General features: G+C 39.0%; 58 protein-coding genes (2 of these 58 only partly in view). 27 read left to right on the top strand and 31 right to left on the bottom strand.

The annotated features are described in order from the left end of the window. The 3 genes from PT285_RS10655 to gap all read right to left on the bottom strand — a co-directional run. Positions 1–931: the 5' portion of a type II CAAX prenyl endopeptidase Rce1 family protein gene (locus tag PT285_RS10655; RefSeq protein ID WP_277150412.1), read on the bottom strand. Its footprint begins 272 nt before the window's first position; only the first 931 of its 1,203 coding nucleotides appear in the window; it begins with the start codon at positions 929–931; its stop codon lies beyond the left edge, outside the window. Between the two features lie 236 nt (positions 932–1,167). Next, complete coding sequence (locus PT285_RS10650; RefSeq protein ID WP_277150410.1) at positions 1,168–2,097, bottom strand: 2-dehydropantoate 2-reductase; 930 nt, start codon at positions 2,095–2,097, stop codon at positions 1,168–1,170. Positions 2,098–2,312: 215 nt separating this feature from the next. Further along, complete coding sequence (gap, locus tag PT285_RS10645) at positions 2,313–3,326, bottom strand: type I glyceraldehyde-3-phosphate dehydrogenase (RefSeq protein ID WP_277150408.1); 1,014 nt, start codon at positions 3,324–3,326, stop codon at positions 2,313–2,315. A 122-nt stretch (positions 3,327–3,448) separates the two neighbouring features. Here gap and PT285_RS10640 point away from each other — a divergent pair, with 122 nt between their 5' ends. Next, complete coding sequence (locus PT285_RS10640) at positions 3,449–4,198, top strand: LysR family transcriptional regulator (RefSeq protein WP_277150406.1); 750 nt, start codon at positions 3,449–3,451, stop codon at positions 4,196–4,198. A 113-nt stretch (positions 4,199–4,311) separates the two neighbouring features. Here PT285_RS10640 and PT285_RS10635 read toward each other — a convergent pair whose 3' ends face one another. The 3 genes from PT285_RS10635 to garR all read right to left on the bottom strand — a co-directional run bounded on the left by PT285_RS10635 (position 4,312) and on the right by garR (position 8,722). Continuing rightward, a complete protein-coding gene (locus PT285_RS10635) occupies positions 4,312–6,285 on the bottom strand; it encodes an alpha/beta fold hydrolase (RefSeq protein WP_277150403.1) in 1,974 nt (657 codons plus the stop codon). A gap of 109 nt (positions 6,286–6,394) precedes the next feature. After that, positions 6,395–7,828, bottom strand: coding sequence for a four-carbon acid sugar kinase family protein (locus tag PT285_RS10630; RefSeq protein ID WP_277150401.1), 1,434 nt, complete (start codon positions 7,826–7,828; stop codon positions 6,395–6,397). Then, positions 7,829–8,722: a 2-hydroxy-3-oxopropionate reductase gene (gene garR, locus PT285_RS10625; RefSeq protein WP_277150399.1), complete on the bottom strand. Its 894-nt coding sequence runs from the start codon at positions 8,720–8,722 to the stop codon at positions 7,829–7,831. Between the two features lie 237 nt (positions 8,723–8,959). Here garR and PT285_RS10620 point away from each other — a divergent pair, with 237 nt between their 5' ends. Beyond that, positions 8,960–9,613: a GntR family transcriptional regulator gene (locus PT285_RS10620; RefSeq protein WP_277150397.1), complete on the top strand. Its 654-nt coding sequence runs from the start codon at positions 8,960–8,962 to the stop codon at positions 9,611–9,613. Positions 9,614–9,741: 128 nt separating this feature from the next. On the opposite strand, the gene PT285_RS10615 is transcribed toward PT285_RS10620, so the two are convergent. The 4 genes from PT285_RS10615 to nagB form a co-directional block, all read right to left on the bottom strand. Then, entirely contained in the window at positions 9,742–10,230 is a 489-nt protein-coding gene (locus PT285_RS10615) for an Asp23/Gls24 family envelope stress response protein (protein ID WP_277150395.1), read from the bottom strand. Between the two features lie 15 nt (positions 10,231–10,245). Next, positions 10,246–10,425 (bottom strand): DUF2273 domain-containing protein, encoded by a 180-nt coding sequence (locus tag PT285_RS10610; RefSeq protein WP_277150393.1) that lies wholly within the window; start codon positions 10,423–10,425, stop codon positions 10,246–10,248. 11 nt (positions 10,426–10,436) lie between these two features. Continuing rightward, positions 10,437–10,991, bottom strand: coding sequence for an alkaline shock response membrane anchor protein AmaP (gene amaP / locus PT285_RS10605; protein WP_277150391.1), 555 nt, complete (start codon positions 10,989–10,991; stop codon positions 10,437–10,439). Positions 10,992–11,158: 167 nt separating this feature from the next. Beyond that, positions 11,159–11,884, bottom strand: coding sequence for a glucosamine-6-phosphate deaminase (nagB, locus tag PT285_RS10600; protein ID WP_277150389.1), 726 nt, complete (start codon positions 11,882–11,884; stop codon positions 11,159–11,161). A 500-nt stretch (positions 11,885–12,384) separates the two neighbouring features. Between nagB and PT285_RS10595 the strand changes: the two genes are divergently transcribed. Genes PT285_RS10595 through PT285_RS10585 form a run of 3 tightly spaced genes read left to right on the top strand, consistent with a single transcriptional unit; the run spans position 12,385 to position 15,082 of the window. Further along, positions 12,385–13,356, top strand: coding sequence for an ABC transporter substrate-binding protein (locus PT285_RS10595; protein ID WP_280928008.1), 972 nt, complete (start codon positions 12,385–12,387; stop codon positions 13,354–13,356). A gap of 30 nt (positions 13,357–13,386) precedes the next feature. Beyond that, complete coding sequence (locus PT285_RS10590) at positions 13,387–14,301, top strand: ABC transporter permease (RefSeq protein ID WP_277150700.1); 915 nt, start codon at positions 13,387–13,389, stop codon at positions 14,299–14,301. Then, entirely contained in the window at positions 14,279–15,082 is an 804-nt protein-coding gene (locus tag PT285_RS10585) for an ABC transporter ATP-binding protein (protein ID WP_277150387.1), read from the top strand. The genes PT285_RS10590 and PT285_RS10585 overlap by 23 nt, the downstream gene beginning before the upstream one ends. 73 nt (positions 15,083–15,155) lie before the next feature. On the opposite strand, the gene PT285_RS10580 is transcribed toward PT285_RS10585, so the two are convergent. The 11 genes from PT285_RS10580 to PT285_RS10530 all read right to left on the bottom strand — a co-directional run bounded on the left by PT285_RS10580 (position 15,156) and on the right by PT285_RS10530 (position 24,626). After that, positions 15,156–16,247, bottom strand: coding sequence for an acyltransferase (locus PT285_RS10580; protein WP_277150384.1), 1,092 nt, complete (start codon positions 16,245–16,247; stop codon positions 15,156–15,158). A 127-nt stretch (positions 16,248–16,374) separates the two neighbouring features. Further along, a complete protein-coding gene (locus tag PT285_RS10575) occupies positions 16,375–16,719 on the bottom strand; it encodes a type II toxin-antitoxin system PemK/MazF family toxin (RefSeq protein ID WP_277150382.1) in 345 nt (114 codons plus the stop codon). Positions 16,720–16,722: 3 nt separating this feature from the next. Continuing rightward, a complete protein-coding gene (mazE, locus tag PT285_RS10570) occupies positions 16,723–16,941 on the bottom strand; it encodes a type II toxin-antitoxin system PemI/MazE family antitoxin (RefSeq protein ID WP_277150380.1) in 219 nt (72 codons plus the stop codon). Between the two features lie 116 nt (positions 16,942–17,057). Next, the gene (locus tag PT285_RS10565; protein ID WP_277150378.1) at positions 17,058–17,312 is read right to left on the bottom strand and encodes a Txe/YoeB family addiction module toxin; all 255 of its coding nucleotides are present in this window, start codon (positions 17,310–17,312) and stop codon (positions 17,058–17,060) included. Continuing rightward, positions 17,302–17,589, bottom strand: a complete 288-nt coding sequence (locus PT285_RS10560) for a type II toxin-antitoxin system RelB/DinJ family antitoxin (RefSeq protein WP_277150376.1) — start codon at positions 17,587–17,589, stop codon at positions 17,302–17,304. The genes PT285_RS10565 and PT285_RS10560 overlap by 11 nt, the downstream gene beginning before the upstream one ends. Before the next feature lie 107 nt (positions 17,590–17,696). Next, the gene (locus tag PT285_RS10555) at positions 17,697–18,635 is read right to left on the bottom strand and encodes a nucleoside hydrolase (protein WP_277150374.1); all 939 of its coding nucleotides are present in this window, start codon (positions 18,633–18,635) and stop codon (positions 17,697–17,699) included. Between the two features lie 19 nt (positions 18,636–18,654). Next, complete coding sequence (locus PT285_RS10550; protein WP_277150371.1) at positions 18,655–19,611, bottom strand: ABC transporter permease; 957 nt, start codon at positions 19,609–19,611, stop codon at positions 18,655–18,657. Then, positions 19,611–20,732: an ABC transporter permease gene (locus tag PT285_RS10545; RefSeq protein ID WP_277150370.1), complete on the bottom strand. Its 1,122-nt coding sequence runs from the start codon at positions 20,730–20,732 to the stop codon at positions 19,611–19,613. The genes PT285_RS10550 and PT285_RS10545 overlap by 1 nt, the downstream gene beginning before the upstream one ends. After that, a complete protein-coding gene (locus tag PT285_RS10540) occupies positions 20,725–22,263 on the bottom strand; it encodes an ABC transporter ATP-binding protein (protein WP_277150368.1) in 1,539 nt (512 codons plus the stop codon). Before PT285_RS10540 ends, PT285_RS10545 begins: the two co-directional genes overlap by 8 nt. Before the next feature lie 67 nt (positions 22,264–22,330). Beyond that, the gene (locus PT285_RS10535) at positions 22,331–23,410 is read right to left on the bottom strand and encodes a BMP family protein (RefSeq protein WP_277150366.1); all 1,080 of its coding nucleotides are present in this window, start codon (positions 23,408–23,410) and stop codon (positions 22,331–22,333) included. Between the two features lie 124 nt (positions 23,411–23,534). Further along, on the bottom strand, positions 23,535–24,626 hold the full coding sequence (locus tag PT285_RS10530) for a BMP family protein (RefSeq protein WP_277150364.1): 1,092 nt from the start codon (positions 24,624–24,626) through the stop codon (positions 23,535–23,537). Positions 24,627–24,858: 232 nt separating this feature from the next. Between PT285_RS10530 and PT285_RS10525 the strand changes: the two genes are divergently transcribed. Next, entirely contained in the window at positions 24,859–26,898 is a 2,040-nt protein-coding gene (locus tag PT285_RS10525) for an FAD-dependent oxidoreductase (protein WP_277150362.1), read from the top strand. Positions 26,899–26,972: 74 nt separating this feature from the next. On the opposite strand, the gene PT285_RS10520 is transcribed toward PT285_RS10525, so the two are convergent. From PT285_RS10520 to PT285_RS10510, 3 genes are all read right to left on the bottom strand, one after another. Beyond that, on the bottom strand, positions 26,973–27,245 hold the full coding sequence (locus PT285_RS10520; protein ID WP_277150360.1) for a DUF2087 domain-containing protein: 273 nt from the start codon (positions 27,243–27,245) through the stop codon (positions 26,973–26,975). Positions 27,246–27,337: 92 nt separating this feature from the next. Further along, positions 27,338–29,677, bottom strand: a complete 2,340-nt coding sequence (locus PT285_RS10515; RefSeq protein ID WP_277150358.1) for an ATP-binding cassette domain-containing protein — start codon at positions 29,675–29,677, stop codon at positions 27,338–27,340. 79 nt (positions 29,678–29,756) lie between these two features. After that, on the bottom strand, positions 29,757–30,854 hold the full coding sequence (locus PT285_RS10510) for a YdcF family protein (protein ID WP_277150356.1): 1,098 nt from the start codon (positions 30,852–30,854) through the stop codon (positions 29,757–29,759). Positions 30,855–30,934: 80 nt separating this feature from the next. Between PT285_RS10510 and PT285_RS10505 the strand changes: the two genes are divergently transcribed. Continuing rightward, the gene (locus PT285_RS10505) at positions 30,935–31,618 is read left to right on the top strand and encodes a type II CAAX endopeptidase family protein (RefSeq protein WP_277150699.1); all 684 of its coding nucleotides are present in this window, start codon (positions 30,935–30,937) and stop codon (positions 31,616–31,618) included. Here the strand turns inward: PT285_RS10505 and PT285_RS10500 are convergent. Next, the gene (locus PT285_RS10500) at positions 31,601–32,761 is read right to left on the bottom strand and encodes a cation:proton antiporter (RefSeq protein ID WP_277150354.1); all 1,161 of its coding nucleotides are present in this window, start codon (positions 32,759–32,761) and stop codon (positions 31,601–31,603) included. The two genes, PT285_RS10505 and PT285_RS10500, sit on opposite strands and share 18 nt — an antisense overlap. Before the next feature lie 999 nt (positions 32,762–33,760). Here PT285_RS10500 and PT285_RS10495 point away from each other — a divergent pair. The 8 genes from PT285_RS10495 to PT285_RS10460 all read left to right on the top strand — a co-directional run bounded on the left by PT285_RS10495 (position 33,761) and on the right by PT285_RS10460 (position 40,340). Continuing rightward, a complete protein-coding gene (locus tag PT285_RS10495; protein ID WP_277150352.1) occupies positions 33,761–34,528 on the top strand; it encodes a YveK family protein in 768 nt (255 codons plus the stop codon). Continuing rightward, positions 34,525–35,289 carry a CpsD/CapB family tyrosine-protein kinase gene (locus PT285_RS10490; protein ID WP_277150350.1) on the top strand — a complete coding sequence of 255 codons (765 nt, stop codon included), beginning with the start codon at positions 34,525–34,527 and terminating at the stop codon, positions 35,287–35,289. The genes PT285_RS10495 and PT285_RS10490 overlap by 4 nt, the downstream gene beginning before the upstream one ends. Positions 35,290–35,397: 108 nt before the next feature. Beyond that, positions 35,398–36,057, top strand: a complete 660-nt coding sequence (locus PT285_RS10485; protein ID WP_277150348.1) for a sugar transferase — start codon at positions 35,398–35,400, stop codon at positions 36,055–36,057. 16 nt (positions 36,058–36,073) lie between these two features. Beyond that, entirely contained in the window at positions 36,074–36,523 is a 450-nt protein-coding gene (pssD, locus tag PT285_RS10480) for a PssD/Cps14F family polysaccharide biosynthesis glycosyltransferase (RefSeq protein ID WP_277150346.1), read from the top strand. Further along, positions 36,523–37,008, top strand: coding sequence for a PssE/Cps14G family polysaccharide biosynthesis glycosyltransferase (pssE, locus tag PT285_RS10475; protein ID WP_277150344.1), 486 nt, complete (start codon positions 36,523–36,525; stop codon positions 37,006–37,008). The genes pssD and pssE overlap by 1 nt, the downstream gene beginning before the upstream one ends. Positions 37,009–37,020: 12 nt before the next feature. Further along, positions 37,021–37,767, top strand: a complete 747-nt coding sequence (locus PT285_RS10470) for a glycosyltransferase family 32 protein (RefSeq protein WP_277150342.1) — start codon at positions 37,021–37,023, stop codon at positions 37,765–37,767. Between the two features lie 29 nt (positions 37,768–37,796). Continuing rightward, a complete protein-coding gene (locus PT285_RS10465; protein ID WP_277150340.1) occupies positions 37,797–38,897 on the top strand; it encodes a polysaccharide polymerase in 1,101 nt (366 codons plus the stop codon). 15 nt (positions 38,898–38,912) lie between these two features. Further along, positions 38,913–40,340: a polysaccharide biosynthesis C-terminal domain-containing protein gene (locus PT285_RS10460; RefSeq protein WP_277150339.1), complete on the top strand. Its 1,428-nt coding sequence runs from the start codon at positions 38,913–38,915 to the stop codon at positions 40,338–40,340. Here PT285_RS10460 and PT285_RS10455 read toward each other — a convergent pair. Then, complete coding sequence (locus PT285_RS10455) at positions 40,326–40,769, bottom strand: VanZ family protein (RefSeq protein ID WP_277150337.1); 444 nt, start codon at positions 40,767–40,769, stop codon at positions 40,326–40,328. The two genes, PT285_RS10460 and PT285_RS10455, sit on opposite strands and share 15 nt — an antisense overlap. 478 nt (positions 40,770–41,247) lie before the next feature. Between PT285_RS10455 and PT285_RS10450 the strand changes: the two genes are divergently transcribed. From PT285_RS10450 to PT285_RS10435, 5 genes are read left to right on the top strand one after another with little or no spacing between them, the layout of a single operon-like run. Next, positions 41,248–41,958: a lantibiotic protection ABC transporter ATP-binding protein gene (locus PT285_RS10450; protein ID WP_277150335.1), complete on the top strand. Its 711-nt coding sequence runs from the start codon at positions 41,248–41,250 to the stop codon at positions 41,956–41,958. Then, the gene (locus PT285_RS10445) at positions 41,951–42,688 is read left to right on the top strand and encodes a lantibiotic immunity ABC transporter MutE/EpiE family permease subunit (protein WP_277150333.1); all 738 of its coding nucleotides are present in this window, start codon (positions 41,951–41,953) and stop codon (positions 42,686–42,688) included. Before PT285_RS10450 ends, PT285_RS10445 begins: the two co-directional genes overlap by 8 nt. Continuing rightward, the gene (locus tag PT285_RS11490; protein WP_374211478.1) at positions 42,685–43,434 is read left to right on the top strand and encodes a lantibiotic immunity ABC transporter MutG family permease subunit; all 750 of its coding nucleotides are present in this window, start codon (positions 42,685–42,687) and stop codon (positions 43,432–43,434) included. Before PT285_RS10445 ends, PT285_RS11490 begins: the two co-directional genes overlap by 4 nt. Before the next feature lie 30 nt (positions 43,435–43,464). Further along, positions 43,465–44,148, top strand: coding sequence for a response regulator transcription factor (locus tag PT285_RS10440; RefSeq protein ID WP_277150331.1), 684 nt, complete (start codon positions 43,465–43,467; stop codon positions 44,146–44,148). Next, a complete protein-coding gene (locus PT285_RS10435) occupies positions 44,115–45,464 on the top strand; it encodes a sensor histidine kinase KdpD (RefSeq protein WP_277150329.1) in 1,350 nt (449 codons plus the stop codon). Before PT285_RS10440 ends, PT285_RS10435 begins: the two co-directional genes overlap by 34 nt. 29 nt (positions 45,465–45,493) lie before the next feature. Here PT285_RS10435 and PT285_RS10430 read toward each other — a convergent pair whose 3' ends face one another. After that, the gene (locus tag PT285_RS10430) at positions 45,494–47,362 is read right to left on the bottom strand and encodes a heavy metal translocating P-type ATPase (RefSeq protein WP_277150327.1); all 1,869 of its coding nucleotides are present in this window, start codon (positions 47,360–47,362) and stop codon (positions 45,494–45,496) included. A 278-nt stretch (positions 47,363–47,640) separates the two neighbouring features. On the opposite strand from PT285_RS10430, the gene PT285_RS10425 reads away from it, so the two are divergent. After that, positions 47,641–48,381, top strand: coding sequence for a helix-turn-helix domain-containing protein (locus tag PT285_RS10425; protein ID WP_277150325.1), 741 nt, complete (start codon positions 47,641–47,643; stop codon positions 48,379–48,381). A gap of 85 nt (positions 48,382–48,466) precedes the next feature. Here PT285_RS10425 and PT285_RS10420 read toward each other — a convergent pair whose 3' ends face one another. Then, entirely contained in the window at positions 48,467–48,970 is a 504-nt protein-coding gene (locus PT285_RS10420) for an HXXEE domain-containing protein (protein WP_277150323.1), read from the bottom strand. A gap of 94 nt (positions 48,971–49,064) precedes the next feature. On the opposite strand from PT285_RS10420, the gene PT285_RS10415 reads away from it, so the two are divergent. Beyond that, the gene (locus tag PT285_RS10415; RefSeq protein WP_277150321.1) at positions 49,065–49,625 is read left to right on the top strand and encodes a TetR/AcrR family transcriptional regulator; all 561 of its coding nucleotides are present in this window, start codon (positions 49,065–49,067) and stop codon (positions 49,623–49,625) included. Between the two features lie 57 nt (positions 49,626–49,682). Here PT285_RS10415 and PT285_RS10410 read toward each other — a convergent pair whose 3' ends face one another. From PT285_RS10410 to cbpB, 3 genes are all read right to left on the bottom strand, one after another. Continuing rightward, positions 49,683–50,420 (bottom strand): amino acid ABC transporter ATP-binding protein, encoded by a 738-nt coding sequence (locus tag PT285_RS10410; protein WP_277150320.1) that lies wholly within the window; start codon positions 50,418–50,420, stop codon positions 49,683–49,685. Further along, positions 50,417–52,561 carry an ABC transporter permease subunit gene (locus tag PT285_RS10405; protein WP_277150318.1) on the bottom strand — a complete coding sequence of 715 codons (2,145 nt, stop codon included), beginning with the start codon at positions 52,559–52,561 and terminating at the stop codon, positions 50,417–50,419. The genes PT285_RS10410 and PT285_RS10405 overlap by 4 nt, the downstream gene beginning before the upstream one ends. A gap of 260 nt (positions 52,562–52,821) precedes the next feature. Continuing rightward, positions 52,822–53,307: a cyclic-di-AMP-binding protein CbpB gene (gene cbpB, locus PT285_RS10400; protein WP_277150317.1), complete on the bottom strand. Its 486-nt coding sequence runs from the start codon at positions 53,305–53,307 to the stop codon at positions 52,822–52,824. A 520-nt stretch (positions 53,308–53,827) separates the two neighbouring features. Here cbpB and PT285_RS10395 point away from each other — a divergent pair. From PT285_RS10395 to dltB, 5 genes are all read left to right on the top strand, one after another. After that, positions 53,828–54,964: a YncE family protein gene (locus PT285_RS10395; protein WP_277150315.1), complete on the top strand. Its 1,137-nt coding sequence runs from the start codon at positions 53,828–53,830 to the stop codon at positions 54,962–54,964. Positions 54,965–54,975: 11 nt separating this feature from the next. Further along, the gene (locus PT285_RS10390; protein WP_277150313.1) at positions 54,976–55,278 is read left to right on the top strand and encodes a hypothetical protein; all 303 of its coding nucleotides are present in this window, start codon (positions 54,976–54,978) and stop codon (positions 55,276–55,278) included. Between the two features lie 117 nt (positions 55,279–55,395). After that, complete coding sequence (locus PT285_RS10385; RefSeq protein WP_277150312.1) at positions 55,396–55,548, top strand: teichoic acid D-Ala incorporation-associated protein DltX; 153 nt, start codon at positions 55,396–55,398, stop codon at positions 55,546–55,548. Between the two features lie 18 nt (positions 55,549–55,566). Continuing rightward, on the top strand, positions 55,567–57,078 hold the full coding sequence (gene dltA / locus PT285_RS10380; protein WP_277150310.1) for a D-alanine--poly(phosphoribitol) ligase subunit DltA: 1,512 nt from the start codon (positions 55,567–55,569) through the stop codon (positions 57,076–57,078). Further along, positions 57,078–57,671, top strand: partial view of a D-alanyl-lipoteichoic acid biosynthesis protein DltB gene (dltB, locus tag PT285_RS10375; RefSeq protein ID WP_277150308.1) — the start only. 645 nt of this gene lie beyond the right edge of the window; 594 of the gene's 1,239 nt are visible here — the first part of the coding sequence; its start codon is at positions 57,078–57,080; its stop codon lies beyond the right edge, outside the window. The genes dltA and dltB overlap by 1 nt, the downstream gene beginning before the upstream one ends.

Genomic DNA, 57,671 nt, shown 5'->3' with positions numbered 1-57,671 from the left:
GTCCACTAATTTGTAGCATTTGCACTAAGGTAGCTTTAGGTGATTGCGAAAAAATATTTTGTAGGTGCCATACACCAAAAAAGACACCGTCACATAGTATAACTAAAAAACTTCGATATTTGCTATTTTGAAAAATTTGAATAAAAAGGCTGATAAGCATAAAGCGCATTACCCATTCTTCACCAATTCCCGCTCTCAGTCCAAGAAAAACACTAGCTAAATTTATCTTTGGTAGACTAAAATGTGACTGTGTTAACACCCCTAATAAAAGAAAGCCGAGTTCAAGTGTCATAATCAAGATAATAAAGCTATTTGTACCCCATCCTGCTTTACAACTAAAAGCAAATTTAGGACGATTGATTCTCCATGGGCGCATTACAAACGAAGTGATAATCAAGGTGGTTATTACTCCTGTAAAACCTGAATTTATTACTATCTGTAATAGCTTAGCATAATGCAAATTGCCGGCAATATTGACTTGTGAATTAACTAAAAAAACAAAAACAATCCACGATAAAACAATTATTCTGCCCCAGTTGTTGGCAATTTTTTGTAAAGCTAATTTGGCCATGGGAATATACATGACAAACGAATATAGCATGATCAGAAGCATCCAAAAAGTGGGATTGATTAAATGATAAAAATTAAGGAGTTGCGTTATAGCTGCTAAGCTGCACATCAATGTATAACAAATGCTCGCCGTTGCCAGATAATGATTAATCTTTTGCCATATAGCCGGATATTTTCCTTCCGGTTTTAATAATACGAATTCAAAACAAGATAAGAATAAACAAAGTACCATGAGCCATTCTCGTCTTTGACTAAATAGATTTTTATTCATTAATCCTACGAATAAGCATAGCAACAAGATTGCATCCTGAATAATTGTCTGCCAAAGGTGCCACTTTCTAATATTTTTCTCTTCTAGCATATTTTCTCCTTTAATAAAAAGTATCCTGTTAATAAGATGCTGCAAAGGACTTATTTACGAGTTCATCTTTTTCTTCCTCAACTAAATTTATTCTGGATAATTTAACTGCAAAGTGCAAGCAGAGATTCTTTGCATGTTGATTTGATGATGGTTTACGTGCTTCAAGTAAAACAAAAACCTTTTTTACTATCAAAGCAAAAAGGTTTCTGTAAGTCAAAATAATTTATGGTTGTAAGCTATTTAACACCCATAGCTTCTTCTTTGGTGTGAATTAATCGTGTGATTGTTTCACAATATGGTGTAGCAACACTGTACTTAACGCCCTTTTGCCAAACAGCACCGTTGATGTAGTCGATTTCTGTTGGTCGGTGGTTAGCTACCAAGTCCTGGTACATTGAAGGATAGTGATCAAGTGCAAAGGATTTTTCTACGTGGTCTATTACTTCTTTTCTGTCTAAAAAAACACCCTCGCGTTCTGCTACGTCGGCAAATTCATCGATGATTTTCCGTGTCAGGAAATCGGCACCTGAAGTTTTGCCAAATTCCTGCATGCTGCATTCCAATAATGCACAAATAGAATTGACAACACCGTTTACACAGGCCTTACGCCAAATTGAGTAGACGACATTTTCACTGTAAACCGCATCCATTCCTGCTTTGTTGAAAACATCAACTACCTTTTTGGTTTCGTCTGTGCCGCTGGCATCTAAGCATTGCAGCTCGGTTTGGCCATTACCGTCAAATCTTACTTGACCAGGTCCAGGCATACTGGTAGAAACCATAGTGACTCCCATGATGATGTGATCCTTCTTGACATATTTTTCTAAAACTTCTACGTGACCGAGGCCGTTTAACAAGCAGAGAATGTAGGTGTTCTCACCGATCACTGGCTGAATGGTAGACAGCATCTTCTCAAGTCCCATCGACTTGGTGAAAACAACAACCAAATCAGCTTTTTCGGTTTGACCAGCAACTTCTTCCAGCGCAAGAATCGGCATTTTCTCGCTGGCTTTTTTGCCGTTGATTTCTGCGGTTACCCCATCTTTTCTGATGGCAGCAATATTTTTGTCCCAGCCATCAATCAAAGTCACATCGTTGCCGCTGTGCTTCAACTGCCAGCCGAATCTTAGGCCCATTGCTCCTGAGCCTGCAATAACAATTTTCATAGTGAATACCTCCTTGTAAATAGTATTTTAATAACCTAATTATTCACCATCATTATATACTATTATTGATTTATAGGAATAAAAAATTGTTAAGTTTTAAATCTTACATAACAGACAGGAATCATCAGCTTACGGCTATTAAAAAGCATCCTTACTTTTTGGGTAAAGATGCTTGTCGTAATTGGTATTAAATTGAAGTTAGTAATTAAAATAATTTACAGTTGGGCAAAGTAACGCAGGGTTCTAACCATATTGCATGTAAAACCGTATTCGTTATCATACCAAGCGTGTACTTTTGCAAGACAGGTGTTGCTGTCCATGTCCAGAACTTCGGTCATGGTTGGGTCAAAGATGGCTCCATGGGTGTCGCCAATGATGTCCGATGAGACAACGCCGCTGTCGTCATAGGCAAAAGATTCATTGTTGGCAGTAATTTTTTTGAATAAGTTATTGATGTCGCTAGCAGTAACAGATTGGTTCAGTACTAGTGCTAATTCTGTCAGAGAACCGTCCCGCACAGGGACACGCTGCGCCTTACCGGTCATTTTCCCGTCCAATTCGGGAATAACTAAGCCGATAGCTTTAGCCGCACCGCTTGAATGGGGAATGATGTTCTCAGTTGCAGCTCGGTTAGCCCGTTTATTTTTCCCGCGGGGACTGTCGGTTAGATTCTGAGATGCGGTGTAAGCGTGAACTGTTGTCAAGCTGCCGACTTTGATGCCGTATTCTTGGTTAAGTGGCTGTGCCAAAAGCGCAACTGACTGCGTTGTACATGAACCGGGCGAAATGATTTTGTCTGCGGAGGTTAAGGTACTTTGGTTGACGCCATAAACTACAGTTGGCATTTTACCTGCAGGAGCGGAAATTAACACTTTCTTAACTCCTGCTCTGAGATGAGCACTGGCCTTTTCCTGACTGGTATAAAAACCAGTTGCTTCAAGCACTATTTCCACGCCGTCATTGTTAACCCACGGAATTTTGGCAGCATCCTTTTCGGCGTAAACATTGTAATGTTTGCCGTCGACGATAATGCCAGTGCTGTCGGCACTAACTGTAGCGGGAAAAGCACCATGAATTGTATCGTGTGCTAACAGGTAGGCCAGCATTTCTGGATCGGTTAGATCATTGATGGCAACTACTTCAATATCTGTGGTACCTAATTCAAAGATACGCCGGAAAGCTAGGCGCCCAATACGGCCGAAGCCATTGATGCCAATTTTAATAGTCATAATAATTACCTCTCTAAACTCTAAAACATTTATCTACAGTTTTGAGTATAGGAGGTTTTATTCGTGTTGAATAATACCAGTTTGTGCTAGGATTATCATTAAAAATGATAGTGGAGGCGGACATGAATCTTAATGACTTAAAAATTTTTCGGTCCATTTATGAATTAGGTTCGTTGAATAAGGCTGCACAGGCATTGGGGTATGCGCAGTCGAATGTCACCGCCAGGCTGCAGAGCTTGGAAAAAGAATTTGCAACAACGTTATTCTTGCGGACACAAAAAGGAGTAATGCCAACTAAGGCTGGCCGAATTTTGTACTCTGCTAGTCTCAATATTGAAGCAGAATTAGCAAAAGTTACCGCGGAAATAAGTAAGCAGGGACAGAGTCTGCTGGGAGATGAGGTTTTGGTAAATTACGTTTTGCATAACGATAGTTTATTTCAAGGCAGTAATTTTACCAAAATTATTGTCAAAACACAGAGCACAATTGCACAGGAGGCGGCCAGCAATCTGTATGATATGATTGTGACTTTTGTTGATCTCACTAAAAATAAAAATTATCACCGACAAAAAGAGGGGTTACTTGCGGCTAATTATCTAGTCAGTTCTGCTGATGAAAGTGCGCGGGCGGAAATGCCGGTTTTGGTAAATAGTGATCCCCAATGTGCTTTTCGAAAGCAGACACTGCATGATCTGCAGCAAGAAGAGCAGATTACCGAGGTGGATTCGCTCCAGGCCATTGAAACTTTGGTCAAGCAGGGAAAGGGTATTGCGCTGCTTCCCAGTTCGGTTGCCGAACAAGAATCTTTGATCAAACTAAAGAAGCAGGATGTTTACTTGCAATATTATATTTATCAGGCTAATGTGGGATAAATATATTCTTGAAAAGTGTTAAATTTAATATTACAATTCTCAATCAGATAAAATTAAAAAGTGAGGGTAATTTTCAAAAGTTACTCTCACTTTTAAGTTGAAATAAATCGGAATTAAAACCACCAGTTGGTTACGTTAAGTGTCATTGTGTGACTGCAGGCGATAATTGTAAAGACGAGGGAACTGATAGTACATCCTAGATAAATTTTTCCTGTCTTTAAATAAAACCTTCTTGCAAAAATGACGCATAAACTTTGAATAATAAAGAAAGTCCACGTTTGCATCACTCTAGCACTGTTTAACGGCACACTTCCTTTTTGAGAGAACGTGTAATATTGGTAAATCCATAACAATAGTAGTCCTAACTCGTTGATTACACACATTAATAAAGTGTTTTTCCATTCGGCCCGTGTCTTGACCATTCTTCCAATGTTTTGTGTAAATGCATTTGTAAAGTAGAAAATAGCAAAAAGCGGGATGTAGCGCAGTGCGATTAAGAAATCGGTTTTGTTAGGAAAACTGATAACCCAATTTAGCACACTAAAGTAAGAGTCAAAGAAGTATGCTGCCACACCAACAACGGCGTAACCAAATAGTACCGCTAAGGCTGCTAAACAAAAGGTTTTCCATGCATTATTTGCAGAAATTCCCATGTTCCATTCTGCAGGATTAGCTCCTTCTTTTTTCATTGATAGATAGTAGCGTAGGGCAAAGAATACAATCGTGGCAATTCCTGCACTGGCCACCCAGATTGCTTGTTCCAGCTGCAATCCTTGCGGCCAAATGACGGTGCCGAATAAGCTTCTTTGAGAAAATGTCGGGCCTTTGTGTCCACCGATCCACATTGATAAAGGCATTAACCAAAGTACAGGAATGATTGATCCGATAATCATCAATCCCCAATACCATATTTTACCGGATACCGTTTCTGGGTAATCTGGTCTGAAAATATCACTGTCTGATTTTACCAATAACGTGCCAAAGAAGTTTGTTGTCAGTAAAATGCAGGCAAATGAATAAATAGCCATAAAGAAACCAATTACACCGATAAAACTAAATAGTTGTTGATACTGCATGGTTGTATTTTGGGGGTCAATATAATGCGGTGCTTTGAATGCTTTCTGGAAAAAATCGACAACATTGCGGTTAGCGGCTAAAGCATAGGGATTAACCATATGAATTTCTTTAGGTTGATATAATATGCGAATATATTTTTCTTTTGAGCCGTGAACAGTGCCCTTATAGAGATGCCCAACTTTTACGTCATCTTTCTTGGTTAAATGTTCATTATCAAGTTCGTTAATGAAAGTTCTTGCATTGTTTGATTTGTAAAAAGTCCAAGGGCCGCCGGCTTCTGTTGTGTAGTTGTTTTCGTCAAATTGCGATGCGTTGACACCATAGTCAACGTTGTAATAAAGTGGAACCTCATCACCGCTTTTTGGTTTATTGTCTGGATCATAAGTGATATATGGCTGCCAGATAGGTTTGCCTTTCTTATTTGGAACGGACAGTTGCTGGTTACCGACTAGAAATACGGCACTGATTTTGTCATTTGATTTTTTTAAATGATTTTGAATTTTAAAGAATGCGTATGCTGCGTCAGATATTTTTCCGCCCAAAGAGTGTCCTGTGACACCAATCTGCTTTTTATCAATGAAGTCCAAATTGTTGCACATGTATTCAACCATATCAGCAATTCCGGAAGTTGGTGCAGTTTTTAAATTATTAAATGCGCTTCCTGGATGTGCCGTTACGGTAAAAAATGCGTCCATTGGGTTGGATTTGTAATTGTCTGAATCGCCGTGACCATCATTATCAATTGTGACTGCGACATAACCTCTTTTGGCTAATTCTAAGGCAGAAAACCCTTGGCTTATCCGTGAATTGTAGCTTCCGTGAAGGGAGACAACTGCTGGCGCGGGATGCTTAGAATCTGCTGTTTTTGGTTTATACATTGTTGCGGCAATTTTGTGGCCATTAGCGTTTAGAATAGAAAAATCTTTCACCGTAACATTGCCGAAATCTGTTTTCACTAAATAGGAGCCAACCATGCTAATAGCACATAATAACAAAGAAATAAACAACATTTTTTTATAAAACTTCTTATTGAGATGCATTAGATTCACCATCTTTCAATCGATCTTAATAATTTTTTGTATTAACTAGTATTTGTTTAACAAAAGCAAAAATGAAAATTTATCTTTTATCTAACTCTTCAACGACTTCACGCAAGGTTTCTTTATTGCCGACATTCCCTGGGAAAATGACATAGGCTAATTTAGGAAATTTGGCTTCCATGCCTGTGTTCCAAACGGGAATTCCTGGTTTTATTTGACCTGCAACTGTAGCACGTTTCACTCCCAATCCGTGTACGCCAACATCACTAGAAGTGATTCCTCCTTTGGCAATCAAAAATCTTGGTTTAACTGTTAAATTTTTAACTATATTAGTAATAGCTTCAGAAATAGAAACAGATAACTTTAAGGAATGTTCTTCATTGTTGTCTGCTGCTTCGATCTTTTTTCTTGAAGTATAGACTGTTACAGTTCTTCCTTGTTGTAATAATTTATTGACTTCCGCTGAAACACGTTCTTCTTCGGGGATCAGGCCTTCTTTTGTTAAAATTTTGGTTGCATTGAATTCAATAAATTTAATATTTGATAATTTTTTTAACTCGTTTAACTGCTCCGTTGATTTTTGTACATGTGAACCGACGATAATTAAACCTCCTGCCGTGGTATCTTGGGCCACTAAATCATTTTTTGTTAAAAGCGGTTTATCGCTCACGCCGCCAATAATTTTTGGAAGAGCAGCGGCAGTTCGAAAAATAAAGTTCTTACCATTTGTAATTGCTTGAATTAGAGCAATTACAAAAACTTGGACGTCACAATAATCAGCAGCATTGACAATTACCTTGTTAAAATTTTTAACATGCTGCAGTTGGGCAGTTATTTTAGTAATGTTTAAAGTACGTAAATCAGCTAACTCAATCGAAGTAACATCCTTGGCTAAATATCTTCCGACGGTCTTTTCCTGAACCCAATCTTTTAAGTTAGAAGACTTAAAGCCAAATGTTGCATCTTTAGCAAATTCTGTCTCACCAGCAGGAACTAGTTTTTCACCCATTTGGACATAATGAACATCATTAATTGTGAAGCGGCCGCCTTCTTTAAGAAACGGCATAATTACCTCACCGTCATATTTAATTGTCATCTCCTTTTCAATCACTTTTTTAAGTATTTCGGTTTCTAAGGGATAGTGTCCGCGTAATGTAGAGTCACTTCGGCTAATAATTAAAAACTTTTGCCGTGTTTCACTAGCAACTTGGCAAATATTTTTTGCTATTTCTGTGTGTAAAGTTTTTGTCTCGTTTTCAGTTAGGCCGCGAGAATTAGTTAAAATATAAAACATGCTATTTTTCTCTGCGAACCCTTGCCGAATGCTGGTGATTGACCAATTTGTATAAACGGAAATATCGTGTAAAGTCTGACTACCAGTTGGGTCATCGTCTAGGACAATAATCTTGGTGGCAAATTGGGCTAAAGCGGGTTTAAGCAATGCAGTAACTTTATCAAACTCAGGTTCTGGTGGAAGGCTAGCAAAAGTTTCTTTTGCATCAATGGCTGACATTTATTTTTCACCTCTAGTAACAGTTACATTAGCAATTTTTTCAAAATATTGTACAATTCCACCATGATCATCCATGATTTTTCCATCTGCTTTCAAAGCATGGAAGATTTCCAGCAATTGACTTGAGAAAGGAACAGGGACATCTAAGTCATGAGCGGTTTGCAAAACATTGGTTAGATCTTTCATGTTGATTGCCATTGTTCCGCCTGGTTTGAAGTTTCTGTCTAAAATTAATGGTACTTTAGCATCCATTACAGCACTTCCGGCTAAGCCCCCACGAATTGCCTGATACATTTTTTCAATGTCAATTCCCGCCTTGGCAGCTAAAACCAAAGCTTCAGAAAGAGCGGCAATGTTCAGATTGACGATAATTTGGTTTGCAAGCTTAGCGGTAACACCGCTGCCGTGATCACCTACCAAAACGATATCGTGTCCCATTGCTTGTAATACATCTGTTACTTTAGCGAACGTTTCTTTCTTTCCGCCGACCATGATTGACAGAGTTCCGTCAATCGCTTTTGGCTCACCACCACTTACAGGAGCATCCAAAGTTTCTACTTGATGGGTAGCTGCTTCTTGGGCAATTGCTTTGGCATCAGTCGGTCCGATTGAACTCATATCTAAAATAATTAAACCAGGATGAGCATTTTGTAAAATTCCCTTTGGTCCGTTCAGTACAGACCAAACTTGTTTAGCTGCAGGAAGCATGGTAATAATAATATCTGTATTTTTAGCCATATTTTCAGGAGTCTGTTCTTTAGCACCGAGAGCAGCTAGTTTAGCGACTGCTTTGTCGTTTAAGTCGTTAACAGAGACATTAAACCCTGCCTTTAACAAATTTTGGGACATAGGGTTGCCCATGATCCCTAAACCAATAAAACCAATTCTTTTCATAAAATAGCCCCTTTCAGACAGCGCTTTCATTTATTGGAAAAAATAAAATGCCTATTAGCATTTCTTAATTTATATAACCTGTATACCGGAATACACCATTAAAATATCACAGCAATTATTCTGCGTCAATAGGGTTAGTAATAATTTTTATTAACCATTAGTTTACTTATTCACACTCATATAGTATCGTTAATATTAATTAAGGACTAATGATTTAAGAAAGTGAAAATAATTTTTATGAGTCTGCAAGAAAACGCTTATAGTTATTTAAAAAAAGAAATTTTAGCTCATCATTTTGATTACCAGAAAGTTTATTCCGCAACTAAAATTGCTAACCAATTAAGTATCTCTAGAACACCATTTCGAAATGCTTTACAGAATTTATCGCAAGAAAAGTATATTGATATTATTCCTAATAAGGGTTTTATGCTGCATCGATTAACAGAAAAAGAAGTTATTGAGATGTACGAGGTACGGTCTGCAATTGAATCATATTCTGCTTATTATCTTTTGCAAAATCAGCAGCAAAACTTTGCAAAAGATATCACAAGCAAACTAAAAAAATCGTTGCTTAAACAAGCAAAAATTATTGAGAAGGACGACATTACTTTTTCTAAGGAAGATTTTAATTTTCATCGTATTTTGGTTAGTTCAACTAAAAATCAGGTTTTTATTGATTTGCACAATCGTTATTCGTATATGATTAAGTTGCTTGCAATTAACGCATATAAAAATTCTAACCGCAAAAAGGAAGTTATTGCTGAACACCAACAAATATATGATGCTATTATGAGTAAAGACGCAACTTTAACACTTACATCGGTTCTAGATCATATTAATTCACCTAAAAATCTTGATTTGAAAACAATTCGGCATCAAATAAATATATAACAATTTCTATTTTTAGTTTAGTTAAATATTTAGTCATATAAAAAGTGCTCCTAACTGTTAGTTCTATGTCTAACAATTATGGAGCACTTCATTACTTTACCTGGGACTTTTTGCAAATTTAAAACAAATTACTTAACTCTTTGCGTGACACTCTTTTGTTTATCTTCAACCTTGTCTTTTTGCTCATTGACCTTATCTTTAGCGTCTTTGCCTGCACCGGTGATTCTGTCCTGCAAGCTGACTGAGTCCTTTTGATGCTGCTCTTTTGTCTTAATGTCAACAACTGTAACATTGACTTCGACTGTGTCTAATCCAGTCATCTCTTTGACCTTGTTATAGATTTTTTTCTTGATTTCATCATAAAGCTTGGCAATGTCAACGCCATATTCTGCAACAATATCAATATCGACAGCAACCTGCTTTTTGCCGACTTCAACATTAATGCCAGAGGTAACATTGCTGCTATTGACGATTTTATCAGATAAGTTAGAGAAAAAACCACCGTCAACGGTCAACAAGCCTTTGATATCGGATAAAGCGATACCGATAATTTTCTGGATAACCTTTGAATCATAATTAAGGTCGCCCTTAACTTCTTTTGTATTTGTCTGTGTCATAAATAATTATTCCTTTCATTTGTCGCGTAATTTTTTTAATACCGGCCAAAAGTAGCCAAATAAGCCACCTAGAACCAGCATCACAACCACAAAAATAGTTTTAAAAAAGCCTAATCCTAAAAAGCAAAATGCCAATAATAAGCCGATTGCGCCGCCGCATAATATGGGGAGGTGCTGTTTAATAAATTCTTTCACTTTCTACCTCCTTACTGCACGCGCTTAGCGTTATTATTTGTGCTTTGAAAGTTAGTAAACTTAATGGTAATTTTAGGCTTTTGGTTAATTCCTAAAAGTTTACGCAAATTTTGGGTCATTTGATCCAGATATTCATTAAGCATTGCTTCCAGATTCTCTCCGGTACCAAGATTACCGCTAATCTTAATCTTGATATGACGGTTGGTTAGCTTTGAATCAACCTTGACTTGGTTTACGTAGGGCAAGTCCGTTAATGAAGAAGCCACGAAACCGTTGATTGCTTTGCTGGTAATTCTAACCTGCCCGTCCTTGCGCTTAAGCAGGTTAAATTTATTGTGCGTTGGCCAGCATAAAATAGTGAAAAAGCTGATGATTAAAAATACAATTGCAACAGCGCTAATTATAATGAGATACCAAGTAAAAATTGGATTAACTTTTCCTACTTGCGGTAACTGCAATCTTAGATATTTTTGCCAAACAGGGCTGGTAGCCCATAATAAGTAAAATGGTGGTGGTAATAACAATAGTATTCCCAACATTAACAGCCATTTATTTGTTCTTCTCAATTTACCACCAACCCCTCAATCTGATTTTCATCATACCATGATTGTTCGCAGTAATCTATAAATATGAAATTATCTATTTATAATATTTTTATAAAAGAAGGATTATCAAGAAAACAAAAAAGAGGCAAAGCCTCATGGACCTTGTCTCTTGCTTAATAAGTTATTGTTTAATTTTTATATTTGTCGTCTAATTCGGCAGCAGCAGCTTGGTCAAGAATAACCGTTACGTCTGGGTGCTTCTGCAAAACAGATGCAGGAACTTCTTCGGTTACGGGACCTTCGATCATCTTCTTAACAGCAGCGGCTTTGTTTTCACCGAATGCCAACAGAACAATTTTTTTGGCTGACATGATGTTGGCAATCCCCATGCAAATTGCAGACTTTGGCACGTCATCAATGCTGGCAAAGAAACGTGAATTAGCCTTAATCGTATTGTCGGTCAATTTAACCTCGTGGGTTAGGGAATCAAATGGAGTTCCAGGTTCATTGAAAGCAATGTGCCCATTTCTTCCGATCCCCAGCAATTGAATATCAATTGGATTATCTTTGATAATTTGGTCATATTCACGTGATACGCCTTCAGGATCATCGACAGCCTTAATTCCGTCTGGAACATAAGTTTTCTTAAATGGCTTCTTATTAAACAAATTTTCCTGCATGAAATAGTGATAACTCTGGTCGTTATCGACTGGCAGGCCGACATACTCATCAAGATTGACACTGGTTAAGTTATCGAAATTCAAGTTGCTCTTGATCATTTCCTTATATAGCGGAAGTGGTGTCGAACCGGTAGCTAAGCCTAAGACTTTAGCGCCATTTTTAATTCCTTTGGCAAAAATTTCGTATGCTGCAGCACCACATTCTGTGCTGTCTGCTCTAACAATTATCTTCATAATTTTCCTCCTAGTTTACTTGTTAAAGCCATTATAAATTGGTATATTCCAATTTGTCAACAGCTAAATTGGTATTTACCAATTTTTAAATATTTTGTCGAATTTTTAACTTCAATGAGATGACTAAAATGTAGCTAAACACTTTAGCCGTAGTGGTTGATCATTATCTTCATAATTTTTGTTTGACTTTGCTTTTTAAATAATTTATAATTTTGACATTGAGCGTTGGAGGTAGTTTTTATGACTAATAGTGAAAGTCGAAAATTACAATTGAATACTCGTTATTACTTTAGCTATTTTAGATAGCGTTTGGATTCATCTAGATGGGTTCAAACGAAACGCAAGTTTGAATTTATCTATGATGGCTAAAGCAATTTGTTTGCAGTTAGTCACATACTTCTAAGTGGCTAATCGCAGCGATTAATTTTGAAATGATTTTTGAGATACCTGCTTAGAAATAAGTGGGTATTTTTTATATGTTAGATTTTGGAGGACTAGTAATGCATATTAAAAAATTAATTACCGGAATAGGTGTCGGCTTAGCAGGTTTATTGCTATTAAGTGGATGCAGCAATAAGAGCGGCAAGAGTGCAGAGGTTAAGCATGTTGGAATATTGCAAGTCGTGCAGCACCCATCGCTTGATAAAGCCTACAAGGGCTTTAAGGAAGGCTTGAAAGACGGCGGTTATGTTGAAGGTAAAAATCTGAAGATTGATTACCAAAACGCCCAAAACAGCCAAGATAATTTGAAGAGTATGAGCGACAAGCTGATTAATGAGAAATCCGATTTGCTTTTGGGAATCGCGACGCCAGCTGCGCAAAGTTTGGCTAATGCCACACAAAAAATTCCAATTGTTGTTACAGCTGTAACTGATTTAAAAGGTGCTAAACTTGTCAATTCAGATGAAAAACCAGGCAGAAATGTTACGGGTACAACCGATATGGTTTCACTAGATAAGCAGATCGAATTATTGCTGTCAATCGTTCCTAAAGCTAAAACTATCGGCATCATGTATAACGCGGGTGAAGCCAATTCTAAGATTCAAGCAGATTTGGCAATTGCTGCACTAAAAAAGGCTGGCGTAAAGGTATTGGTTAAAACTGCTAATACAACTAACGATGTCCAGCAAGTTACGGAAACTTTAGCAGGTAAGGTTCAAGGTATTTACATTCCAACAGACAATACTTTTGCTTCCGCAGCTTCGCTAGTGGGCAAAGTAGTTAAGGAACACAAGATCCCCGTAGTTACAGGTTCAATTGATCAAGCTAAGGATGGCGGCCTTGCTTCAATCGGAATTGATTACGAAGCACTTGGCAGACAGACTGGTAAGATGGCAGCCAAGATTTTATCCGGTAAGGCAAAGCCTGAAAACATGCCGGTTGAAAAGGCTGATCATCTGCAATTATTTGTTAACAAAGGTATGGCTAAGGCTTTAGGTATTGATCCGAAATCGATCAAGACGCCTAAATAAGCTAGAAAGGTAGAGAAAGAGCAAAATATGATGAGTGACTTTTGGGATTTGTTTTTATCAGCTACTTCACAGGGCCTACTTTGGTCCTTAATGGCAATTGGGGTTTACTTAACTTTCCGTATTTTAGACCTGGCAGATATGACCGCTGAAGGTAGTTTCCCTTTAGGCGGGGCAATTACCACGATGTGCTTGATTCAAGGGGTTAATCCGATTTTAGCAACAATTGCTGCGTTTGGTGGCGGGATGATTGCCGGCCTTGTTACCGGTCTACTAAATACCAAACTGAAGATTCCGTCTTTGTTAGCGGGAATTGTTACAATGACGGGGTTGTACTCAATCACTTCGCGGGTGATGCAGAATGCAGCTAATGTTTCCTTATTAGGAAAAGCTACAATTTTTACGATAGCTCAAGACTGGGGCTTGTCCCGCAATAATGCTGTCATTGTCATGGGTTTAATCATTGCTCTCTTGGTAATTGCCCTCTTGATTATTTTCTTTCGAACTGAGATTGGCTTGGCCATGAGGGCAACGGGGGATAACCCAGAGATGAGTGCGGCCAACGGGATAAAAACCCAGAGCATGAAAATTTGGGGTTACATGATTTCCAATGGCTGCATTGCTCTTTCTGGTGCTTTGTTAGCCCAAAATAATGGTTTTGCCGATTTGAACTCTGGTGTGGGTACACTAGTTGTCGGCCTAGCATCAATTATTATTGCCGAAGTTTTGCTGCGTAATCTGAAAATTGGTCCGCGTCTTCTTACCTTAGTGCTTGGAGCAATTATTTATCGTTTGATTTTAGCGCTCGTCTTCCAGATGAATGTTGAGCCATCTGATGCTAAATTAGCATCGGCGCTGGTACTGATCATCTGCTTGGCCTTGCCTAATTTCCATTTATCGCACAAAAATAAAGGAGAAGATAAAAATGTCTCAAGTACTGAAGATTAACAATTTACACCAAACGTTTGAAAAGGGAACTGTCAATGAAAACCGTGTATTGCGAGGTGTTGACCTTGAATTAGAAGCCGGAGATTTTGTAACGATCATCGGCAGCAATGGTGCGGGGAAATCAACTTTGCTGAATAGTATTGCGGGTACCTTACCGATTCAAGAGGGGCAAATTATTTTGAACGGCACGGACATTACTAAACAGCCCGTGACTAAGCGGGCCAAAAATATCAGCCGTGTCTTTCAGGATCCTAAAATGGGCACGGCTGTGCGGCTGACTGTGGAAGAGAATTTGGCTCTTGCAATGAAAAGAGGGCAGCACCGGACTTTCCGTGCCGGTGTTAAAAAGCAAGATCGCAAATTTTTCAAAGAGCAGCTTGCTCAGCTTGACTTAAACTTAGAGAACCGGCTGGAAACCGAAATTGGTTTGCTTTCCGGTGGGCAGCGGCAGGCGATTACCTTGTTAATGGCCACCTTGCAGCGTCCGGATCTGATTTTACTGGATGAGCACACGGCGGCGCTTGACCCGCAGACTTCAATCACAGTCATGAAATTAACCGAAAAGCTGATTACCGAGCAGAAGTTAACGGCATTCATGGTAACGCATAACATGGAAGATGCGATCCGCTACGGCAATCGTCTGATTATGCTACATCAGGGCAAGATAGCGCTGGATCTGGCAGAAGAAGAAAAAAAGAAAATGACGGTGCCGAAGCTGATGGAACTGTTCCAAAAACATGTCGGCTCTGAATTAAAAGATGATGCCATCTTACTAGCTTAAAAAGGTATCAAAATAGGGGATAAATTTTTGTTTATCCCCTATTTTTTATTGGTTAGAAGTTCTTTGGCAAATGCTACATGATGTGGCTGTTCAGCCAGGAAACTTTTTTGATTATTAGGCTGACTATTAATGATGCTAGGAAAACTACTACAGTAATTACTGGTACGGCCAAGGGAGCATTGCTGTTAAGTGTACCGACGTGCAGTGATTTTGTCAGGATACGGATAAATAAGAAGTGTACCAGGTAAATGCCAAAGGTAAGATTGGATAATGCAGTCAGCCAAGTTTCGTTTCTTTTGTTATGAAAGTGAGCGTTGCTTTTTTGACCACAGTTTTTAATGAAAACGAAAATTGCAATTGCAGTGGCGGCGACATTGATACTCATGTAGTCATAAAGTGGGAGGACGCGGGCATTGAAATGAAGGGATAAGCTATTGGTGCCGAAAAAAGTAATAAATAGCCCCAAGATTCCCATAATGTAGATGCAACGGATCCAGTTTTTACTTAATTTAGCTTGACTGAAGTAGTAGCCGGCAACAAAGTAACCGGTAAAACCGAGGACAAATTTTACATACATGCTGGAAAATAGCGTGGACAAGCTGTTGATGATCACCCTGGCAGCTGGGGAAAAGGTATGGAAGCGCAGTAGGCTTTTATAGATACTGAAAAAAGTTGGTAAGATCACGGCAAAAATTGCTGCCAGCAATAAGAAATATTGGGTTAATTTGGTGTTTTCGGTGATTTTTCGCAGCAAGGGAACGAGCAGGTAGAGACCAATAATCATGTGCAAAAACCAAAGATGCGAATATCCTTTGATTAATAGTCTGATCAAAGTTGCGTAACTGTGATTTTCAAATAGGAAAGTGTAGCATGCATAAAAAAAGTGCCAAAAAATTGTCGCACAAACGATGCGCCAGATATTCTTGGTAAATAATTTTTTGGTTGAGATAGGGCGTTTAGGATCAAGAAATAAAACGCCTGAGATCATCACGAAGATAGGCACGCCCCAGCGCATGATTGAAGACCAAAAGTTTAAGCTCTGCCAAGTAAAAGAGTGGACCGGCTGGCTGTAATAGGGTCTTTGCGAAGAAACATGGATAATGATGATCGCAAAAGTAGCAATAATTCTAAGAAAATCTAGGTAGTAAATTCGTTTTGTTTTCATGATTCCTCTGACATAAGCTGCTATGGTTGTATTTGCAACGTAATTATAACAGATTATGCAAACCAAGAATTTTTAACAGCAAAAAACTGCTGATCACATGTAGTGAAAAGCAGTTTCTCTGAATTTTTTAAAATGGGAAATTAAAATTGAATAGGAACAATTGGGCAATTTGGTAAAAATCATTGATTGCCATTTTTTCGATAAATTCAACTTTTCTACCAGCATTATCAGTGATGTCGAATGAGTATACTTGTCTTGTAACAACTTGACCATGGGTTTGGTAACCAATTAAGTCATAGTAACCGTGTTTCTGTCTGATTTTTGAAGTAATTGGACTGACAATAATAAAACCAGTGTCTTGATTGTATTCATTTCTACTTAGAACTAGAGCTGGTCGTCTTTTTTTAATTTCATGTCCACGTTGTGGGTCAAAGTCGATCCAAACAATATCTCTTTGTTTAGGAAAATACACTGATTATTCAACCTCCCGATAATCGGTATTAGGCCATTCTTCTGGCTCATATTGATTTTTGAAATCAGGCTGTTTATATGGGTCTTCTAATTTAGGAATCAATTCATATCCCCCTTTTTCGTTGGCAATTAAAAGCCATGATTGGTTAAGCTTAAATTTATCTTTTGAAGGCAGTGTTAGACACAAACCGTTACCACGTTTAGCAACTTTTACTATACTCATTTTGTAATCTCCTTCTATTTTTAATCTAGTTTAACATGTTATATTTGGTTTAACAATTTTTAACAGCAAAAAACTGCTGATCACATGTAGTGAGCAGCGATTTTCTGCTTAGATAATTATTCGTAATGATTTTTACAGGCAACGATAATTAAATGTCCATCGTTGTGAGTATAGACCAAGCGATCTTTGCCATTAATCCTTCTGGACCACCCGTCTTGATATTTTAAACGCTCAGGCTTGCCAATTCCGGAATTTAACCCATCACTTTTGATTGATTTAATTAGTTGATTAATTCTTTTTAGGGTTTTGCGATCCTGCTTTTGCCAAGCAACGTATTCATCCCAAGCTTCGTCTAGAAATTCAATTGTCATTATTTTTCTCATTATCTAATAGTCGATGAGAATGAACGTTTTTATTTTCATTAATGACTGCAAAACGACGATCAAGCTCTTTTTGATTAGTCTCGCTGTAAAAAGGATCTCTAACTTCAAAGGGTAATCCCCCTTCAGCAATACTTTTTTTAAGAAAAATATTAATCGCTGTTGAAAGATTGAGTCCTAAACTATCGAAAAGTTTAGTTGCCTCTTCTTTGTCTGTTGCATTAGTTTTTACAGAAATAGCAACTTTTCTTTCTTTAATATTTGGCATTTTGTTTCACCTCATAGTCATTGTATTACTTTGGCTATACATTGTAAAAGAAAAACTGCCATTCACATTTAGTAAACAGCAGTTTTTGGTTTAATTATAATTGATTTTTACTTGCTTCTTTCAAGCAGTTCATCCATTTTTTGATAAAAGATGTTCTTGTCAGCTTTAGTAACCAAAGTGATTTCCTTGCCGTTAGGATCTTCTTCCAGGCGGCCAGCTGCTAAGCCGGTAGTGATCACTTTTACTTTGACCTGCCGGCTGCTTGCGACAACTTCTGGATAAAGAGCATTGATTGTGGTTAACACGTCCCAGAAATATAACTGTGCGGTTGGGATTGGCGGATTAACCAGCAGGCTGTATGCCTGGCCGACTAGATCAACTGCGGGATACTTACGTAGGCTTGCCCAGTGCATTCTCAGTTCATCGTTTAATGGCAGCTCTTCACTACTTTCAAGGCCAATCACCTGCATATCAATCTTAGATTTAAAGACACGCTCAACTGCAAACGGATCCCAAAAAGCATTCCACTCTTGGCTGCCGTCGGCGTTAACTACGACAACATTGCCGTGACCGTCAAGTGAGCCGCCCATCCAATATAATTTGGCAATTTTCTGTTCAATTGTCGGGTCCTCATCTAAAGCCCGGGCTAAATCGGTTAAGGGACCGGTCATGACTAAAGTTACGGGTTCAGCAGCATCTTTTAATTTGGCGATCATGTCAAGGTGCGCCGGCAGTTTTGCTTCCTTTGTTTCCATTTTACCGGATTCGTTCAACATTGGCAGGTAGTTAAAGGAATAAGAGGCTGTCCGCCATTCCTGGGGAAATTGGTTGACTGCACGTGAAGTTGATTTGGCTATTTCCAGCCTGTCACCGCGCAGATTGAATAAATCGGTCATTTTGCGGCAAACCTCAACGGCAGGATCAACGTAGCCGTCGGCATCGATTGCACCCACTCCTAATAACTTGATGTTTGGTGCCTGCAAGAAAAGCAGATAGGAAACTAAGTCGTCGATATTGCCGTCATGGTTAAAGTAAATTTCTTTCATTTATCTTTCTTTCTAAAATCTATTTTGATTTAATATAATTCTCGCCATCAGCTGCAGGAGCAACCGATTTGCCGAAAAAGATTACCAACACGAGAATCGTGATAACATAAGGGGCAATCTGCATATAAACCGCCGGAATTTTATTAATCACCGGTAATTGTGAGCCAATGATACTCAAACTTTGGGCAAAACCGAAGAAAAGCGAAGACCACATTGCTCCCAGTGGATTCCACTTGCCGAAGATAACGGCAGCTAGTGCCATAAAACCTTGACCAACAATGGTGGAAACGGAAAAGTTGCCGGAGATTGCTTCTGCAAAAACTGCCCCGCCAATGCCGCCTAAGAAGCCGGAAATTAAAACCCCGGCATAACGCATGGCGTAGACATGGATACCCATTGTATCAGCTGCTTGGGGATTTTCCCCGCAAGAACGCAGGCGCAATCCGAAGCGGGTTTTGTAAAGTACCCACCATAATATGATAGAAACTAGGATTGCGCACCATGCAGGTGCCGATGTGTTGGCAAAGAAAATTGGGCCGATCACCGGAATGTTTGCCAGGCCGGGAAAGGTAAAGTAACCAAAACTCTGGCTGATATTTTCGGTTTGACCTTTGTCATAAATGGCTTTAATTAGGAAAACGCCTAACGGCGGCGCCATCAGGTTGAGCACCGTGCCGCTGATGATGTGGTCGGCATGAAAATTAATGGTGGCGACAGCGTGCAGCAGCGAAAAAAGCAGGCCGACAACGCCGCCGACTAGCAGGCCGAGCCAAGGGGTGACGGAACCAAAGGTTCCGGCAAATGTCAGGTTAAAGACAATTGATGAAAAAGCGCCCATTGTCATGATGCCCTCTAAGCCAATGTTAGTGACCCCGGAATGTTCACTGTAGACCCCGCCAAGAGAAGTAAAAATCAGTGGTGCCGAATAAACAAAAGTTGAAGAAACAATTAACGCCATTACTGTGACAAAATTCATTATGCTTGTCCTCCTTTGTTTAGCTCTGTGGCTGAAGCTTTACTGTCTTGTTTTTGATCAGGATTAACTTTTTTTGTTTTGAACAACAGACTGATCACATAGTTAATGGCAACGAAGAAAATGATGGCGGCAATCACGATTGATACGATTTCGTAGGGAATGCCGGCCATTGTCTGCATGCCCAGGCCCCCAATTTTTAAAATTGAAAAGAGTAGGGCTGCCAGCAAGATACCAACTGCAGTACTGCTGCCAAGCAGGGCAACAGATAGTCCGTCCCAGCCAATATCAAGGCTGGTAGTTTGTGTAAAGTAATTTTGGTAAGTACCGAGACCTTGAATTACCCCACCAATCCCGGCAAAGCCACCGGAAAGAAGCATTGACAGCATAATGTTTTTCTTGGTAGACATGCCGGCATAACGACTGGCGAAAGGATTAGCACCAACGGATTTAATTTCAAAACCGGTTGTTGTTTTTTTCATTAAAAACCAGTAAAAGACGACGGCAATTAAGGCCAAGAAAATTCCGCCATTGATCCGCGAATCACCAAACATGGAGCTTAACCAGTCGATTTTCAAACTGCCGTTTGCGGTGATCGTTTTGGTTGTATCGGTATCTAGTCTAAGATTAGGGGACATTATCTGCTGCATTAAATACTGGCATGAATAAAGAACAATATAGTTAAGCATGATGGTTGTGATAACTTCACTGGTGCCAAATTGGGCCCGCAAAAAGCCGGCAATTCCAGCAACAATTGCGCCAGCAACTGCCCCAACAATAACTGCCAGCGGCAGAAGTAAAATTTTGGGCATATTGGGGTTTGCTAAAACAAGCCAAATTGAAGCTAACCAGCCTGCTTGTGCCTGTCCCGGAAGTCCAATATTGAAGAAGCCGGCGCTAGAAGCAATTGCGAAGCCGATTGCCGTAAAAATCAACGGCGTTGCTTCTCTAATTGTTTCACCAATGCCGTTCATGTTGCCAAGGGCACTGGAAAAAAGGGAGCTATATGCTTGAAGCGGGTTATAATTCCAAATAAGCATGATAATTGCCCCAATTAAAAAGCCGGCAATAATTGATATAAGGGGCACTAAAATACGTTTAACTTTTGGGCTGACACTAATCACTTACTTTACCTTCATTCTTAATCCCGGTCATTAATAGGCCTAACTCTTTGTCGCTTGTTTCTTCCGGCTTAACCTCACCAGAAATCTGTCCGTCATGCAAAACGATGATGCGGTCGGATAGCTGCATTATTTCGTCTAATTCGTAAGAAACGAGTAAAACTGCCTTTCCTGCAGCCCGTTCGGCCAGCAGTTGCTGGTGGATATATTCAATTGCCCCAACATCAAGACCGCGAGTGGGCTGAAAAGCGATGACTAAATTGCTGCCCCGGTCCAGTTCCCGAGCAATGATCGCTTTTTGCTGGTTGCCGCCGGATAATTGGTCAACCGGAAGACTGGTGCTGGTTGTTCGAATATCGTATTTAGCAACCAACTCTTCCGCATGTTTCCTGATTGCACTATGATTGATAATCTTATGCTTAGAAAAAGGCTCTTGGTAATAGGTTTGCAGTGCGAGATTGTCGGCTAAGGAAAAGGGTAAAATCAGCCCAAACTTTTGGCGGTCGGCAGGAATGTGCGCTACTCCCGTCTGTGTAATTTTGCGGACAGGCTGATTAGTCATGTCTTGGTTGTTGATTACGACTTTTCCGGCTTCAACGGGGCGCAGCCCGGTAATTGCTTCAACCAATTCATCTTGGCCGTTGCCATCGATTCCGGCTAAACCAAGAATTTCGCCCCCATTGAGTGTAAAAGATAGTCCTTTAACCGTTAAAACTTTTTGCTCACTTTTAACCTGTAAGTTGCTGACCGCTAAAATTGTTTTCCCCAGTTTAGCCTCAGGTTTATTTAGTTTCATGTTAACGTGTCGGCCCACCATTAATTCTGCCAACTGGTTTTGATCAACATCCTGCACATTGAAGGTGCCCACACTTTTACCTGCACGAATAACGGTTACGCGATCGGCTGCCAGCTTAATTTCTTCCAGCTTGTGTGTGATCAAGATAATTGATTTTCCTTCTTTGGCCAGTCCCTTTAAGATTTTAATGAATTCTGTAATTTCTTGCGGGGTTAGGACCGCCGTTGGTTCATCAAAAATTAAAATGTCGGCGCCGCGGTAGAGTACCTTCAAAATTTCTACCCGTTGCTGCTGCGCCACCGTGATGTCAGCCACCTTTTTATTGGGATCGACGGTTAAACCGTAACGCTTAGATAAATTTAATACCTGCTGTCGTGCCTTTTTTAAATCCAGAACAGGGCCCTTGGTTGTTTCGTGCCCCAAGATAATATTTTCTAGGACCGTGAATGAATCCATTAGCATAAAATGCTGGTGCACCATACCAATGCCTAGGTCTTTAGCTGTTGCTGGGTCTTTAATGTTCACTTTTTTACCGCGGACAAAAATCTCGCCCGCAGTCGGTTCAAGCAGGCCGGATAAAATGCTCATCAGCGTTGATTTACCCGCACCGTTTTCGCCAAGAAGCGCCAGGATTTCGCCCTTTTGGAGCGTGAGGTTGATATCGTTATTGGCTTTAAAACCATTAAAGTCTTTAACGATATGGCGCATCTCAATTATATTTGTAGTCTCTTTTGCCATGATTAACTTCCTTTTGATAAAAAACTCTTTGTTCTAAACAAAGAGCTTTTCAAAATAATTATAATGATTACTTAGTTGCTGTTGCAACTTTGATTTTACCGGCAATGATTTCCTGTTTTGCTTTTTGCACCGCTGCCCAAGCCTTAGGCTGTAATTGTCCCTTGGTGAGAGAAACACCGTTGCCTTTTAGAGAATAAACAAGATGCTTGCCGCCGGGAAACTTGCCTTCGTAAGCCTGATCAGAAATTGTTTTGGTAGCAATGTTTAAGCCCTTTAAAACAGAAGTCAGGGTAAAGTTGGCCTTTTGACCGCCTTTTGCCTTGTAGTTGCCAAGACTTGTTTGGTCAACATCAACACCGATTACCCAAACTTTTTGCTCGCTTGGCCGTGTCTGGTTGTAATCTTTTGCTTCCTGAAAAATTCCGTTGCCCGCATTGCCTGCTGCCTGGTAGATAATGTCTGCCTTGTCAGCATACATTGATTGGGCAATTGACTTTGCCTTGTCGGTTGAAGTGAAGTTGCCAATGTATTGACTGGAGACAGCTATTTTCTTGTGTAGTGCTTGGGCACCGTCTTTCACACCTTGCTCAAAACCGGCTTGAAACATATCGATAATTGAGGATTTAGCGCCACCGATAAAACCAACTTTGTTAGTTTTGGTTGTGTAGGCAGCGGCAATTCCCGCAAGATACGATGACTGGTTGCTCATAAAGGTAACGGAAGTGACATTCTTTTGTCCAGTGATTACATCGTCAATGATGACAAAGTTTTTCTTGGGATTTTTCTTAGCGGCGGCTTTAACCGAATCGGTTAACATGTAGCCGACACCGAAAATTGTTTGGTAACCAGACTTGGCTGCTTGATTAAAATTTGGTGTAAAATCAGCGGCACTGCTCGACTGAAAGTATTGGTAGCCGTTGCCCTGCTTAAAGTTGTGCTCCTTACCATAATTTTTAAAACCCTCCCAAGCTGCCTGGTTGAAGGAGTGGTCATCAACCCCGTTTGAGTCGGTAATTAGCGCAATACTGTTTTTGGTGTTTTTGCTGCTGCTATTACCCTGCTTTTTGCCGGCACAAGCCGTAAGAACTAGCCCCAGGGATGCAACAACTGCTCCAAGCGACAACAACTTTCTAAGTTTTTTATTCATCGTATTTTATCCTCCATCAAAATAATACGAACGATTTATATTTATATTATATATAAAGTACGTAATAATTCAATTGGAAACGTCAAAAAGATGACTTTTAGAGGATAAATTTAGAAATTACGAATTATTTGCTTGGGTGAATTGGAACATTAATTTTGCCTGCGATAATATCGTTTCGTGCTTCCTGTGCCAGTTTCCAAGCATCAGGGGTAATGTAACCACGCTTGATGGAAACACCGTTTGTTTTCAGACCGTAGATAATGTTTTGGCCGCCAGGGAAGTGTCCGTTGTATGCACGGTTGGCAATGTCTCTAGTTGCAACATTAACGCCGGTGATTACCGAAGTAAGAACGAAGTTTGATTTTTTGCCATCCTTGGATGTGTAATTTCCAAGTCCTGATTGGTCAATATCGACACCGATTGCCCAAACCTTTTTATTTTCTGGTCGTGTTTGGTTGATTGACTTAGCTTCTTGGAATAATCCGTTGCCGGCACTGCCGGAGGCATGGAAAATGATATCAGCTTTCTTAGCGTACATTGACTGGGCAATGGATTTTTCTTTGTCAGCACTAGTAAAGTTGCCGACATATTGGTTTAAAATTGTGACCTTCTTGTGCATCTTTTTGGCTTGATCCTTAACGCCTTGAGTAAAGCCGGCATCAAAGAGATCAATAATGTTGCTGCGGACGCCGCCGATAAAACCGACAGTATTGGTTTTGGTTTCCTTGGCTGCAACTACGCCAGCTAAGTATGAGGCCTGTTCGCTCTTGAAATTGGCGGAAGCTACATTCTTTTGACCTTTAATCACATCATCGACGATAACATAGTTCCTCTTAGGGTTCTTTTTGGCTGAAGCACTCACGGCATCTTTTAATGAGTAGCCAATTCCGAACATTGTTTGGTAACCAGCCTTTGCAGCTTCATCGAAGTTTGGCTGAAAGTCGGCAGCACTGCTTGACTGGAAGTATTGGTAGCCGTTTTTACCCTGTTTTAAATTGTGTTCACTGCCGTATGCCTTAAAACCGCGCCATGCAGATTCGTTAAAAGAATTGTCATTAATTCCGGCGGTGTCTGTCACCAGAGCAACTGATTTTTGCGCGTCAGAACTGCTGTTGCCGCTGCCGCCCTGTTTTTTCCCGGAACAGGCCGTTAATAGCAGTCCAATACCAACAGTGACCGCACTAGCCGATAATAATTTTTTAACTTTCGAATTCATTTTCCTAAGTTCCTCCTAATAATTATATCTCATCAAGAATATCAATATTTAGTGGTTTAGTCAAAAACGACATACTAGATAAAGTATTGAAATAGCGGGATTTAGGATTGGTCTAGAACATGATATTTTCTTAGAGACTAGCTTATTTTGCATATGCCAATAAAAAATTGCATGTTTTTTATAAAAGCGCTATCATTAGCATGTGAAAAAATGAACAGAAAGGAAAAAGAAAATGTCAAAATTAAAATCAGGTAAATATATCGAAACAACTAAAGGTTTTGGTGGTGATATGAAGATAGAAGTATCAATCTCTGATAACCACATAGCAGATGTTAAAGTCTTAGCAAATAAAGAAACTAAAGAAGTTGGCGGTAAAGCAATTGGTAAACTGGAATCAGAATTTGTTAAAGCCAATTCTGATGAAGTAGATGCAATTTCTGGTTGCTCTTATACATCAGCTGCTATGAAAGAAGCAGTTAAGCTTGCTTTGTTGGAAGCGCAAGGTAAATCTATGAGAACACAATTAAATCTAAAGAATGGAACATATCAGGCAACTGCAAATTCTTTTGAAGATGATCAAGGAATTAATACTGGTCGAGGTAAAATGACCTTGCAAACTCAAATTACAGATAACCAAATTACAGATATTAAGATTTTGCATCAGACTGATACACCAGTTATAGGTGGCGCTGCCTACCCAATTTTAGCGGATAGAGTAATCAAAAATCAGTCCTTGGATATTGACGCGGTTTCTGGTGCAACAGTTTCTTCGCAGGCTTTTATGACGTCAATTAAATCATGCATTGAACAGGCTGGATCTAAAGACGATGTTATGATTTTACAAAAAAAGTCAATAGCTAAACCTGAACCACAAGATAAAAAATATAGTACAGATATTGTTGTAATTGGTGCAGGGATGGCAGGACTTACAGCAGCCATTGAAGCACGCGATCATGGTGCCAATGTAATTTTAGTTGAAAAAAATGAAGTTTTAAGTAGTTCGACCACTAGATCTGCAGGATATGTTCTAGGTGCTGATACTAAAATGCAAAAGCTGCAGGGAATCGAAGATACAACAGACAAATTGTTTTCTGATATTTATTCCTGCTATAAAGATGAAAAAGAATTGGATGTTGGTTTATTAAAAAAGTTAACAAAAGATTCTACTTCTTTAAATGAATTCTTGATTAAAAATGGTGTGAATTTTGTTGATCTAGTAAATGTTTCCCCTAAAGAACCACGAGCAACTAGAAGAAATCATGTTAGCATCAATGAAGGCTCTGGTTTGTCTGAGGCTTTAATTAAATCTGCTAAAAATAAGGGTGTAAAAGTTTTGATGAGTACCCAAGTTACAGATTTGATAAAAGAAGAAAATAATATAATTGGTGTTAAAGCTACTAATACAAATGGTGACACGATTGTAATCAAAGCTAAAGCTACGATTAACTGTGCAGGTAGTTATTCAGGTAACTTAGAATTAATGCATAAATTAAATCCACGGACTAAGCATGCAGAGTATGTTTCTGGCGGTGGAAATGGTGATGCGTACTATCTAACTAAAAAGGCTGGTGGCGATATTGTAAATGTGCCATACCCACAAATTGTTTATTACTTTTATTCACCTACTTGGAAATCTGCACCTGCAGCTCTGCCTGCATCCCCGACTTCTGGAATACCAGATATCTTGCTTGTTAACAAGGACGGTAAAAGAGTTGTTAGTGAAGATGATTTTTGTTTTGAATTTGTCAAAAAGATTTGGGAAGGTAATTATGATGAAGGATATTGTGTAGTTGGGCAAGCATTTGCTGATAAGTATCCGGAGACTATCAAAGTTGCTTTATCAACTAAAGTATCGGTAAGTGGGTTACCATTTGGTTACAAAGAAAATTCAATTGAGAAATTAGCAAAAGATGTTCAAATTTCTTCTGAAACTTTGAAGGCTACGGTTAAACGATATAATGAATTGTGCGATCAACATGAAGATACAGATTTTCATAAAGATCCAGATAGTATGGTAAAAATTACTGCACCGTATTATGTTTTACGATTACCAGAAATTGTAAGTGATGGCTATACAGGAGCGCGTATTAATGAAAATGCTCAAGTTATTAATCCTGAAGGGGAGCCGATACCTGGCTTTTATGCGGCAGGTTCATGTGCTGATGGACAAGTAACTGGAGTAAATTATTTTGGTTGCGGTACGTCACTGCTCACATGTGGTGTTTTTGGTAGAGCAGCGGCCCGTGATGCGGTTACTTATATAAATAAATAACAAAAAAGTTATCTACTTTAAAAATTATCACTATATAAATACACGATCTCGATGTTCTACCAAGATCGTGTATTTTATTTTTCTTTTTCAACCCAATAGGTTTTGCCATCATCTGTACGGTTAAGCAATTGATGATCAATCAAATCGCGGCGTCTGGTCACGTAATTATCAATATACTTGCGTAAAATCAAATTGACATCTGGTTCAGAATATTTTTTACCAGGTTCAAACTTACTTGCAAGATATTGCAGGATGAGCAAACGCTTCTTTTCCTTACCCGGCCAGGTTTTAACAACCCCATCTTCATCTAAATAGCGTTCTAAAGTTTTTTTATCTGTTTCGTTCATGTTAGCTCTCCAATCTTTAATTAATCGATTATCAAGATGTTTTCAAATAAAAAGGACGTTCCATCTTTAAAACGTCCCTTTAAAAGTTAATTTTATTCACTTCTTAAGGCAATTGCAGCATCTTTCTTGGCTGCCATCCGTGCGGGGATGTGACCGCCAAGCAAGGTTAAGATTGTTGAGATAATAATCAAAATCAACGCGTGCATTGGATTCAGTTGGGCCACATTGCTCAGAGCGGTAATATTGTACAGGATACTGTTAATCGGAAATGTCAGTATGTAGGCAATTGCAACACCTAAAACGCCAGAGAAGACGCCCAAAATAAAGGTTTCGGCATCAAAAACACGGGTGATGTCTTTCTTACGGGCACCTAAGGCCTTCAAGACACCGATTTCCTTGGTCCGTTCAAGTACCGATGTATAAGTCAAAATTCCAATCATAATCATGGAAGTGATTAGTGATATTGCGGCAAAGGCGACTAAGACTGTTGTGATACCATTCAGTAGCCCACCAGTCATCGATGTTACTGCGCTTGACATGTCGGTATACAAAATTTTGTTCTTCTTGCTCTTGCCTTTGTTCCATTTATCAAGGTAATCTAATACCTTATCCTTAGAGTCAAAATTATTTGGATAAATCATAATTCCGGTAGGAAGTGAAGAGCCGCCGATTGTTTCCATCATTTGTTCTTTTTCGTTGGCTTTCATTGGCTGGCCGGTAATAACGCTGCGCTTAGTTTTCTTTTGTGCTTTCACAATTGCGGAATTCTTATTTTCGCGAATTACTTTTTTGCTTAATTCATCGCTGTAGGCAATTCCTGTAGAAAGCAGAGCCATTGAATTTTCATTCCTAGGTCTGATGACCCCAACAAGGTGCAGCTTAATTTTGCTGTTAGCATACATTGAATTGGAAACCTTTTTTGGAATAAACATTCCTGTTGGTAGCTGCTGGTAGTAGTCATTATTTGCGACAATTCTAAATTCCTTGCCGATCATCTTCTTAGTTGTAAATTTTTCTTTATTAGAAACATTTAGGCCAAGATTTTTCATTGCATTAATGTTAACCACATTTTTATTATCTGCTACCAAAACCACATCGGTTGCTTTATGCGGCCATGTACCTGACAATAGTTGATAATTTTCTTTTAAAAATGATCCCTTTTTAGCTTTTAAAGTGGTCGGAAAAACTGACGACCCCATACCAACAGTGTTGATTGCCTGAGCACGCATTGAGGCAATTGATTGCGAACCATCTGGATCATTTTGTGAAAATTGCACGTGTTTGATTTCACCATTGACTTTGGCAAGCAGATTGAGACTAGTTGCTCGTTGGTAAGAAATATTATTAGCATAATCAGGATTGATTTTTTTGATATAGTTAACGTAAGCTTTAGTAATCTTATTTTGCCGCGAAGTCTCCTGATTCAAATCCTTTTTTGCAGTAATATAACCGCGATTTTTCACATTTTTATCCGATTTGTCGCGGTCAGAAATTGAACTAACATCAATTGCTGTTTGCGAGATTGAAACAGGATATTTGGCTAACGCTTTGCTCATCGTGGAATCGATTTGTTTTTGAAAACCGTTGGAAAGTGATAGTACAACGGCAATCGAAATAATGCCGATACTTGATGCAAAAGCAGTCAAAGTAGTTCGGCCTTTCTTAGTCATAATATTGGTAAAACTCAGCTTGATGGCGTTCCAATAGGACATCTTGGTCCGCTTTAGCTTGAAAGTGTCTTTTTCTTCTTCAGCCGTATAAGGGTCAGAATCATTTAAAATTTTACCATCTTGGAAGTTGACGATCCTGGTTGCATATTCGTTGGCCAATTTCGGGTTGTGAGTAACCATGATGACGAGGCGGTCTTTGGACAGCTTTTTAATCAGCTGCATGATTTGTTCGGAAGTTTCCGTGTCCAGAGCCCCAGTCGGTTCATCACAGAGCAAGATATCTGGATTATTGGCAATCGCCCGTGCAATTGCCACCCGCTGCATTTGTCCTCCGGATAACTGGTTCGGCTGCTTACCCATGTGATCTTTTAAGCCAACCTCAGTTAAAGCTTCAATTGCCCGCTCGCGACGTTCCTTGGCTGGGACACCAGAGAGATTCATTCCCAATTCAACGTTGGCAATTATTGACAGGTGAGAAATCAAATTATAATTTTGAAAAACAAAGCCGACGGAGTTGTTGCGGTAAGCATCCCAATCAGTTTCTTTGAAATTTTTAGTTGATTTACCATTGATAATCAGGTCGCCACTGTCATAACGGTCAAGGCCGCCGATGACATTTAGCATGGTGGTTTTACCGGAACCACTAGGACCTAAAATAGCAACAAATTCTTGATTGCGAAAGGAGATCGAAACATCGTCTAGGGCGTGTGTTACGGTGTCGCCAACGTGATAAGACTTGCGTAAATCTTTAAGTTGTAGCATATATTACTGTCCTTTTCTAAATAAAAATTATTAGCATCTAGTTTAACATTTATTAAAAAATGAAGCCACTTAAAACCGTCTATATATGGGGATGAATAAGACCAAATCCTGTGAGAATTGACAAAATAACGAAAACCAGCAGAATTAAGCCAATAACTAAAAAATGCCGTTTTTTATGCATCACAAAGACCCCGGCAAATTCCCGAACAATCGCGTTAGGCAGAAAATAGAAACGGGTATGGGCCCCAACCCCGTTTGCCTTTAGGCCGGCGATTTTGGCATAAAGTCCAGCACGGAAGATATGGTAGTTATTGCTAAAGAACTTAGCATTGAAATTTTTACCACCATAATCATTAGCGGCAATTTGAGCAGAGAACTTCATATTTTGGTAGGTGTTAAGTGACTTGTTTTCCTGCAGGATATCAGCCGGCGCAATGCCCCGATCGATTGCGTAATTAGTCATTGCTTGGGCTTCGGATAGTTTTTCGTCACGACCCTGGCCACCGGACATAATCAACTTCGGCATTTTTCGGCCTTTAGCAACCTGCTTCTTGGCAAATCGGATTGCGCAGTTAATACGGCTGGCAAGAAGCGGTGTAACGGTCTGACCATTATAGAGCCCGGCGCCCAGCACGATTAGATAATCTTGGTGATAGCGCCGGGGTACAAATTGGTATAAAGCAAGATTTACCAAAAAATTGTAGGCAACAAGGGCTAGATAGAGTGCCACGGCCGGTGTCGCATAAAGCAGCATGTGTAGCCACTGCGGCAGGTATTTGTCCGGGCGCAATAAGGTGATGGCCCAGACACCGATCAGGATAATTCCGATGAAAAAAGTTAATAAATTGGGCAGGGTGTGGCTTTCGTATTTCCAAACAAAATAGGCATTCCAGAGGCAAAATAACCAGGAAAACGCGACAATTAACGCGACTATCAGAAACACAGAAATTAATAGGGTATCAAAGATAATAATCAATACATGCGATTTAGCCGCCAGAACTAAAATCATGAACCAGGCACCCAGTGTCAGGATAAAGAAAGTAAATAAAATGCCATTAACTAATCGCCGTGGCTCAATTAGCCAGGATGTTAAAAAAATTGTAAATGTGGTTGCTAGCAAAATCGTCATTAGGGTAAATTCTTGATTTTGCTGAAAGAAATTTGAAATTTGTGCCATCTTATTCCTGCCTTGTGTTTTGAATTATATTTATTATAATAGAAGAATTAAGAAAATAGTAGAGGAACGAATATATGGGTATGAGACAATTTTTGCATTATTTTTGGAATATTGCATGCATGGTAGTAGCCTTTTTTGCTTACTCATTTTTACAGTCATTTTATTTTTATCCTCAAAGAATTAAGCTGCGCCTTCATTTAAACACGTGGGAGCAGGCGGTGCTGACGGCTTTGATTACCGTTATCATTTTATTTCTTGTGTTTTGGCTGTATAAACGGCAGCTGGCAGAGACCAATGACTGGGGGTTTAATAGAAGGCCGCATTGGGATGGCACCCGGCTCATTATTGCCGTAATCGGCGTTCTTCTTATTTTGCTGCTAAATTTTGTGTTGAGTTTTTTTATTGTTGCTGGAACTGGGAAAACTACCTCAGCTAACCAGCAGGCGCTGAATCAGATTGCTATGCAGGATAATTATATGTTTAAACTAATGGTCGCAATTATCGCGCCATTTTGTGAGGAAACCATTTTCCGGGGGATGTTTTTCAATACCTTTTTCACTAAAAATACGAAGGCAAACAAATGGTTAGGAATAATAGTCAGTGGTTTTCTTTTTGCTTACTTGCATGATCGCGCCTTTTCGCCATATATTCTTGTTTATTGGTCGATGGGCTGCGTTTTAGGCTGGGTTTACATGTCCACTAAGGATTTGCGCTATTCAATGTTGACCCACATGATTTATAATTCTTTAGGCATGATTCTTTAGACGAGCGTTTCTGTTAATGTAATGATTTAGAATAAGTGGCGAAAGCACGGTGGTAATTATTATTACTAAAATCAGGCTGGAATAAATGCTGTTGGGAAATAACTGATAAGAGCTACCAATTTGTGCCACAATTAAGGCAACTTCACCGCGGGAAATCATTCCGGCACCGACAATGTTTGCTTCATTTTTATTAAAACCAAATAATTTACTGACATATTTTCCTGCCCAGAATTTAGATAAAATGGCTAAAATGATCATGCAGATAATGAATGGCAGATCTTGAAATACGTTGCTAAAAGTAACTGCCAGCCCAATATTGGCAAAGAAAACGGGAATAAATAGGGTGTAGCCGATGGTGCTGATGGCCGTATGAATTTCCGTTTTTTGTTCTGTTTGTCTGATCGCCAAACCGGCAAAAAAGGCGCCAACAACTGCGGATAGACCCGTAAAATCAGCAAGCCAGGCTAGACTGAGTACAATAATCAGTGAGACGGTAAGTCGGGCATAATTAACAGAAAATCTAGCTGTGATTTTCATAATGTAAGGGATAATAAATTTATATGCGAAGTAAATCACTCCAAAATACCCAACTTCGAGCAGTAAAGTGATTGGTAGATTGTTACTGCTTTTGTTTACGTGGCTAAAGGTGGTAAATAAGCTAAGAACAATCACAGCTAGAATATCATCAACAACAGCAGCTCCTAGGATAGTTGTGCCAGCACGTGAATGCAGCTGGTGTTTTTCCTGTAAAACAACGACAGAGATCGAAACGCTGGTAGCCGAAAAGACGATGCCAATGAAAATTGCTTCAATAATTTTCATCCCGAATAATAGGCAAGCAGCTTCCATAAAAATAATGGGTAGGATCACGCCCACAAGAGCAACTGTAAAACTTAATTTGAAATATTTTTTTAAGAGCGTCAGGTCACTTTCGAGTCCTGCTAAGAACATTAAGAAAATGACGCCAAATTGAGAAAAATTAGCAATTAAGCTGCTTGAGTGGACTAGGTTCAATCCGGCAGAACCAAGAATGATTCCCGATAAAAGTTGACCAATGACGGCAGGCAGGTTGAGCCGGATGGCGAGTTGCCCCAATAAAAGTGCTGCCAGCAAAATTAGAATTAGTTCTTCAATAAAATGCATAATTTTTCCTTATAATACTAAAAAAGCCTTCAAGCCTGCTCCTTGACCCAAAGAAGCACATCTTGAAAGCTTTTTAAACTCCAACCACTTAGCTGTTTAATTGTTAATCAGTTTAACTTAATTTTTATTTGTTGGCAACTTTACTAATCAATAACTGAAACTTGAAAGCTAGAAACTACGCGAAAAAAGCATTATTTCTGGCTTTTTTTGATGTAAAAAATGAAGCTTTAACTAGAATCAGTTGAACTATAACTGCTTAGTCCAAAAAGCAATTGGTCTAGCTGATCTGAGCAAGAAAGTTAACTTTGAATGACATTTCTTAGTGGTGATCAAATGGATGATATAATCACGTTTCGCCAACAAATTTTGTCTTGATGTCAACTAAAAGTAGTTAAAAAATGATTTGCATTAAAATTATTTATTATTAATATACGAATTGTGATATTCACATCAAAATGTATTTATGATGGTTAAGATAAGCAAAATTTGACATTATTAATAGATGGGTATACACTAATACTAATTGCGTATATCTGTGTTATACTAATTACACTTTATATACTATACAAATAATTAATATACTCGCTCACTAATTATTTAAAAGTTATTTAATTATGCTTGTAAACTTAAATAATGTTTGGGAATTTTGGGTTTATTTTTGGTTAATTCTAAATATTAATTAATAATATAAAGGGATTAATTTTAACCCAACTATAACTTTTAATAAGCGGCATTAATTGCTTATATGCGTATGCTCGGCTTTAAATATATTTTAAAGCATGTAATAAAGGGTGCATTGAGATGGAATCTACTAAAGTATAAGAAGCCAATATTGTTTTACTGCTGCAAACGGATATAGGGGCATTAGACTGCAATTATAAAGGGGATACATCTTATTAAAGGCAAGAAAATTAATTGTCAGGATTTTGAAGTGGTGTCAAAAGCTGAGTTAACCAGGTGTTAATTAGGTATATTGATTTTTAAGACTTGGAGAATAGCATGGAAAACTATTTTGATTTTTATCAAATACTTGAAATCATTCGTAAACATATAATTTTTATTATTGCTAGTTTTGTCATTTGTATAGTTGCTGCAATGGCAGTAGAGAAATTTGTTATAACACCGCAATATACCGCAACCACACAAATATTAGTTAATCAAAAAAAAGTTGGCGCTGATCTTAATGGTGTTTATCAAGGTCAGCAAGCTGATGTCCAAATGATTAATACGTATAAAGATATTATTACGAATCAAGTGGTCTTGAAAGCTGCCAGTCAAAATTTAGCTAATCCAAATGCTACCACTAAGCCTTATGATATTAGCGTTAAACAGCTGCAGAAAGCTATTTCTATTACTAATAATCAAAACTCGCAGGTTTTTGCATTAAATATAAAAAGTCATGATCCTGATGAAGCTGCCGCAATTGCTAACGAGATTGCCAGTGTATTTAAAAGAAAAATCGGTAAAATCATGAGTATTAACAACGTTACGATTGTTTCTAAAGCCTTACCGATAAAGCAAAAGACGTTTCCTAAAACCTCAATAATGTTATTAATTGGTGCAACTGCCGGCCTGGTGATTGGTTTGGGTTATGCCTTCATTAGAGAAATGACAGATACAACTATTAAGGATACCAAATTCTTAACTACTGAACTGGGATTGACGGACTTGGGTCATATATTTAGAATTCAGCAAACACAGGATTCAAATTTTACTAACAGCGGCTATTATAAACGTACAAATATGAGACGACATCGTCGGGTTTGAGATTTAATTATCACAAGGATATGTATGAATATGTTTCATCGCAAAAAAATAAGCAATTTACTAGTAGCATAAAAAACGGGGTTAATTTAATTACTAATGCTGATCCGAAAAATGTTGTTTCCGAACAATTTCGAACGCTTCGAACGAATATAAATTTTTCAGCGGTTAATCATGAATTGAAGACCATCTTGATTACTTCTCCGGAAGTTAATGAAGGCAAGTCAACGATTTCTGCAAATTTGGCAGTTACTTGGGCTCAACAAGGACAAAAAGTTTTATTTATTGATGCGGATTTACGACAGCCAACAATTCAAAATACATTTGGCTTATTCAATAGAAAAGGCGGTTTATCAACAATTCTCTCAAGTACCAAGGACTTTGATTCGGTGGTACAGCGGAGCCTAGTGAATAACTTAGCGATTATTACCAGTGGGCCTACTCCACCTAATCCGGCGGAACTTTTAGCATCAAAACGAATGGAAAATTTGCTTGCTTCTTTTAGAAAAAAATATGATTTGGTGGTTTTGGATGTCCCGCCAGTGCTGCCGGTAACAGATACCCAAGTTATTTCTGCAAAAGCAGATGGCGTCGTGCTAGTTGTCCGTCAAGGGCAAACACAAAAAGCAGCTGTTAAGCGGTCTTTGGAACTTTTAAAAATGGTCAAAGCGAATTTATTGGGTTATGTATTAAATGATGTGACACCTAAGAATGTTTTAGGTTACGGCTACGGTTATGGTTACAGCTATAGTCAGGATACATAATGATCGATCTGAATTGCCATCTAGCACCATCAGAGCGACATTTATTTGCAAGCAGTATCTAATATTAGGCTTTCCTTTAAAATTATTGTGGTAAGGAAGAGAGTTTTAATGCAACGCAAAAGTAAAATTGTTGTAAATCAAAATGTGCTTAATCAGCGATGTCTATATAGCTTTTTTAAAAGACGTTTTGACGTTGTGTTAAGCATAATTGCTCTGATAATTTTAAGTCCGCTTTTCTGTGTGATTGCCGTTGCGATTAAATTAGACAGGAGCTCACCGGGACCGGTTTTTTATTCGCAAATTCGAATCGGTAAAAACGGATGTAGATTTAGGATATATAAATTTAGGTCAATGGTAGTCGATGCGGATGAAAAATTTAGTGAATTACTTCATAAGAATGAGATTGCTGGGGCGATGTTTAAAATGAAGGATGATCCGCGCGTAACTAAAGTCGGAAGAATAATTAGAAAGCATAGCTTGGATGAGTTGCCGCAGCTGTGGAATGTGTTAAAAGGAGATATGACTTTAGTGGGGCCACGTCCACCTTTAGAACGTGAAATAAAAGAGTATACAAATTTTGATATGCAAAGATTGGTAGTTAAACCAGGCTGTACGGGCTTATGGCAAGTGACGGAAAGAAATTCTGTTAGTTTTTATGAAATGGTAAAAATAGATATTACCTATATCAATAAAGCCAATTTTTGGATGGATACGCGAATTTTACTAAAAACTATTTTTGTAATGTGTGTTCCCAATACGGCCTATTAGATAAAAAGGATTATTAATGAAAGTTTGTTTAGTTGGCTCCAGTGGTGGGCATTTAACGCACTTATATATGCTAAAAGAATTCTGGCAGGATAAAGAACACTTTTGGGTAACCTTTCCTAAGAAAGACGCTATAAATTTATTAGACAAGGAAAAAATGTATTCGTGTTATTTTCCAACCAATCGGAATTTAAAAAATTTAATCAAGAACACTTTTTTAGCAATTAAGATTCTTAAAAAGGAAAAGCCGGATTTAATAGTTTCTTCTGGTGCTGCGGTTGCTGTTCCGTTCTTTTATATTGGCAAGCTGCTAAGGATAAAGACTGTTTATATCGAAGTGTTTGACAGAATAAACAGGGCCACGTTAACGGGAAGACTGGTTTATCCCGTTACTGATTTATTTATCGTGCAGTGGGAAGAAATGAAGAAGGTTTATCCTAAAGCGAAAAATTTGGGAAGTATTTTCTGATGATTTTCGTAACTGTGGGTACGCACGAGCAACCGTTTAATCGCTTAATAAAGAAAATTGACCAGTTAAAAGGGCAAAATAAGATTACAGATGAGGTATTTATTCAAATTGGCTATAGCACTTATTTGCCTAAAAACTGTCAGTATCAAAAATTCGTTTCGCCGGCTAAAATGCAGTTGCTGATTAAACAGGCTTCTGTGATTATTACTCACGGCGGACCGTCGTCTTTTATTGAAGTCATCAGGCAGGGTAAAACTCCAATCGTGGTTCCGCGGCAAAAAAAATTTAACGAGCATGTGAATGATCATCAATTAACCTTTTGCACTGATTTACAAAAACGGGGTTTTCCAATCAAAGCTGTTACAAATATTGAAGATTTGGATGAAGCAATTTGTGCTGAAAAAGATAATCAACTTTCCAAGTTTCACAGTAATAATCAAAGATTTAATCAGCGTTTAGAAACTTTGCTTAGGCAATTGTTTTGAGGAAAGACGCTAATGATACCTAAAGTAATTAACTATTGCTGGTTTGGCAAGGCACCTTTGCCTCCCAAGGTAAAGCATTGTATTAATTCATGGAAAAAATATTGCCCAGATTACACTATTGTTCAGTGGAATGAAAGTAACTTTGACGTTAATAAGTACGACTTTACACGGGAAGCTTATAAAAAACGAAAATGGGCTTTCGTATCAGATGTAGCACGATTAGACATAATTTATCATCATGGTGGTATTTATCTGGATACCGATGTTGAGTTGATTAAGAGTTTAGATTCAGTTTTGGCTGCGCAAGCTTATTTCGGCTGTGAGGATCGGTTTGCGGTTAATACTGGTCTAGGATTTGGAGCCGTTAAGGGTAACAAATTTATTTTGGCTAATCTTAAGGAGTATCAGAAGTTACATGTTATTAACGCTGATGGTACATTCAACCAAATAATTTGTACCGATGTAACGACACAGCTGCTAGCAAAACGAGGATTTAAATTTAATGGGCGTAAACAAAAGATTGATAATGTGCTTATTTATCCCAGTTCATATTTTTGCCCTGTGAATTTTTGGAAACATAAATTAGACATTAGGCCCAATACAATTTCGATTCACCATTATGCAGCTTCATGGAAAGATGAAAAAAATAAGGATGAAGCAAAGGGAAAGATCTTAGTAGTAAAGAAGTGTCTCAAGCATTACATTGATGTTCTATGTGGTTATGGTACTTATAACAAAATTAAGCGTTTAATAAAATGACTTTGTAAGTAATTATGGGGATTTTACGTGTGAAATTAACTACTGCAACTAAATTAATTATTATTATGTCTGTTGCTGTTTCAGTTGTGACAATTTTAAGTGGAACGGGGCTAATTTCTAATTCACTTGCAAGTGCTGTTCAAGCGATTGTGAGTATGCTTTTGCTGGGCACAATTTTGTTTTTAAATAATAAATTTAGTCATTCTTTTCTTTTTTTGTTTTTGGTATCAATTTTTATTTGTCTTATAAATGGCGCTATATATATGATCTCGGGTACATTGATGATTACCCTTATTTATGTATTGAACACGTCAGTTAATATCGATTACAACAAAATACTGAAGTATTTGGCAGCAGTCTCAGGGATTACGTTTGGCATTGTGGTATTAGCTAATTTACTAACCGGCTGGGGAGCAAATAACTTTGAAATGTGGCGGGTTAACGGGTATGTTTTTAGAAAATCATTAGGCTTTATCCACCCCAATGTCGCGATGCTGCTATGGTTAGCAGTAGTATTAGCATTTTGTTCTATTGAAAAGTCCAAATTCGAACGTGTATCTAATTTGTTTGTTGCGGCTTTGACCTACATTATTTATACTCAGACGCAATCTAGAACTTCAACTTATATTATTCTGCTTTATTGTATTACAGCATTTGTCTTAGGAAACAAGATTTATATTAGAGTTAATAGAACAGTTTCAAAGTTAGTTTGCCTGATTCCAGTGGCCATCTTTGCTGCATCTTTGAGTACTTTATTCCACCCATATTCGTCATCACTTGATAGTATTCTATCCGGCAGATTAGCGCTCTACCAACAATTTTATTCGGTATATGGCATCCACTTTTTAAAAACTCCTCAACTTGAAGCGGCAATGTTTGATAATGGGTATTTACAGGCTTTGCTTGCAAAAGGAATAATTTTTACAATTCAATTATTATATATTTTAATAATGATGGGATGGAAAATTAAAAAAATGCGGATTAAAGATATTTTGATATTTACAATGTATGTTTTAAGTGGCTTTACCGAAACTTCCTTACAGCACTTTGAACTTTTCATACCTGTTGCAATATTGTTAGCATCTAGTGCGCAGCTGGAGAGAAAAAACACAAAGCTGCTCCCGAAATAAGTTAAAGGCTCATACATGAAAGTTGTTAAGAATTATTTATATAATATTATTTATCAGATCTTTATTGTACTTGTGCCATTAATTACCACCCCGTATATCGCCCAAGTTGTTGGTCCCACAGGTGTGGGAATTAATTCCTTTACTACTGCTATAATGCAGTACTTTATTCTTTTAGGTAGTATTGGGATAAATTTGTATGCTGAACGTCAAATAGCTTTTGTTCGTGATAAACATAAATTAGTTACACAAACTTTTTATGAAATTCTATTTTTAAAAATTTTTACAACTGTCGGCTCTTTTTTATTGTTCCTGCTTTTTTTGTTCCTTATTCAGCAATATCAGATATATTATTGGGCACAATCATTTTTGCTAATTGCATCTGCTCTTGATATTTCATGGCTTTTTATGGGCGTGGAGAACTTTTCTGTCACTGTTATTAGAAATTTTATTGTTAAAATTTTAACCATTGTCAGTATTTTTGTTTTTGTTAAATCTCCTGCCGATTTAGTCCGGTATATCCTAATTTCATCCGTCTCAGTTTTAATTGGTAATTTGACAATGTTTCCTAGTCTAAAAAGGTATGTTGGCCGGCCTGATTTCAAGTCTTTAGCTATTTGGCAGCATCTTAAACCGGCTCTAGCCTTATTTATCCCGCAAGTAGCTTCACAAATATATTGGGTTTTAAATAAAACAATGCTTGGATCGTTAAAAAGTGTCCAAGCAGCAGGTTATTTTGATCAGTCAGACAAAATTGTGAAGATGCTCTTAGGAATAGTTACCGCAACGGGAACGGTGATGTTACCCCATGTTGCTAATGCCTTTGCCAATAAGAATTATCGTAAGACAAAAGAATATCTGTATAAGAGTTTTTCGTTTGTTTCTGCAATCGCGGTTCCAATGACGCTGGGGTTGTTGGTGGTTGCGGGTAAGCTTATCCCGTTGTTTTTAACGATGCAGTTCATTGACGTGATACCGATTATGATGGTTGAATCTTTCGTAATTTTACCGATTGCATGGAGTAATGTGATCGGCAATCAGTACTTATTGCCGACTAATCAAAATAGAAATTATACTGTTTCCGTTATTTTGGGAGCAGTTGTCAACGTGCTCTGCAATATTATCTTTATTATTGCGAATGGCGCAGTTGGCGCTGCATTAGCAACAGTTATTTCGGAAGCGGCAATAACGGGCTATCAGCTTTGGGGAATTCGAAGACAAGTAAATTTTCATAGCTTATTTTATGAATTTGGCAAATATTTAATTGCAGGATTAATAATGTATTTATGTGTTTTAGGGGCTGATCACGTGCTTTCGACGAGCTGGCTGATGTTAATAGTCGAAATTATCGTGGGAGTTGCTGTTTATTTAGCAGTCTTGTTTTTCTTAAGGGCCTCAATCTTGACTGTCTTTGAAAAGTGGTTAGCTAAATTATTTAGAAAATAATTTTGCATTAATCAGCTTGATTAGTGAGTAGCCGATAATAAAGCCTAAGCTATTGGCAATAACGTCATTGATGTCAACCCAGCGATGAGCCAATAAGAGGTTATCTAAGATAAATTGGGTTAATTCAATGAGGCAGCCAAATACAATACCAATGAGAGTTAGTAACTTTAATTTCCACTGGTATTTTGTTATTACTGCAATAATTATTCCTAAGGGAACTGCCATTAAAATATTTAGCCAAAATCCTAATTGGTCGATTTCTTGAAATGGGACGTAGGCTACTAAAGCTTTACCGATAATAATATGGGAAATTTGGTGGTTATCAGCGGGCAGGTTGATAGGTAGGTTAGGCGAGAAACATAAATATCCTACTGTACCGATAAAGATAAGTAGTAATATCCAAATCACTATGTAGAAGTACTTTTTCATAAATTTGTTCCTTCATTTGGATTGTGACAACAAAGCATATATTTGTTTATTTCAGAAATTGCAAAAATCTTAGAGTAGATAGTAGATGGAAGTATGATGATTCTTTTATCTATTTTTTCTTTTATATTATACTAAAGTTGAAGTCAAGGCCGAAATTTAATATGAAGAGTTAAGGTAAAGGATTATTCTTAATGTAATTGGTGTTAAGAATAATCTTTTTTGAAAATAAAAATAAAACCGCTCTAGTTTTAACAGGTTAGCGATTTTATTAAAACATTAGTAAGGCATCGCTCTTTATGCGGGAATTCATGTTTAGAAGTTCTAACGTTAATAGGGCTTCTTTTATTCATAGTAATATTGTAACACATTTATAGTGCATGTACGATAAAAGTGCAGAATAATAAAATAATCCCTTCAAATTTATAATTTCCTGATAAATTATTTTTACACTTGTAATCAGAAAGGGGAATGCTGAATTATGAGTGTAGAAATGTTGTTAACAACAAAAGGTTTAACTAAAAAGTATGGTAAGCAGGAGGTTATCAAAGATTTATCACTTGCGATACCGAAAAATACAGTTTATGGATTATTAGGTCCTAATGGCGCTGGAAAATCGACAACGCTTAAAATGATAACAGGAATTGCGCAGCCGACCAGCGGGCAAATTTATTATCGCGGTAAGCCATGGCAGAGAAATACATTAAATGAAATTGGGGCCTTAATTGAAGAACCACCACTATATAGCAATTTAACTGCGTTTGAAAATCTATTAGTGCGCACAACTTCTTTAGGCTTACCGCAAAGTCGAATTAATGAAGTTCTTGAGACAGTCAGTTTAACAAATACTGGCAAGAAAAAAGTACGGCAATTTTCCTTAGGAATGAAACAGCGTTTGGGAATTGCCTTAGCGTTAGTTAATTCGCCGCGATTGCTGATTCTGGATGAACCGACTAATGGTCTTGATCCGCTAGGAATAGAAGCCTTACGCAAACTAATTCGTTCTTTTCCTAAAAAGGGTATGACTGTCATTTTTTCAAGTCATATTTTGGCTGAAGTTGAAAATGTGGTTGATGAAATCGGCATTATTGCTAATGGCAAACTGGGCTATCAAGGTAGGCTACCAGACAGTACGGAAAAACTAGAAAAGCTATTTATGGCAGTGGTTGGTCAGGAGCAAGCAGATGAATAAAATACAAGCTTTAGCTAAAGCAGAATTTATTAAAAATCGTCATTCTTTTATTTATTCTAGTTTTTGCTTATTACCTGTAATAACAACAATTTTGGCGATAATTCTGCTAGCAGGTGAGCAGCTGCAGCTGGCTATTTTCAATTGGTGGTACATGGTTCTTTTGCCGGTGGAACTTGCACTTATCTGTATCTATTTGCTTGAAAGTGATAAGAAACAGCATTATTTTAATCTCCAACTTTTGCCAGCTGCTTCTGTCAAAGTTGGTCTTGCTAAAATCTTAACCGGGTGCGCCTATCTTCTTTTTACCAACACTGTCATCATGATTTTAGTTTTGCTGGCAGGATGGCTATTTGGTAGCCAGTTAGCATTTTCGCAAGAGTTAGCAGCAACATGTTTGCTAACGGTCTGCTTTGCTTGGCAAATACCTTTGGGTATGTTTCTTGAATTTAAATTACCAGCACCATTTACTTTGATTATTTTATTTGCATTAAATATCTTTTTTTCTGGGCAAGGTTTTGCTGGCAGTAGAACGCTTTGGCTAATTCCCTTTTCAATTCCTGCCAGATTAATGGCTGCGGTTTTAGGTGTGAATCCTAATGGAATTCCTTTAACCAAAAACAGTTTTCTGTTTGATCCAGGTGTGATTTTGCCTGGTGTTTTCATCAATATTTTACTATTAGGAATTAGTATAACTATGTTTCTGCATTGCTTCAAAGAGGATAAATTATGAATATACTTAATTTGCTTCGCGCGGAGTTTTTAAAATTAAAGCATACAATTTTCTTTCCGCTTCATTTTTTTCTTCCTTTAATGGGAAGTTTGCTGTTTGCTGGCTATTTCTCTATCACTAACTATTCATTTTCCTTGTTTTTAGCTAATTATTTACTGGTACTTGCACTTATTTATCCGCTCATTCTTAGCTGGGCTTGCAGCAGTATTTTTGACCAAGAAATAGCGGCTGGTGGTTGCTTCAATCTTTTGCGTCTAACCAAGCGCTGGCAAATTTTATTAGTAAAATTGTTATACCTGCTCGCTGGTAGTCTAATTTCTTGTTTTTTAGCTGTTTTCATTTTTGCTTTTTTGGTAAAGATGATAAGAACAAAAACAATTGTTAGTGTAAGTTATTTGCTAGCAGCATGCTTATTAATTTGGGTCTGTAATCTGTTTTCTTATTTTCTTCATAGTTTTTTGGAGTTAAAGTTTGGCCGCAATGTTAGTTTGGTTTTTGCAACCTTTGAATTTTTATTGGCAGCTCTATTATTAACCGGTTTAGGTAATTTAATCTGGCCGCTTTTTCCTTGCAGCTGGGGACCACGGCTTTTACAAATTTACACGGCGGCTTTTTTTAAGCAAAAAAGTACTTCATTGGGGACAATGCTTTTACTTTTTATAATTATTATTTGCTTCACTTTGGCGATAGCAATTTTTGTTTTTAACTGGTTTAGCCATTGGGAAGGCCGTAAAAGTGAAATATAACCATGCTATAATTGGAAAAAGGAGGTCGTCATGCCTAAAATTCTAGTAATTGATGATGATCAAGATCTATTACTGTTAGTTAAACAGGCTTTAACACGTGACGGTTATACGGTCGATACTGCGCTTTCGTCTCAGCAGTTGACTGCCAGTGCATGCCGTTTTTACCAATTGCTTTTGGTTGATATCATGATGCCTGGCGAAGATGGTTTTGCTTTTTGTCAGCGAATCCGCAGGGAATTTGACGGTCCCATTATTTTTTTAACGGCTAAAACCAATGATGCCGCACTGGTGCGCGGCCTGGGGTTAGGCGGGGACGATTATATTAAAAAGCCTTTTAGTTTGGCGGAGTTACGCGCGCGGGTTAATGCTCACTTGCGCCGAGAAAGTCGCCAACCGCTTCATGCATATGAGCGTTCGGGGGTGCTGTTTAATTTATCAGAAAAGAAAGCCTATGTTAAGGGAAAAAGTATTCCGTTTACAAAGGGTGAATTTCAGTTAGCTGCCCACTTAGCACAACATCCGGGGCAAGTTTATACAAAAGAGCAGCTGTATGAAGCAGTTTTTGGCTTTGATGCCAGTGGTGATGATGCAGCGGTTACCGAACATATTAAAAATATTCGTGCGAAATTAAAAGAATTTTCGTTAGCACCAATCGTGACTGTTTGGGGAGTTGGCTATAAATGGCAAAAAGAAGAAGTCTTTCCTACTTATTAATTAAGTTTGTGCTGACTAATGGGTTAGTGATTGTTTTGCTGATTTTTGCTTGGTTTTTAAATTTGTGGCTGGGAATTGATATCGGGTTGCTCTATCCGGCCAATCATGACGAACAGGCAGTTCAGCTTTTTGTTAAAGAGCAAAAAAATAAGCACTCTTTTGTTTCATCACAGGTTCCGAACAATGTCGCTTATGCTTTATTTAATGGTAAGAAAAAAGTTTTGCAAACAAATACCAGTAAAGCTGACCAAAAAAAGATGCAGCAGTATTTACAGCATCCTAGGCAAACTGATTATGGTTATCAACTTGTCCGTTATCCAGATAAATCAGTTGTGGTTTTACATTATCATTATTTGACAAGGTATGTTGATCCAAATTTACAAAAAATTTTACCACCATGGGAATATTTTTCGCTGGGGATAACTTTGTTTCTGGTTTTGCTGTGCTTATTCATGACAACTTTTTTCTTGAAAAAGAAAATCGTTAAATCATTAACTTTGTTCCAACAGGTTGGCGAGAATATTGCCAGACAAAATCTGGATTTTCAAATTCCGCAATCTGATATTAAGGAATTTGAACATGCTTTGACTGCGATGACTGCCATGCAAGCAGCTTTAAAAGAATCGCTAACAAGCAAATGGGCGCAGGAACAGAGTCAGCGGCAAGAAATTTCTGCTCTTAGTCATGACTTAAAGACACCGCTGACAGTTATTCATGGCAATAGCGAGCTGCTGCTTGAAGATGATAACTTGACAAAGCAGCAACGAGAAGATTTGCAAAGTATTATCCGCAATGCCAAGCAAGCAAATGAATATTTGGATTCATTGCAGACAGCAACTAATGGCACTGAAGAGCAAGCAGTAACTGTTAATCTTAATAATTTGCAAAGAGAAATTAGCCAGCAGGCTAGGGAATTGGTGCGAATTAAAAAAATTAATTTGCAGATAGAAGGTGAACTGCAGGGCTATGCTTACTTACAAAAAGAGCATTTTGTCAGAGCGGTGATTAATATTATTGCTAATGCCATCACCTATACTTCTATTGAAAGTAAGATTGGCTTGTATTTTGTGGATAATAAGCAAACGATAGAAATAAGTGTGCATGATAGTGGTCCTGGTTTTTCCAAAGAAGCTTTGACGAATGCAACCAAACGCTTTTGGAAAGAAGATCAAGCACGGGCACTTAATGGTCACAGCGGTTTAGGTTTGTGGTTTGCTAATGTTGTTGTCCAAAACAATGGTGGTAGTTTGCTGATTAAAAATGGCTCCCAAGGTGGTATTGTTACTGTTGTAATTAAAAAAGTAGCTAAGACGTGAAGCTTGGCTACTTTTTGCTTGTTATTAATTTATTTTTCCGCGATTATGCCAGTTTGTTTTGGATTTTTCGGCTTGGTTTTAGCAAGCAAAGCCAAACTGATGGACATCATATCAACGCATTCCTGAATAATAGCACCCCAGAATGCTGGAATGACACCGGTGAAGGCGATTAGTTCAATAATGATGACAACGGAAATGGCGGTCAACACATCAACGTTAGCAACTTTCATTGTATGCTTGGAAATGGCCACGGCATCGTTAACCTTGGACAAGTCGTTAACCATGATGACGGCGTCGGCACTTTCGCTTGCAGCTGATGCCCCCTTAGCCCCCATGGCAATACCGACGTCGGCAGCGGTCAGACTAGGCGCGTCATTAACACCGTCACCGACCATAACAACAGGGCGGTTTTCTTTCGGTGTGTTCTTGATAGCAGCAATTTTTTCAGCTGGTAAAAGGTCGTGGCGAATATCGTCAACCCCGACAGCCTGACCAATTTTATCAGCCACATCTTTATGGTCACCAGTCAGCATCATGATATGCTCGGCCCCTTGACGACGCAGACGAGCTAGAGTTCCGGCCGTTTCCGGTCGTACTTGATCTTTAAAGGTGATGTAACCAGCATATTTACCATCAAGCGAAATATAAACGGCAGTTGCATTAACGCGGGTAATTTGATTATTGGGATCAACAAAGGAAAGTTTTCCGACCTTGACTGCATGATTTTCAACGGTTCCTTCGACACCTTCTCCGGTTATTTCTTTGATGTCGTCTGACGGTTTGATTAATTTTTTAGCAGTAACTTTAACTAGGGAATTTGCAATAATATGGTTGGACTGCTGTTCAATGCTGGCGGCGTAACTCTGCAGTTTTTCTTGGCTTAAGTCGCTGTTTGCTGCAGGCACAACTTGGTCGATAACCAATTGATTTTCGGTTAAAGTACCGGTTTTATCAAAAGCAAAGGTTTTAGCATTAGCTAATTTTTCCAGCGTTGGGCCGGATTTGACAATAATATGGTGGCGCGACATGGAACTCATACCGGAAACGAGCGCAACCGGTGCGGAAATCAGCAGCGGGCATGGAGAAGCAACGACCATCACTTCGGCGAAGTTGACAGGATTACCCGAATGAATCCAGGCGGCAATCCCAATAACAAGGGAGATAATGGTGAACGGCACGGCGTAACGGTCAGCCATTTTAACAAATTTAGCGGGTTTAGCCTGTGATGATTTGACCAAGGCAACGATGGTTTGATATTCGGAATCGCGTGCTTCTTTAGTTACCTCCATTTCAACAGCAGCGCTGCCGTTGATTGAACCGGACATTAATAAGTCACCGGGCTGCTTGGAAACGGGCACCGATTCGCCGGTCAGGGATGATTGGTCAAAACTGGAAACTCCGTCGACAACTTTGCCGTCGACCGGAACCTGTTCGCCCGGCTTGATGATCGTATGGTCGCCGATTTTTAAGTCATCCACTTCAACTGAAACCAATTTGCCGTTAACCAGTTTGTTGGCCAGCGTTGGCGAATTGCTTAAGAGAGAGCGCAGCTCTTTGTCGGCTTGACCAGTTGCGTAATCTTCAAGTGTTTCACCACCGGTCATCATCACTAAAATCATCCATTCGGCCCATTCGTCACCGATCAGAATCGTGGAAACAACGGCAATGACTGCTAAGATGTCAACGCCGTAACGGCCGGTTTTCCAGTCCTGAAAAATTTCACTCAGAAGGGAAAATGCCATTAGTATACCAATGATGTCAATTAAAATTGTTTCAATCGGAAAGTGCAGCTTGCCAATTTGAAAGAGACTCTGTGTATGCAGGCCAAATTGGCAGATTAAAGCGACGGCACCAGCAATTAACACAACAATAAATTTCCATTGGCGTTTCCAATTCATTGGTTTTCCTCCTAATAGTTAACGTAACTTTGTGCTATTAATTTTAACACTGATTTCTTAAATGTAAATTAGAATAGGTCTAAATTGGCATGCAAAGACCGCGTGCAAAAAATATTTAACATATAATTTTTCCTCTCCCGATGTTTGCTATACTAAAATTATCTTTATATTAATTTGGCTTAATTTAAACGTATTTTTCCTGAATGTAACATGATAATTGCGTTACTTCCATATGATTTGCTGGTAACTTGTTGTTTAGAAAGGACGGTAAGGTGTAAATGGAGCTTGCACGAATTTTACGTGAAAAAAGAATAGAATTGCATTTAACGCAGGAACAATTGGCAGATAAATTGCATGTGACCCGGCAGACATTGTCGCGCTGGGAAAATTCTGTGAGTTATCCGAATTTAGACACACTAGTGGAACTTAGCGATATTTTAGACGTTTCACTAGACACCTTACTTAAAGGTGACAATGACGTAATGGTTAAGAAAATTAGTTCAGATGTAAATGACAAGAAAAAGTATCGGCGCTATTTAATAATAATTGGTAGTATTTTTGCCGTAATTTTGTTATGGCTCTGTGTGCTGGGCTTTGGCCGGGCAAAGCAGATAGATATGATTGACCGTTTCAATCCGTTCTTAGAAACTAAGTATGGCTACGCCATCTTACCGGAAAAGGTAGCGGTAAAAAAGGTCCGTACAATTCTCCAAGGTACTAAGAAAAAAGGCTGGGGACGTGAGCCGCAAAAGGTTGATGCTTATGTTTTGGATGATCCTTTTTATGGTGGTTCATGGCTAAAATTTTATACGGGTTTGTACGATAAGCAGCATCGCTGGGCTTATGTGATGCATAAGGGGTCGTATGTAGCTGCAATTCGTTTGGTTAAGAAAAGTGAAATCCCGCTGCAGATGCGCGGCCAGGTCGGTCGATATATGCCATATAGCCAAACTGGTGGCCCAGAAGGATTACAGCCTAGAACAGGCAGCAAGCGAGTACCGTGGTGGCCGTTTGATTAAGTGAGGATAAAAAGTTGCGTATTGACAAAATTCGTTAGTACGCAGTTTTTTTATTTACCGGAATTTTGTCTAACTATTTTTAAAACTAGTTATGATCTTCAAGTCGCTCTAATATCTTTCTCATTGCCCAATGGATAAAAACCAAGTTACTGGCAAAAATAATTGTCATCAAGCAAATTGCAAAAAACCATTGGTTTATAGAAGCAAAGGTAAGTTTAATAATTGCGTATAAGTAGGCTGAAACTAGGGGCAATTCAACAATAGCTGTTACACATCCCGGAATATAGCTGCGCGTAGTTAACGGGAAAATAATATGAAGAATTAAATGCAAAATGTAAGGAACCGTTGCTGCGGCAACTAATAGCGGGGCCTTGAATTGGTAGGCCGCAAAAGCGACTACAAGGTAGCCGCAGAATTCTTCACTGACGCCGCCCGCCAAAATATCGGTGCGTTTGATCCCAGCAAACAGTTTAATTCCGTGAATTGCTGCTTTATTTGTTTTGCGCCATGATTGAACAAAAATCAGTTCTTCAAAGTCGTGTAGCATGAATAAGATTGGTAAAAGCCAATATGAAGTTAAAAAAGCCATTTTGTTTTTCTCCCTTTGTTTTGTAGTATATTTTAAAATGTTTAAAAAATATATAGTTTGGCAGTATGTGCCACAAAAGGAAGGGAATTGTGCCATGACGAGAATAAAGCTTATTAACCAATCCAAAAGAGCATTTACTGAGGCCTTGATGACTTTGTTAGCTAAAGAACCATTTGCGAAAATTACGGTTAGGCAGTTAACGCAGGAATCGGGTTATTCCCGAAGAACGTATTATCGCTATTTTGGCAGCAAGGAAGCTATCTTAAATGACTTGTTTTTGCAGTATTTAGCAGCTTATTATCAATACCTGCAAGGGAAAACAATTACAGTTGTTGAACTTCCAAACTTATTTTTAAATTTTATTTGGCCTAAGCGGGAAGCAATCCAATTACTAGTAAAGCAAAATTTGCTCTTGTCCCTGATTACAAGTAATATGAAAACAATCGTTGAAACGCTGCTCAAGGTCAAGGTCCCATGGCGCAAAGAGCTTGCAAATACTGCAGATACTAATGCTCTTATTTATTCTGTTGGCGGCTTCTGTGTTTTGCTGGATGCAATTTTTAGGAAAGAATTACCAACCTCAGTCAAGCCAATTAGTGCATCCATGACGTCAGCATTAAAAGAAATACTGCAAAGTTATGCTTCAAATGGTTAATAATTGCAGTCAAAAAAAGCAACCTAGTTTTGCTAGATTGCTTTTAAATTTACTTAATTAAACGTTTAGCACTTTGTCCAAAAAGTCCTGTAAACGCGGGTTTTGTGGGTGATTGAACATAGCATCAGGGGTTCCCTGTTCCAAGATTTGCCCCTCATCAACGAAGACTACCCGGTCGGCCACTTCTTTTGCAAAGCCCATCTCGTGTGTCACGACAATCATGGTCATTCCGTGTTTAGCCAATTTTTTCATAACGGCTAAAACATCACCGACCATTTCGGGATCCAGTGCTGAGGTTGGCTCGTCAAACAGCATGACATCAGGATTCATTGCCAAGGCCCGCGCAATAGCTACACGTTGCTGTTGTCCCCCAGATAATGACTGCACTGTTGCATCAAATTTGTCAGTCAAGCCGACGGTTTCCAGCATTTTTTTGGCTTGCTTTTGTGCTTGCTCCTTGTCAGCCTTTTTTAATTCAACGGGAGCCAGCATAATATTTTCACCGACTGTCAAATTGTTAAACAAATTGAAGTGCTGGAACACCATGCCGATGTTTTCCCGGACCTTGTTAATGTCAACCTTAGGATCAGCAACATTGATTCCGTCAACAATAACCTCGCCAGAAGTTGGTTCTTCCAGCTTATTCAATGTTCGCAGCAGAGTACTTTTCCCAGAACCTGAGGGGCCGATAATCACGACCACCTCATTATTTTCTACAGTTAGGTTAATGCCTTTTAATACTTTATTACTGCCAAAATTTTTAACTAGATCTTTAACTTCTACTTTTGCACTCATACCTTTGTCCTCTTTTGTACCCAATTCGACAGCCACGTTAGCAAGGTGATTACGATTAAGTAAATCACGGCGATAATTGTCCAAACTTTGAAGCCTTCAAGGTTGCGCGCGATAATAATTTTACCAGTTTGGGTTAATTCCAAAATACCGATGATTGATAGAATTGACGTATCTTTCAGGGTGATGATGAACTGGTTGATGAATGATGGAATCATGATCTTAATTCCCTGAGGCAGGATTACCTTGCGCATTGCCTTGCCAAACGGCAGTCCCAAGGAGCGCGCGGCTTCCATTTGTCCAATGTCGACAGCGTTGATTCCGCCTTTAACAAAGGCCGCGATATACGCCCCTTCATTTAGAGTCAGTGTCAACGTCCCGGCCACGAAAGCCGGAATTTTTTCTCCCGTTAAGCTTGGAATACCCGTGTAGATGAATAATGCCAATACCAGCAGCGGCATTCCGCGGAAGATGTAAATTAAAATGCTAGAAATGCTGTTGCAGAATTTATTTGGCATTACGCCCAATAAACCAACTAAAATACCAAAAATGGTAGCGAAGAAAATGGAAACAATTGTCAGCCACATGGTTTCAGCAAAACCCGAAAGCAGGGCATCTTTATTTTCTTTTAATAGACCGATGAAACTGCGATCATCATCACTTTGACCGGTGTCGGCTACTTTCTTTTCTTCCTTTGTTCCTAAATATTTTGCTCTAATATCATCGTAAGTGCCGCTGTCTTTCAGATCCTTCAAACCATTGTTAAAGGCTTGAAGCAGTGCTGCGTTTTGCCCTTTTTTAACGGCAAATGCATAAGGAGCACGAAGAACCGGTTTAGTGACAATCCTTAATTTGCTGCCTTTCTTGATGGCATATTGCATAACGGGCTGATCTTCAAAACAGGCAGCAGAATTGCCGGTCAGCACATCCTGATACATGTTGTTTGAATCGTCAAACGTTGTGGTCTTGAAGCCATACTTTTTCTTGATGCTGTTGGCATATTGCGCACCAGCAGTGCCCGTTTTGACAGCGACTTTTTTGCCGCGCAGCTGGGAAAGGCTGGTAATATTTCTCTTACTGGAAGTTGCCATGACCACGCCGGACATGAAGTAAGGATTGGAGAAATCAACTTTCTTTGCCCGGTCTTTGGTAACGGACATTCCGGCGATCATTCCGTCAATCTGCCCAGCTTCCAGTGCCTGCAAAGATCCGTTGAAGCCCATCGGCTTAATGACCACTTTGAAACCTTGCTCTTCGGCAATACTCTTTAAGATGTCAATGTCGATCCCAACGTACTGGTTCTGCCCGTTGGCAAATTCAAACGGCGGGAAAGTGACATCGGTTCCGATAGTAAAAGTTTTTCCTTTAACCTTGGAATCACCAGCTGTTCCCAAGTATTTACCGACAATTTTATTGTAGGTACCGTTTGCCTTAATTTTGGCAAAACCCTTATTGAACATACGGATTAATTCCTTGTGGGTGCCCTTTTTGACGGCGAAACCATACCAGCCGGAGTTGGCAGGCTTGGTCACAATTTTTAATTTCATTCCCTGGTTAATTGCATACTGCATAACAGGTTGATCTTCAAAACAGCCGACCGAGTTGCCCGTCAGTACATCCTGGTACATATTATCAGTGTCATCAAAAGTAACGGTCTTGAAGCCATACTTTTTCTTCAAACTGGTGGCATATTGCGCGGCGGCCGTTCCTGTTTTAATGGCAACACGTTTGCCTTTTAGATCCTTAAACCCCGTAATCTTGCTGTTCTTGGCAACGGCCATAACGACCCCGGTCTTGAAGTAAGGCGTCCCGAAGTCAAACTTGGCCTGGCGTTCCTTGGTAATCGTCATTCCGGCAATGATGCCGTCTAGTTGCCCAGACTGCACGGACTGGACGGCGCCGTTGAAACCGACCTGCTTGGTGTCGACCTTGAAACCCTCTTCTTTGGCAACCGCATTGATAATATCGATATCGATCCCAATGTACTTATTGTTTTTGTTGGCAAATTCAAATGGCGGATAAGTAACGTCAGTTCCGATTTCGTAGGTTTTAGTGCTGGCTTTAGCCGGAATCAGACTAAAGCCAAGCAGCATTATTCCGAGGAGCACAATCCCCAGCAAACTTTTCTTTAATTTTTTGTGCATGTTTTTCACCCCTAAAATTAAAATCAAATTATATATTAATTAACTATAAATGTCAAGTTAGAGCCTAGCAAAATGGTATAGACAGTCGCCGTCAGTACTAGCGGCATTAGGAAAAAAAGATAAAATAAAAAATTTTAAGAAGTTGATAAATTATTGCTTTTTCGCTATTTTTAAAAAGCATATAATATTTTTAACTATTTTAAATCAATTTAAGAAAACAAAAAAAGCGCTCTGCGAGCGCCAAGTTATTTTTAAAAAACTTATTTTTCTTTTGCCAATTCCTTTTCTCTAACTTCGTATTTTTCATCAAAGTTGTGGACAACATAATTAAACGCCTTGATCCATTCCCGGCGGGTCAACAGGCCCTGAAAAACGCCTCGATCGTTAACAACCGGCAGAAAGGCATTGTCAACCAGCAAATGCAGTTGTGTTTCCAGCGTTGTTTGTGCAAAATTTATTTTAGAAAATTTTGTTTGCATGACATCACGGACTTTTAGCTCATTTAACGGTTCAATCGCGATCGTGTCCGTTTCCAGCATTTTGTCGGTAATCATTGCTAGGCTGAGCAGGCCTACGACCCGATTCTTCTGGTCAAGAACCGGAATTTTGGAATATTTCATTTTGGTCAAAATCAAGAAGGCGTGGTAAAGAGGGTTGTCTTCTTCAACAAAGGCAATCTTACTTGCCGGGATAAGGAATGAACCGGATTTTTCTTGGATGAGCTGCTTAATCGGGCGTGAAAACATAAATGGTGTCCTTTCTGTATCCTAATATTAGGATAACGGATAATTTCTTTTTAAAAAGGGAAAAGGCCCGCAAACTTTGCGAGCCTCATTTTCATCTACTTTAGAAGGAGTAAGAATGAATGAAATAAAAAGTGGGAGTATGTAACAAGTTGCTTTTATAACTTGCTACAGTTTATATAATATCGGGTAAATGTGAATTAAGAGTGGCGAATTTCTTATAAAAAGGTAAAGAAAGCTTTTAGAACTGTTAAAGAAAAGAAAACTCACGTAACCTACGTGAGTTGAAAGGGATAGATATGAAATTGACTTTTTCAAGTCCGAGTTTTTAATTTTCATCATTACTTGGAGGAGTATCAATGAAAAACAAAAAAGTTGAGTATAATAAACTAGATAAATTGACTAATTCATTATAAGGATAGTATAACTGCTAATTGTGAAAAAAGTATGAAGAATTTTAGGATTACATTGCTTTTTTTGAAAAATTACGGCATAAAGCGTTGAGGAAGGAGCATAATTTAAGTTGAAGAAAATCGGCAAATTTCTTTACCACTTAATCATTTTCTTTCTGGTTGCGGCCGGAATCGGGGCAGCGGCGTATTACGGCTACCGTTATTGGCAAAGGCAAGAACTGGAAAAGGCACGGCCGCGGCTCGTCAAAGCTAAAGACGGCACCAATATTAATGCCAGCTGGCATAGTTATCCGGCTTATCAAAAAGACCTGAAAAAGAATTTCTCGTTTATTGCACAGAATTCCCGCTATGTGCCGCCGCGTACCTGGGTGGGCAAAGACGTGATTGTTCCAGGTTTGCAAAGCACCAAAAGCTATGATTTTAAAAATAAGAAATTTGATACCGCCGACAGTATGACGCCGCAGGGAATTGCTGTTGCTGGCAAATACCTTCTGCTGACTGCGTATGACGGCCAGCGTGAACATGCCTCGGTAATTTATGTTTTGGACAGTAAGACGGGTAAATATCTAAAGACGGTGCAGATTCAGGGCCGGCCGCATTTAGGCGGAATTGCTTACGATGAAGTTGCTCAAAATATTTGGCTTACCGGTTCCAAGAATGGCAATTCAGCATTGATGTGCTTTTCCCTGCAGACCTTGAAAAATTACAATGCCAAACACCATGTGCCGATTGAGTATAAGTACCAAATTGAAATTCCGACGGTTGAGCGGGCTTCAACCGTCACTTATTTTGACAACCAATTGTTTGTCGGTTTTTTCAATATGTACGGCCGGGGCAAAGTTGCCAGTTATGCGATCAAGCGCGGCGGTAAAAACAGCGGTTCAATCACCAACAATGAAATCAAGGCAGTTACCGGGACTGTTTCCTGGTCCGATCCAAGCGGTGAAACTTCGATGGACAAGCAGATTCAGGGGATCGCCTTTTATCAAAACCGGATTTTCCTGAGCCAGTCTTATGGTAGCGGCCCGTCTAAGCTGTATGTTTTTCCAACTACCGCCTTGTCGGCTTTGAATGAGCAAAATGCCGAGTTAGTAATAGATTTGCCGCCCTATTTGGAGCAGATTGCGGCTTACAAGGGGCAGCTTCTGTGCATTTTCGAATCAGGGTCAAAATTGTATGCGCGGCCGCAACTTGTTATAATGGATCGAATTTTATCATTAAATATTAATGCCTTGTTTGACCGCTAGAGGAGGATGGCATGAAGCAACAAAATTATCGTAAAAAAATTATTTTTTGGCTGCGGTTTACCGGCTGGTTTTGTTTATTTCCGGCATCGATTTACTTGTATGTTTATCAATTAATGAGATCAGCTATGCTCTTAGTTGTATTGGGAATCATCGTTCTCTTCGCTGTTTACTTGCTGACAACCGCAACCAGTGAGCGATGGACGGATCCCAGCAGCATTGTAGGACTGATGATTTTCACCATCTTTTTTGCGCCATTAATCCTGCTTGTCCCATTGTATTTTGCATACCGCAACGCGCACAAACTGAAGGAATAGAACTGGCTTGCAGTAAAATGTTTAAATTTGTTAAAATCTAATGGTGTCTTCTTCCAGTGCTTATTATTTGTAGTACCATTAATGCCAAGTGAAATATATTATTACTGAGGGAAAAAGATGGAGAAAAAACAAAAAGTTGATACTAAAGGCAGGCAGATAGGCATGTTTGTTTTGAAAACATTGATTTATTTTGCAATTTTAATGGCTTTAGTCTATCTATATGAATATAGCGGCCTAACTTCAGTTCACTTTATTTATAACGAATTTTAAAGTAGGCAGGGATTAATTATGATCAAAGATATAATTAAAAAAATTGATAAGATTGCCGCAGAGGATCCCGCAAGGGTAGCCTATGACTATCTCGGTAAAACCAATACTTACGGCGAGCTGAAGGAACGTTCAGATGAATGGGCCGATAAGCTTGCCAGCTTAAAAATTCCTGAGCATGGTCCAGTCATGATTTGGGGCGGGCAAACTTTTGATATGATTGCCAGTTTTCTAGGCTGTGTTAAAGCAGGGCACGCCTATATCCCGATTGCCAGTTATTCTAATGCAGAACGGCTGACGACAATTCAGGAAGTCTCAGAAGCGCAGGTTGTGCTGGCGATTGATCCGCTGCCGGATGTTGACTTATCCCAGCTGCAAGTTGTGCAGCCTGAAGATGTTGGCAGCAGTCCGGTTCACGCCGTGCAGCATTTCGTCGAAGGTGATGATAATTTTTATATTATTTTCACCTCGGGAACTAGCGGTAAGCCGAAGGGTGTGCAGATCAGCCATAATAATCTGCTTAGTTTCATTAACTGGGAACTGGAGGATTTCGGTTTGCCCGAGCAGCCGAGTTTTTTGGCTCAGGCACCGTATTCGTTTGATTTATCGGTAATGAGTCTGTATCCAGCGTTAGTTGCTGGTGGCAAGCTGGTTGTTCTGCCGCATGATGTTACCCAAAACTTTGCACAGTTATTTGCGGTTCTGCCCAAACTGCAGTTTAACGTTTGGGTGTCGACACCGTCATTTGCCCAGATGTGTTTTTTGGACAAAACCTTTGATGAAAAGCACCATCCGGATTTGACACACATTTTGTTCTGCGGTGAAGAATTACCGCATAATGAAGTTGTCATGCTCAAGAAACGGTTTCCTGACGTACGGATTTTTAATACCTATGGTCCAACTGAAACAACGGTTGCCGTTACGCAGGTGGAAATTACAGATGACATTCTGCAAAAATATGACCGGCTGCCGATCGGTCTAGTTAAAGAAGACACTCGGATCACGATTGATGAATCTAAGAGTGACAAGGAAGGTCAAGGAGAAATCGTCATTGAAGGGCCGAGCGTTTCCAAGGGTTACATGAATAATCCTGAGAAGACGGAGAAGGCATTCTTTAAACAAGCCGGGGATAAATACATGAGCCACCGGTCTGGTGACGAAGGTTTCTTTGACGGCAAGATGCTTTTTTACCGCGGCCGGATTGACTTTCAGATTAAATTTAACGGCTACCGGATTGAGATTGAGGAAATCAACCATTATTTGGGACAGAATAAACTGGTCCGTTACGGGGTTGCAGCACCTAAATACGGCAAAGATCATACGGTTAAGCAGATTGTTGCCGAGATTGAGCTTGAAGACGGTGTCCAGCGCAAATATTCTGAGGGTGAACTGACCAAGCTCATCCGTGAAGATTTAGCCAAAAATGTGATGCCGTACATGATTCCCCAGCGCTTTGTTTATCGTAACGAACTGCCGATTTCTCAGAACGGGAAGGTGGATATCAAAGCGGTAATTAAGGAGGTTAATAAGTAGTGAATTTAGATTTCATTAACTTACAGCCTTATGCCAACCCGCAGTATTTCATCTACCTGATGATTGCCCTGATCCCGATGATTATTGGGCTGTACTATGGGCACCGCTTTAAAGTTTATGAAGCGGTTTTCTCGCTTGTTTTCCTCTTCCTGATTTTCGACGGGATTAAGTGGCGCGAGGGGATGAACCTGATCATTTATCTGGTTATTCAGTTTGTCCTTACCTTTGCTTACCTGCATTACCGAAAAGTTGGAAAAAATAAAACTTGGGTCTTCTGCCTAGCGGTTATTTTGGCAATCGCCCCGCTGGCACTGGTCAAGGTGCAGACAGCGATGCCGCAAAAGCAGATTCCGGGCGTGCTGGGCTTTTTGGGTATTTCTTATATCACCTTTAAGACCGTGCAGGTCATCATGGAAATTCGCGATGGTGCAATTAAAAAGGTCAATCCCATAACCTACCTGCGCTTTCTGCTGTTTTTCCCAACAATTTCTTCGGGACCGATTGACCGTTATCGGCGGTTTGCCAAGGAGTGCGACGTTGCCCCAGCGCGTGACCAGTACGTCAGTGACTTAGGCTACGCCGTGCGTTACCTG

Source organism: Lactobacillus sp. ESL0791, assembly GCF_029433255.1.
Taxonomy (GTDB): Bacteria; Bacillota; Bacilli; order Lactobacillales; family Lactobacillaceae; genus Lactobacillus.
Note: the sequence above shows the minus strand (reverse complement) of the source record. Positions and strands in the feature narration are given on the sequence as shown.

What these genes read in the sequence shown, in the direction of transcription:
- PT285_RS10650 (WP_277150410.1), bottom strand. Translation starts at nt 2,097, where the DNA reads ATGAAAATTGTTATTGCAGGCTCAGGAGCAATGGGCCTAAGATTCGGC.
- gap (WP_277150408.1), bottom strand. Translation starts at nt 3,326, where the DNA reads ATGACTATTAAAATTGGCATCAATGGCTTCGGCCGTATTGGGCGCCTA.
- PT285_RS10640 (WP_277150406.1), top strand. Translation starts at nt 3,449, where the DNA reads ATGAATCTTAATGACTTAAAAATTTTTCGGTCCATTTATGAATTAGGT.
- PT285_RS10635 (WP_277150403.1), bottom strand. Translation starts at nt 6,285, where the DNA reads ATGTTGTTTATTTCTTTGTTATTATGTGCTATTAGCATGGTTGGCTCC.
- PT285_RS10630 (WP_277150401.1), bottom strand. Translation starts at nt 7,828, where the DNA reads ATGTCAGCCATTGATGCAAAAGAAACTTTTGCTAGCCTTCCACCAGAA.
- garR (WP_277150399.1), bottom strand. Translation starts at nt 8,722, where the DNA reads ATGAAAAGAATTGGTTTTATTGGTTTAGGGATCATGGGCAACCCTATG.
- PT285_RS10620 (WP_277150397.1), top strand. Translation starts at nt 8,960, where the DNA reads ATGAGTCTGCAAGAAAACGCTTATAGTTATTTAAAAAAAGAAATTTTA.
- PT285_RS10615 (WP_277150395.1), bottom strand. Translation starts at nt 10,230, where the DNA reads ATGACACAGACAAATACAAAAGAAGTTAAGGGCGACCTTAATTATGAT.
- nagB (WP_277150389.1), bottom strand. Translation starts at nt 11,884, where the DNA reads ATGAAGATAATTGTTAGAGCAGACAGCACAGAATGTGGTGCTGCAGCA.
- PT285_RS10595 (WP_280928008.1), top strand. Translation starts at nt 12,385, where the DNA reads ATGCATATTAAAAAATTAATTACCGGAATAGGTGTCGGCTTAGCAGGT.
- PT285_RS10590 (WP_277150700.1), top strand. Translation starts at nt 13,387, where the DNA reads ATGAGTGACTTTTGGGATTTGTTTTTATCAGCTACTTCACAGGGCCTA.
- PT285_RS10585 (WP_277150387.1), top strand. Translation starts at nt 14,279, where the DNA reads ATGTCTCAAGTACTGAAGATTAACAATTTACACCAAACGTTTGAAAAG.
- PT285_RS10580 (WP_277150384.1), bottom strand. Translation starts at nt 16,247, where the DNA reads ATGAAAACAAAACGAATTTACTACCTAGATTTTCTTAGAATTATTGCT.
- mazE (WP_277150380.1), bottom strand. Translation starts at nt 16,941, where the DNA reads ATGAGTATAGTAAAAGTTGCTAAACGTGGTAACGGTTTGTGTCTAACA.
- PT285_RS10565 (WP_277150378.1), bottom strand. Translation starts at nt 17,312, where the DNA reads ATGACAATTGAATTTCTAGACGAAGCTTGGGATGAATACGTTGCTTGG.
- PT285_RS10560 (WP_277150376.1), bottom strand. Translation starts at nt 17,589, where the DNA reads ATGCCAAATATTAAAGAAAGAAAAGTTGCTATTTCTGTAAAAACTAAT.
- PT285_RS10555 (WP_277150374.1), bottom strand. Translation starts at nt 18,635, where the DNA reads ATGAAAGAAATTTACTTTAACCATGACGGCAATATCGACGACTTAGTT.
- PT285_RS10550 (WP_277150371.1), bottom strand. Translation starts at nt 19,611, where the DNA reads ATGAATTTTGTCACAGTAATGGCGTTAATTGTTTCTTCAACTTTTGTT.
- PT285_RS10540 (WP_277150368.1), bottom strand. Translation starts at nt 22,263, where the DNA reads ATGGCAAAAGAGACTACAAATATAATTGAGATGCGCCATATCGTTAAA.
- PT285_RS10535 (WP_277150366.1), bottom strand. Translation starts at nt 23,410, where the DNA reads ATGAATAAAAAACTTAGAAAGTTGTTGTCGCTTGGAGCAGTTGTTGCA.
- PT285_RS10530 (WP_277150364.1), bottom strand. Translation starts at nt 24,626, where the DNA reads ATGAATTCGAAAGTTAAAAAATTATTATCGGCTAGTGCGGTCACTGTT.
- PT285_RS10525 (WP_277150362.1), top strand. Translation starts at nt 24,859, where the DNA reads ATGTCAAAATTAAAATCAGGTAAATATATCGAAACAACTAAAGGTTTT.
- PT285_RS10520 (WP_277150360.1), bottom strand. Translation starts at nt 27,245, where the DNA reads ATGAACGAAACAGATAAAAAAACTTTAGAACGCTATTTAGATGAAGAT.
- PT285_RS10515 (WP_277150358.1), bottom strand. Translation starts at nt 29,677, where the DNA reads ATGCTACAACTTAAAGATTTACGCAAGTCTTATCACGTTGGCGACACC.
- PT285_RS10510 (WP_277150356.1), bottom strand. Translation starts at nt 30,854, where the DNA reads ATGGCACAAATTTCAAATTTCTTTCAGCAAAATCAAGAATTTACCCTA.
- PT285_RS10505 (WP_277150699.1), top strand. Translation starts at nt 30,935, where the DNA reads ATGAGACAATTTTTGCATTATTTTTGGAATATTGCATGCATGGTAGTA.
- PT285_RS10500 (WP_277150354.1), bottom strand. Translation starts at nt 32,761, where the DNA reads ATGCATTTTATTGAAGAACTAATTCTAATTTTGCTGGCAGCACTTTTA.
- PT285_RS10495 (WP_277150352.1), top strand. Translation starts at nt 33,761, where the DNA reads ATGGAAAACTATTTTGATTTTTATCAAATACTTGAAATCATTCGTAAA.
- PT285_RS10485 (WP_277150348.1), top strand. Translation starts at nt 35,398, where the DNA reads ATGCAACGCAAAAGTAAAATTGTTGTAAATCAAAATGTGCTTAATCAG.
- pssD (WP_277150346.1), top strand. Translation starts at nt 36,074, where the DNA reads ATGAAAGTTTGTTTAGTTGGCTCCAGTGGTGGGCATTTAACGCACTTA.
- pssE (WP_277150344.1), top strand. Translation starts at nt 36,523, where the DNA reads ATGATTTTCGTAACTGTGGGTACGCACGAGCAACCGTTTAATCGCTTA.
- PT285_RS10470 (WP_277150342.1), top strand. Translation starts at nt 37,021, where the DNA reads ATGATACCTAAAGTAATTAACTATTGCTGGTTTGGCAAGGCACCTTTG.
- PT285_RS10460 (WP_277150339.1), top strand. Translation starts at nt 38,913, where the DNA reads ATGAAAGTTGTTAAGAATTATTTATATAATATTATTTATCAGATCTTT.
- PT285_RS10455 (WP_277150337.1), bottom strand. Translation starts at nt 40,769, where the DNA reads ATGAAAAAGTACTTCTACATAGTGATTTGGATATTACTACTTATCTTT.
- PT285_RS10450 (WP_277150335.1), top strand. Translation starts at nt 41,248, where the DNA reads ATGAGTGTAGAAATGTTGTTAACAACAAAAGGTTTAACTAAAAAGTAT.
- PT285_RS10445 (WP_277150333.1), top strand. Translation starts at nt 41,951, where the DNA reads ATGAATAAAATACAAGCTTTAGCTAAAGCAGAATTTATTAAAAATCGT.
- PT285_RS11490 (WP_374211478.1), top strand. Translation starts at nt 42,685, where the DNA reads ATGAATATACTTAATTTGCTTCGCGCGGAGTTTTTAAAATTAAAGCAT.
- PT285_RS10440 (WP_277150331.1), top strand. Translation starts at nt 43,465, where the DNA reads ATGCCTAAAATTCTAGTAATTGATGATGATCAAGATCTATTACTGTTA.
- PT285_RS10435 (WP_277150329.1), top strand. Translation starts at nt 44,115, where the DNA reads ATGGCAAAAAGAAGAAGTCTTTCCTACTTATTAATTAAGTTTGTGCTG.
- PT285_RS10430 (WP_277150327.1), bottom strand. Translation starts at nt 47,362, where the DNA reads ATGAATTGGAAACGCCAATGGAAATTTATTGTTGTGTTAATTGCTGGT.
- PT285_RS10425 (WP_277150325.1), top strand. Translation starts at nt 47,641, where the DNA reads ATGGAGCTTGCACGAATTTTACGTGAAAAAAGAATAGAATTGCATTTA.
- PT285_RS10420 (WP_277150323.1), bottom strand. Translation starts at nt 48,970, where the DNA reads ATGGCTTTTTTAACTTCATATTGGCTTTTACCAATCTTATTCATGCTA.
- PT285_RS10415 (WP_277150321.1), top strand. Translation starts at nt 49,065, where the DNA reads ATGACGAGAATAAAGCTTATTAACCAATCCAAAAGAGCATTTACTGAG.
- PT285_RS10410 (WP_277150320.1), bottom strand. Translation starts at nt 50,420, where the DNA reads ATGAGTGCAAAAGTAGAAGTTAAAGATCTAGTTAAAAATTTTGGCAGT.
- PT285_RS10405 (WP_277150318.1), bottom strand. Translation starts at nt 52,561, where the DNA reads ATGCACAAAAAATTAAAGAAAAGTTTGCTGGGGATTGTGCTCCTCGGA.
- cbpB (WP_277150317.1), bottom strand. Translation starts at nt 53,307, where the DNA reads ATGTTTTCACGCCCGATTAAGCAGCTCATCCAAGAAAAATCCGGTTCA.
- PT285_RS10390 (WP_277150313.1), top strand. Translation starts at nt 54,976, where the DNA reads ATGAAGCAACAAAATTATCGTAAAAAAATTATTTTTTGGCTGCGGTTT.
- PT285_RS10385 (WP_277150312.1), top strand. Translation starts at nt 55,396, where the DNA reads ATGGAGAAAAAACAAAAAGTTGATACTAAAGGCAGGCAGATAGGCATG.
- dltA (WP_277150310.1), top strand. Translation starts at nt 55,567, where the DNA reads ATGATCAAAGATATAATTAAAAAAATTGATAAGATTGCCGCAGAGGAT.